Here is a 57,671-nt window from a genome sequence, read left to right on the forward strand (position 1 = left end):
AGCATTTTATCCTTCCCCTCTGCTAATTTCCTATTGTAATATAATCGTAATTCGCTATCATGCTGTATCGCTGAAACACTTGCCATACTTAGCAAACTCTTCATTTTCCGATCTCCTAAATAATGACATTGTTTTCTTTTGTAAATACTGGTTCCTGAGCGATGTTCAAATGGTGCGGTACCACAATAACTTGAAAAGGCTCGCCAACTATCAAAACGCGTAAAATTACCTGTGTGGTAGATAAGCTGACAGGCTACAACTAATCCAATGCCTTTTAGACTTGTTAGTAATTCATAATTCTTACTCATCAATGCATCTGTTGATATAATCTCTTTTATACGATCCTCTATGGACTTCACTTGCTTTTCTTGGTAATCAATACTGCGTTTTAAGGCAATACAACCTGTGTCTGTGGTTGGACTAGATAAAAGTACTTTCATCTCTTTTAGCGTACCTTTTAAACCTGCATTATTTCTAACCAGTAGATCACGTAAAGCTAGCAATCTACCTAATTCTAAATGAGACTTACTCTTAACTTGGCTTGGTTTTAATTCTTCCCGGTAAAGCCAAGCGTAACGCGCTATTAATGCCGCATCTAATTTATCTGTCTTTTCTTTAACGATACCTGAGCTGCGCTTAATCTTTAATGGACTTTCCTCTACATAAATAATCTTTTGACTATCTAGATACAGCGCTAATTTTAAAGAGTAATAGCCTGTATTCTCAAAACAGTAAAAAACATCTTCCGCTTTTGTTGTTTTTAAAACCCATTTTAATAAGCTTTTATACCCTACAATATCGTTAATAAACTCCCGGTGAACCTGAGATTGATAACAATAAGCATCTAGTGTGTTTTTTGAAACATCGATTCCAACGACTTCTTTGTAATTTTTCATATTTTTACAATTATAGTTTATAATTATGTTGCTTTAACTACTTCCTTTATCGGGAGTGAATTCTCCTGGTATTCCAAATGGTTCTTCGCAACTTTATAGAAAGAGAGGACTCGTACGTGTAAGAGATCACTAATCTAAAACACGTTATAGTTCTCCTCTTTTTCTATATAAAGATATTTATTACAAACTAAAGAAACACGTTGGCAAACATTTTGGAGAAACGACGAGAATAATGAAATTTAGAATAGACAACGATTACAAAGTAAATATTTTTGGAAAACAATTTAATAGCCTTCAACATATGGGTATTTTATTTGGATATGTGTTTTTCCTAATGATTCCTTGGCCATTAATTAGCAACTCATATTTATTTATTCCTTTAGCTATTGCCATACTACCTATTTTACTTCCAGAATTTATTTATTCTGAAATCTATAGTGGAATAAAAATGTATAGAATATTATTGTATGGAGGTTATGTTATTGCAACATTCATTTATACTCATTTTTTCCTAGATTCTTCTTTTTTTGTTAGCATTATACATTTCATTGTTTATGCCACTTTTGGATATATTTATAGTAAAAAAATAAGCAAATAAATGGAAACAATAGCAACAATATTTGGCATATTATCATTTTTATTCATTGCAATTCCTGTAGTTGGAATTGTATTATTATTAAGATATGTTATAAAAAAATCTCGTTCGGAACAACCAACTCATGTTCTTACTAAAGAAAAAAAAGAATTGATTTTAAAAGCTCGTTCTAAAAAAAAGAACTTGATTAAATGGCAATCTGATGATGTAGAAAAAATATCAAATAATTTAGATTTTAATTTTAGTAAAGGTTTTACAAGAAAATTTAATGGATACATTAAAACTTTAGACAATGAACGTATTATTTCATTTAGAAAAATAGATAGAGGTGCTTTTAATTTAACCTCAAGAATACTCGCTGTGACAAGTGACTACGAAATTTATTATGACCAATTAGATAATGAGATTTTAATCGAGTTTAATGGCTCTTATATTGGTAAAATTGTTAACAATACTAATTTGATAGATGACACAAACCAAAATATTGGTTCATTTAATCGAAATAATAGCACATCAGATTTTTATGTCGTGCAACTCAATAATGAAAAACTTGCATATGTAGTTAAAAACTCTGACAGAAGAACATTTGTTAGAAATCCATTTCACGACTTTCATCCCGAAAGCTCAATTCAAAAAGATACAGTTTGGGAAAGAGATGTAAAATATTCAAACTTAATGAAGTTATACAGAAAACCCAATGAAAAGGAATATAATTGGATACTTGCTATTGTAATTTATGAGGCTATCTATTATGGAATTGATTTTACTCAATAATTAAAAAAAAAAAAAAAAAACGATTTGCTAACAGTGAATAAAAACTAATGGCAAAAGAATTACAAAAATAGATATACAATATCCTAGAAGAGCTATCTAATGAAAAAAAGACAATCAGAAATAATAAAGGAAATAGCGCAAGAATTAGATTGCGGATTTGACTGTTATTACAATTCAAAAACTGACGAAATTGTTGCAATTCCTAATTTTTCACAATTTTTGGACGAGGATGAATTTAAAGAAGCTTTTAGTGACAGTATTGAAAAGGTGGAAAAACACACTACGGATTTTATAAAATTTGAAACATTAAATAGCTTTGAGTCGTTTAAAATCATGGAGCTTTTTGTTGAGCAGTTACCTGACCAAAATTTAAAGTCGGAATTAGAAACTATTTTAGCAAATAAAAAGCCATTTCAGAGTTTTAAGCATAAAATCGACCATTCTGAATTTAGACAAAGTTGGTTTGAATTTAAGAAAAGTGAATTGGAAAAAATAGTAGAAAATCAATTACATAGCGGAAAAGCCAGCGCACAACACCGTATATAATTTATTGCTGGCTTCTCGCCTACTTACGAAAGTCCTCACGGACTTTCTTGGTCGGTAATTATTTACTAAATTAATTGCTTAAACCACGCAACAAACCATATACAAACTCGTTCTAGGTAATGTAAAAAACAGAACGCAAATGAAAAATAATTTGATTTTACTCTTTTTAACTTTCACTATTGGATTGTCTTTTGGACAAACTAATAAAGTGACTGAAAAATCTTTTCCGACAAACTTTGACCAAACAAAATTTAATAAGATTAAAAAATTCACGAATAAAATGATTGCGTATGACTCGAATATTCTTGAAATAAAAAATAGCAGAAATAATACACCTTTCTACAAATTAGAGTTGGGAGATGGAAATTATTTATGGACTGTCTTAATGTTCAAAAATGAGGAAAATGTGATTGGAGACAAGATTAGAGTTGTTGGCTATTTAAATAAAATTGACTCAAAAAATACTGATGAGGAATACTTAGAAGGAGAAAAATATCTGGTTATAGCATTAGGTTTAGTTGATTTTGAAAAAGAGAATTTTCTTTTTGTCAGTTCTGGCTATAAACAGAAAGAACAATGGATTAAAGGCGAAATCCCTAGTCAATGAGAAACACTACCTACAACACCGTGTATAATTAATTGCTTTATTGAGCTTAGTTGCGAATATTCCTGCGGAATATTAACAGGTTCGTAAATGTTTGCTAACTTAGTCGCTTAACCACGCAACTAACCATACACAAACACGTAGGCAACAAGCTTGACCCGTCCTGAATAAAGGCTACATTTTAATTATCATATCATAATCACCCGCTGTTTTTATTACCTCTTGAATAATTTCGGGTGCTGCTGACTTTTCTTGAGCATTTGGGTCGTTAACAGAAACCCCTAATGTTTCAAAAAAATTGCGGAATCCTTTCGGACTATGAATGTTTATCCATTTACAAGGCTGATTGGACTTGTTACCGAATGTATGCAATGTTTCAGGTGGAATATCAATTGATTCCCCTGCTTTACAAACTTTTATTTCACCGTTAATTATAAACTCCATTTCGCCTTCTACCATCAAAAATACCTCTTTAAAAGAATGGTGTAAATGTGGTGGTGGACCTTGTACCGTTGCGGGTGTTTCACCCATCATTAAATCGTAATCCCCTGTCGTTTCATAAGGTGTTACCTGGTGTCCAAGCACCCATTTTGTTATATTGTTATTCATTTTGTAAGATTTTTGTCTCACAAACATAAAAAGTATTTTTGAATTTTACAAATTTTATAAGATATTTGTCTTATGAAAAATGAATATTTAAAAAAAGGAAGAGTAAAGCAAAAGCAAGAAACTCGGGAAAAAATACTATCCACCACCCAAGCGCTTATGAATTATGCCGAAAAATTCACACTTGAAGACGTGGCTGAAAAAGCAGGGGTTTCAAGGGCAACGATATATCGATATTACTCTAATATTGACATATTGTCTGCCGAAGCAGGTATAGACATCAACACAAAAAGCCCGAAAACCATATATGAAAATTTACAGGGTTTGGAAATAAAAGATAAAATCTTGGGCGTACAAGAATATTATAATAATCTTACCCTTGACAACGAAAATGCATTTAGGAATTACTTAAGTATTGTACTTACATCGGATTCTCAACATACTAAAAGAGGAGCTAGAAGGAGCAAAACGCTTAAAATGGTGTTGGATGAAACTAACTTAACAAAAACGGAAATCAAAAATCTTCAAAACTTATTTACTGTTCTAATGGGGGTTGAACCCCTTATTGTAACAAAAGATGTTTGCGGATTAAACAATGAGGAATCAAAAAAACTACTAAAATGGGGAATGGAACTTCTTCTAAAAGGAATTTCAATTGACCGAACTGAATAATGGCAGTTGCTAACACCGTATAAAAAAAATTGCTAGTTTAGGCCTGCATAAAGGTCGTTTCTCGTTTGTGTGCAAGGATTTTCCTTATACAAAACCGTTACCCAAAAGCTAAAGAAACATCTCACTAAATAGAAAATGTAATGTCTGAGATAAAAACATATAACTCTAAAACTTTCCGCAAAGAATACTTCAACGCTAGTCCTGAACTTAACAGGCTTTTTGAAAAGAATATTGAAGATTTCTTTTGTCTAAAAATTGAAGAATTAATTGAAAGAGTTTTTAAACCAATACCTCCTTCAAGGGAAGAAAGTCACACGCTTATTTTTGTTACAGAAGGCTCATATAAAACTAAAATTGGATTTAAAGAATACACAATTACACCTAACCATATTTTAGTAATACAAGCAGGTACAGTATTTTCAACAGAAGATATTTCTAAAAATGTCAAAGGATATACCTGTCATTTTCACCCTGAGATACTTGTTAGAGAATTTGGCAATCGTTCTTTGGTGTCAGATTTTCATTTTTTAAACACTGGTAATTACCCAATTATTCAAATTAATCTAGATTCGAAACATGCAATTCTTAATGTTTTTCAAAGGTTAGTTACTGAATTTAAAAGGGATGAAAAACCTAATCCTGATATTGTTCACGCTTACCTTTATACATTATTAACAGAATTAAAAATCTTGTATAGATTGAAAAATCTAAATAGACAGAATGCGTCTTATCACATTACTAAACAATTTAGAATATTAGCAAATAAGAAGGTAAAAGATAATCTAAAAGTAGCTGACTTTGCTAAGTTGATGAACATAAGTCCTAACCACTTAAATAAATCTGTAAGAAGGACCACTTCAAAATCTGCATCTGAAATTATTGATGAAATTAAACTCATTGAAATTAAATATCTTCTCTATCAGTCCAACTTATCAATTAGCGAAATATCCTATGAAATGGGGTATTTAGATGTATCATATTTTACAAGATTTTTTAAGAAACGTGAAGGAGTTTCACCCAAAGCATTTAGAATATTGATTGAAAAGTCCTAATAACGGAATAAATATTTACACTCAAAACTCGTAATACAACAGACCTTTGCATGGACAAAATAAAAGGTTATGTATTCTACTATTCTCATCATACATTCAATGCTTAGATGGCTTGTATTACTATCATTGTGTTATGCAATATTTAGAGCTTACAAAGGATTGAATACTCAATCGGTCTTCACAAGTCTTGATAATAAAGTACGTCATTGGACAGCTACAATAACGCATATTCAACTCACTATTGGTATGCTTGTATACATAAAAAGTCCTCTTACAAAATATTACTTTTCCAATTTTAAAAACCTAATCACGAATTGGAATTTAACATTTTTTGGTCTGTTTCATTCTATTCTGATGGTTACAGCACTGATTATAATTACCATAGGGTCAGCAAAAGCAAAACGAAAGAAAACAGATATAGAAAAATTTAGAACTATGTTGACTTATTTTTCAATGGGATTAATAATAATTTTTATAGCAATTCCCTGGCCGTTTTCGCCTTTGGCTAATAGACCACTTTTAAGACTATTTTAAATGAAACAATTTTTCAATTCCAGTTTAGTTAGATTACGTATGCTTGCATTTTTTAGAAGGATTTTCCTTGTTGATTCTAGTTGTTGTATCACTACCTCTCAAATACATTTACGGCGTTACTTCCATATCTTCAATATTAGGCCCAATTCACGGTATCTTATTCTTGTTATTCATATTTAACACCATAAGTGTAGGCACAGAATATAATTGGAAATTCAAAACCACAACTTGGAAAGTTTTAATAGCCTGCATTATACCATTTGGAACTTTTTATATTGACTATAAAATTTTAAGCAAATTATGAAAACAAGTTATATACTAATCAGCATTATTCTTACTGTCGTGATGCTATTCTTTGTGTTCAATAGAATTTATCGTTACAACACCATAGATCACGGTTTAAGAAAAAAAATTATAAAAGGCGCCATTATACTTGATGTAAGGACAGATAGCGAATATAATAAAGGTCATATTGAAGGTTCTATAAATATGTCTTTAGGAACAATTAGAGAACGATATATTGAATTAGATTCAACTAAAATCTATATTACATATTGCTCACACGGATTACGAAGTGTAAAAGTGAAAAATATTTTAAAAGATAAAGGCTTCAAAAAGGTTTTCAATGGTGGAGCTATGTCTGACTTACTGACTATAATTCAAAAAATTAGCTTAAAAGAATGATATCTGTATTTAAAACCTCTGTAACTACAGAAAGTGAAATTCAACAGCTAAAGATATATATCAATAAGCTTTTCCCCTATTCAAAATGGAATTTTGACCTTGAAGATTGTGACAATATTTTCAGAATTGATATTAAAGAAACTAAAACTGAATTAATTATCTTCTTATTCAGAATATTTGATTTTCATTGCGAGGAGTTAAAATAAAGCCCATAGGTAAAACCATATATAATTAATTTCTTGGCTCTTGCCTACTTACAAAAGTCTTCGCAGACTTTCCTAATCTGTAATTATTTGCTAAATTAAATCTTAAAAAACGAAGTAATCCTTACACAATCACATTGTGTCAAATTAAAAAATTCCCCCTTACATAAGATAATTTAGATTAATGATTATCTCTTTGATTGTATCAAATGATACTACCAAAGATGAAACCACCTTACTAAATAACCTCTACTATTTTAAAATTAATATCCTCTATTTCAGAAAAAATAGGAGAAGTAAATACTAATTTATTAAACAGACCTTCACCTAAACTGAGAAACCAGAATAGAATTAAAACTATTCATTCTTCGTTAAAAATAGAAGGTAACACACTTACTGAAGAACAAGTTACAGCGCTTTTAGAGAATAAAAGAGTTAGTGGTCCTAAAAAAGATGTTCTCGTAGTTTTAAATGCAATCAAAATCTATGAGAATTTAGAAGCATACATTTTTGGGGAAGCCTACAATCTCAATTTTGGTCATTCCTCAAATCAAAACAAAAAAAAGACCATCAATTAAGACAGTCTTTTTTTAAATATTATATCATGTTTTTATTAAAACATATCTCTTCCAGCAAAATGAAAAGCACTTTCAATAGCTGCATTTTCATCACTATCACTTCCGTGAACTGCATTTTCTCCAATAGAAGCTGCATATAATTTACGGATAGTTCCTTCCGCTGCATCAGCAGGATTAGTCGCACCAATTAAGGTTCTAAAATCTTCAACTGCATTTTCTTTTTCTAAAACAGCTGCCACGATTGGTCCACGAGTCATATATTCTACTAACTCTCCAAAAAATGGACGTTCATTGTGTATTGCGTAAAACTCCTTAGCGTCTGCTGAAGTCATTTGTGTTAATTTCATTGCTACGATTCTAAATCCTGAAGCTGAAATTTTTTCTAATATTGCGCCAATGTGTCCTTTTTCAACAGCATCAGGCTTTAACATTGTAAATGTTCTGTTAGTTGCCATGTATTTTTTTTAAATGAGGTGCAAAAGTAATATATTTCTTTAATTAATCAAGTGCCGTTTTTATTAAATATATGTTACCAAATAAGCGCACAAATAACTGATTCTAAATAAAAATATAAAGAGCTACCACAACATCATATTATTAATAAGATTGGAAAACCTTCAATTATTTAAATGAATTAACGCGACGCTTTTCTCGCTACAACCATATTATCTAAGGTTGTAGTCTCTAATGTCAACTCGAGTGGCATTGCATTTTCTGCAATGTTATAGCTAGAACCGGTAATTATCATAACAATAGAGTTCCACGTGAATCGCAGGGACAAGAATTATAATTTCATATTAAAAGCAGTCTACAAAATATCTAAAAAACGTATCTTCGCCATATATGATCAAAGCACAAATTCCGCAATTAAAAGCACTCTTAAGTTTACCTAAGAACATCGTTATTGTTCCACATAGAAATCCAGATGGCGATGCTATGGGGTCAACCTTAGCCTTGTATCACTATCTAAAACTTTATAATCATAATGCCGTGGTTATTGCACCTAATGATTATCCCGATTTTTTAAAGTGGTTACCCGGAGACGACACCGTTTTAAAATTTGAAACAGCACCAGACGAAAGTTCTACACTTATAAATAATGCTGATCTTATTTTTACGTTAGATTTTAATGCCTTTCATCGCGCAGGACATCAAATGGCTGAAGTTTTAGAACCTTCCAAAGCCATTAAAGTGATGATAGACCATCATCAGCAACCCGATGATTATGCCGAATACATGTATTCTGATGTTAGCATGTCCTCTACTTGTGAAATGGTTTATAATGTCATTGAAATGCTTGGCGATGATGATAAAATTAATGCGACCATAGCAACCTGTTTGTATGTTGGTATAATGACAGACACAGGCTCTTTCCGCTTTCCGGCCACCACGAGTAGAACACATCAGGTTATTGGAAATTTAATTGAAAAAGGAGCTGAAAATTCTCAAATTCATAATAATATATATGATACTAATAGCTATAGTCGCTTACAATTATTAGGAAGAGCCATGCAGAATTTAAAGGTTATTCCGGATTTAAGAACGGCTTATATTACACTATCTCAGGCTGAATTGGATGAATTCAATTTCAAAAAAGGAGATACAGAAGGCTTTGTTAATTATGCATTATCCTTAAAAGATATTATTTTTGCTGCTATTTTTATTGAGAGTCAGCAAGATCAAATTATAAAGATATCATTGCGTAGTAAAGGTGAGTTTTCGGTTAATGAATTTTCGAGAGCATATTTTAACGGAGGAGGTCATACCAATGCCGCTGGAGGACGAAGTGAAGATGATATGCAAACCACAATAAATAAATTTATTAGTATATTACCGCAATATAAAAACGATTTAACCCAATGAAACCCCTAAATTGGTATCGCATAACTATTATATTATGAAACGAGCACGTTCGTTATATAATCACTAAAAACGATGATTACTAATGAATAGCATGTGACTGTTAAAAAACAATAAACATATGAAAAACCTACTCATACTTACCTTTATATTACTACTGTGTTTCAGTTGTAAACCGCCAGAAGCACGCTTACCAGAATCGGTACAATCGGGTTCATTCTTAAAAGCTTCTGCAGAACGGAATAAAAAGTTAAATGAATTAGAGCACCAGCAAATTCAAGATATTATAGAGAGTAATCCTGATAAAGAGTATATCGCTTCAGAAAGTGGATTTTGGTATTATTACCAAACCAAAATTGAAAGCGACACCATACAACCACAATTTGGTGATGTGATACATTTTACGTTTGATGTTTCAAATATTGAAGGTGATGAAATTTATGCAGAAACAAATAAAACCTACATCATGGACAAAGAAGAATTGTTCACCGGTTTACGTGAAGGTTTAAAACTTTTAAAACCAACTGAAACAGCAACATTCATCTTTCCATCTCAAAAAGCCTATGGATATTATGGAGATGAAGGTAAAGTAGGAACTAATGTTCCGTTAATTTGTGAAGTAACTTTAAACACTATAACTAAGAAAAATGATTAAACAAGCACTTACAGCAGTCGTTGCGCTATTAGTATTAACAAATACGTCTTGCCAAGAAAATTATCCTGATTTAGAAGATGGTATTTATGCCGAATTTATAACCTCAAAAGATACGATGGTTGCTCAACTCTTTTTTGAGAAAGCACCAGTAACGGTAGCTAATTTTGTGGCTTTAGCCGAAGGAAACCATCCTTTAGTTAAAGAAGAGTATAAAGGAAAACGGTATTATGATGGTTTAACATTTCACCGTGTAATGAACAACTTTATGATTCAAGGAGGTGACCCAACAGCAACAGGAACGGGTGATCCTGGATATAAATTTGAAGATGAATTAGTTCCAGAATATAAACATGATAAGCCTGGTATGTTATCTATGGCTAATGGAGGAGTAAACTCTAATGGTAGTCAATTTTTTATAACAGAAAAAGTAACTCCATGGTTAGACGGTTATGATGAAAATGGTAATCTAAGAGATTGTTCTAACCCTAGAGTGGCCTGCCATGCTGTTTTTGGAGAATTGGTAAAAGGGTTTAATGTACTAGATACTATATCTAATGTAAAAGTAGCACCAGGATCTAACAAGCCTTTAGAAGATGTAGTCATTACCAAATTAAATATTATACGCAAAGGATCCGTAGCGAAGAAATTTGATGCTCCTAAAGTGTTTACAGAAGAACTTCCAAAAATTAAGGAAAGAGTTGCTGCTGCAAAACTTGAAGCTGCTGCAAAAGCAGAAGAAGCGAAAAAAGAAGCGAAAGCAAAAGCTGATGTTGCTAAAACTGAATTCTTAAAAAAGAACGAAGAATTAACAGGACGAAAAATTGAATCACCAACAGGTATGGCCATGATTTTTACACACGAAAGTAATGGTGAAAAGCCAAATGCTTCGCAACGTGTAAATATTGATTGTGCTGGATATTTAGAAAATGGTGATCTTTTTTGGACAACCTTAAAGGATGTTGCTGAGAAAAATGGTAAATATGACGAAAGACAAGATAAAGCTGGTCGTTATGCTCCTTTTGATATGCCATATAATGAAACCGCCACTTTAATTGCTGGTTTTAGAGAAGCCATGTTAAACATGAAAATTGGGGACAAAGCTAGAGTATTCATACCTTATTATTTAGGCTATGGAGAACGTGGAAACCCACCAGTAATTCCTGCAAATGCCAACCTTGTGTTTGATATTGAACTAGTAAGTATTAAGTAATACTATAATCACCATATACAGAAAAGCAGCTATTCAATAATATTATTGAATAGCTGCTTTTTTTTATAACAACTTAGACTTGTCAGGTTTTAATACTTAACAAGTCTTTTTTTTAAATTAAGCTTTTGGGATATTTTTTAATATCTCAAGAACAAATTCCCAATACTTCTGTGCAGAAGAAATCTGAGCACGTTCGTCAGGAGAGTGTGCGCCCTTAATATTAGGGCCAAAACTAATCATATCCATGTCTGGATAATTAGTACCTAGAATCCCACATTCTAAACCTGCATGGCAAGCGGCAACATGAGGTTTTTCACCATTATTTAAGCGTTCGTATATAGGCACCATAACTTTTAAAATGTCAGAATCCATATTTGGTGCCCATCCTGGATAATCACCAGAGAGTTCCACTTCACAACCTGTTAATTCAAAAGTAGCACGCAAGGTATTCGCTAAATCTAATTTAGTACTTTCTACAGAACTACGCGTTAGACAACCTATTTTTATGTGGCCATCTTTTACAATGACTCTAGCAATATTATTTGATGTTTCTACTAAACCTTCAATATCTGGACTCATTCTGTAAACACCATTGTGTGCCGCATACAAGGCTCTCGTTAAACCTTCTTGCACACCTAAGTCCATAATTTTCTCTGGGGTCTCTGTTTTAGAAACGACAATTTCTAAATCTGGTTCCATCGTTTTAAATTCAAACTTAAGCAGTTCTGCATTTTCCACCATTTCAGCTTCAAAAGCAGCTTCATGTACAGCATCAATAGCAACAATAGCATTACTTTCCCTAGGAATAGCATTTCTTAAACTTCCTCCATCAATTTCAGAAATACGAAGTCCAAAGTTCTCAAAACCATCAAATAATAAACGGTTCATTAACTTATTGGCATTTCCTAAACCTTCATGAATTTGCATGCCTGAGTGCCCTCCTTGTAAGCCTTTTACAGTAATGGTATAACCTATTTTAAATTCAGGAGTTTCTTCTTCTTTATAATCTCGTGTAGCCGTCACATCGACTCCACCTGCACAACCAACCCCAATTTCATCATCTTCTTCCGTGTCTAAATTCAAAAGAATCTCACCATGAAGCAAGCCTCCTTTTAAACCTTTAGCACCTGTCATGCCAGTTTCTTCATCAATTGTAAACAAAGCTTCTAACGTAGGATGCGCAATCGTATCACTCTCTAAAATAGCCATGATGGTAGCAACACCTAAACCATTATCAGCTCCAAGGGTGGTGCCTTTCGCTTTTACCCAATCTCCTTCAATATGCATGTCGATACCCTGTTCGTCAAAATTAAAAACGGTATCATTATTTTTTTGGTGCACCATGTCTAAATGCGATTGCATTACAATGGCCTTACGATCCTCCATCCCTTTAGATGCTGGCTTGCGAATAATAACATTACCAACCTCATCTTCTATCGTTTCTAAACCTAAATTATTACCGAAATCCTTCATAAATTGAATTACACGTTCTTCCTTTTTAGAAGGTCGTGGCACAGCATTTAAATCTGCAAATTTATTCCATAGTTGTTTTGGCTCTAAGGCTCTTATTTCTGAACTCATAAATCTTGTTTTTAGATGTGCAAAGGTACAAAATACGATAATCAATATGATGACATTATAAACTTGTTTCAGAATTGAAAACAGACCTATAAAGAATTTAATTTATTACAAATATGCGACTGATTTTCTGTCCTATTTTTCTCTTTTTATACAATAAATTCACAGATTCATTATGTATCTTTACAAGCCATAATTAGTAGCAAAAACACCAAACCAAATGGAAACATTAAACGCAAAAGAAAACCGAAAAAATTACCTTAAAACACTCACAGGGTTGCACGTCTTAGTTATCGCTCTTGTGTTCGTCAGTTGCACATCTAAATCCGAAAAAAGTGCTTACGATAGTTACGTTTCAGAGGTATATCAAACATCACAAGCTGGTGATAACCTTAAATTATTGTCTAATGACAACGTTACAACCACGTCTGCTGATATAAAGAAGGTCACCTTAGAATTATTTCCAGACGATGTATTTCAAAAGTACTATGGTTTTGGTGCTTCTTTTACTGAATCTTCAGCATGGAATTTAGCAACGATTCCTGTTGCAGCTAGAAAGGACGTTTTAACGAAACTTTTTAGTCCAACGGAAGGTGCTGGTTTCACACTTACAAGAACCCATATAAATAGTAGTGATTACTCAAATACACATTACACCTATATTGAAGAAGGAGACGAAGACCTTTCTACGTTCAGCATTCATGAAGATATGAAAGGATTTTCGGGAGACGAAAATGATCAGGTTCGTGATATTGAATTAGTCGAGCCTAGTTATGATCTTATTCCTATGATTTTAGAAGCATCTAGTATTCCTGGTGCTGACTTTAAAATTATCGCTTCACCTTGGAGTCCACCATCTTGGATGAAATCTGGAGAAACATCTACAATGACAAACGGTAGTTTACTTCCAGAATATTATGGCCTTTGGGCAGAATACATGTCCAAATATGTTACAGCATATAAAGAACAAGGTATTGAGCTTTGGGGAATGACACCTCAAAACGAACCCTTACACGCTCATGATGCACAATGGGACAGTAACGGCTTTACACCTGAACAAGGTCGCGATTTTTTAAGAGATCATTTAGGGCCACAACTTGTTAAAGATGGCCATCTTAATCTTGATGATTTAGAATCTGGTTTACGTATTCTAATTTATGACCACAATAAATCTACAATGAATGACTATGTATCCAAAACGTATGAAGACCCAGAAGCGTCTAAATATGCTTGGGGAACTGGTTTTCACTGGTACACAAATTCGGAGTTAAAAAAGAACAATTGGTATGCTAAAGAATTAGGGGAGTTACAAAAAAATTGGCCAAACAAAGCGATGATTCATACCGAGTCTAGTATCGATATTGATGCGAATGATCCTATTGGTCAGTATTGGAGAGCAAGTACCGATTACGCAGGTACGTTTGTTCCTTTTGAAACGTATGCTAACGATATCATTACCGATCTAAATCATGGAACACAAGGTTACGTTGAGTGGTGTAGTATTTTGAGTCATAAAGGGCAACCCAATCCTTACGATAATTTTAATAGTGCACCGGTACTTATCAATCCAATTACTGACGAAGTAATTTACACACCGCTTTATTATTTATTAAGCCATTTTAGCAAATTTATCCGTCCGGATGCCCACCGCATTGCATTAAAAGGAGATAACGTTGACGGCCTAATTTATACTGCTGCTAAAAACCCTGATGGCTCAATGGCAGTTGTGGTGTACAACAATAATGAAGAAGCACATGAAGTAACAATTAAATTAGACACTAAAACTTATACCGCTCAGATTGCCCCTAGAGCGATGCAAACCATTCATTTAAAAAGCAAGTAAGAACTAATTAGGTTCACTTACCTCATTAACGTTTCTCTAAAAATTTAATGTGTTCATTTTCGTTATCAACACGAAAATGAACATATTTTAAAAGCGCATCTGTCAATTTAACACTCGCAAACGACTTCTTTTCTGCAAGACAAAATTAAGAAGTCTTACCAAAACATTCAGACTCAAAAGCTCAGTAATAACTTCGCAGTATTTTTGATTGAAAAATAAAAAACGCAATCCAAACTTTTCCCTATTTTTGAGTCATGCGTAAAAACAAAAAATTAATTCTTGTTTTTTTCTTCGGAGTTCAATTGCTTTTATTATCACAATTAAAGCATTACCCTGAGTTTGTTGAACAATTTTACAGCAACGGACTTTACGTATTTATTTCAAAATTAATGCGCTATACATTTGGATGGTTACCATTTTCTGTTGGAGACCTCTTTTATACGTTAGCCGGAATCTACCTTATCAGATGGCTTATAGTCAATAGAAAACGTATTTTTAAAGACACCATAAACTGGTTATTAGATATTGGAGCCACATTATCTGTAGCCTATTTTGCTTTTCACATGCTTTGGGCTTTTAATTATTACAGACAACCACTTAATAAATCCTTACAACTTGAGGCGGATTATACTACAGAACAACTGGTGACATTTACAAAACGCTTAATTGATAAATCAAATAGTTTACAACTTCAATTGGCCAATAGTGACACCTTAAAAGTGCGATTGCCTTATACCAAATCTGAAATTTTTGATAAAGTAAAAGATGGCTACCAAATACTTTCTAAAGAATATCCACACCTTGAATACCATCCAAAAAGCATCAAAAAATCTATTTATAGTCTGCCATTGACCTATATGGGTTTTTCGGGTTACCTCAACCCATTCACTAATGAAGCACAGGTCAACGGATTAATTTCAACCTACAAATTTCCAACAACATCTTGTCATGAAGCCGCTCATCAATTGGGCTATGCTGCAGAAAATGAAGCTAATTTCATTGGGAGTTTAGCCGCCATTCATAATGAAGATGTTTACTTTAAATATTCGGGTTATACGTTTGCACTTCGCTATTGTTTAGCGGAACTATTTAAAAGAGATCCAGAGCTGTATGATCGTATGATTTTAACGGTAAACATAGGCATCATAAAAAACTACCAAGAGGTACGAGCATTTTGGGAAGCCTACGAAAACCCAATAGAACCTGTTTTTGAAAAGACTTTTGATAGTTTCCTAAAAGCGAATAACCAATCTGCTGGCATGAAAAGTTACAGTTATGTCGTTGCACTTTTAGTTAATTATTACGACAATCGCATCTTATAGCAACTGTAAACGTTAAAATCCTGAAATTAAATTTCACTTTAATGTGAAATTCCTATCTTTAGAATTCAACTAACCAACCATTATATATGATTAAAGTCCATCTACGGCTGCTCATTTTTATGTGCAGTTTTTCATTATTTGCACAAGACTACTTCCCTAGCAACTCGGGAGTTATTGCAAATAATTCTAATTACACGGCATTTACAAATGCTACAATCCATGTATCTCCAACTGAAACTATAGACAATGCAACGCTCCTAATTAAGGATGGCAAAGTTGTTAGCGTTGGAAAATCGGTAAACATTCCAAAGAACACTACAAAGATTAATTTAACCGGAAAAACCATTTATCCTTCATTTATAGACATGTATACCACATTTGGTGTAGAAGACCCAAAGCGAGGTGGCAATGGCCCGCAATATGGAGCAAGCCGAAGCGGGTATTACTGGAATGATCATGTGATGCCCGAACAAGACGTTATGACGAGTTTTAAATATGATGCCAAATCTGCTTCTGAACTCCACAAATTAGGCTTTGGAGTCGTAAACACACACATGCCAGATGGTGTTGTACGCGGCACAGGAGCGTTAATTGCACTGAATAATAATGCAGACAATGCCATGCGTATTGTTGATGGAAAAACATCGCAACACTTCTCATTTAGAAAAAGTGTGCGCTCACAACAACGCTATCCGTCTTCTATTATGGGAAGCATGGCTTTATTGCGTCAAATGTATGACGATGCTAAATGGTATGAAGCTGGCCATATTGCTACGAAAGATTTGTCACTAGAAGCCCTAAATAATCACAAGAACTTGCCTCAAATTTTTGAAGCCGGTAGTAGAGCGAATCTTATGAGAGCGGATAAAGTTGGTGATGCTTTCAACATTCAATATACCATAGTGGGAGGAGGTGATGAATATGAACGTATTGATGAAATAAAAGGAACTAACGCTACTATTATTTTACCAATAAATTTTCAATTGGCGTACAATGTTGATGATCCCTTCTTAACAAGCACATTGTCTTTAAGTGATATGCGCTCTTGGAATCAAGAACCACACAACCCAAGGCTATTAGCCGAAAACGGTATAAAATTCGCATTAACAACACATGGTTTAAAATCGAACAAAGCCTTTTCCTCAAATTTGATGAAAGCCATAGAGAACGGATTATCCAAACAAAAAGCATTAGAAGCCTTAACAACCATTCCCGCTTCTTTATTAGGGAAATCAGATGTTTTAGGCACGTTAAAAGTTGGAAGCTATGCCAATTTCTTAATAACAGATGGTGACATTTTTGAAAAGAAAACAAAGCTCTATGAAAATTGGGTACAAGGTTCAGCGCATATAATTGAAAACATAGACACTAAAGATATAGATGGTGACTACAATTTTAAATTGGCTGGCCAAGATTATAAACTGAGCATTTCAAAAAGCACTAGTCAACCAAAAGCTCAATTGGAAAGCAACGCCAAAACGTTAGGTACTAAAATTAATTATGCCGACGATTGGCTCAACCTCACTTTTAAAACAGCGGATAGTACTCAAACAGAATTCATAAGAATTGTAGCTAACTCCACAAAGGATCATACTTTAAACGGAAAAGCCATATTACCAAATGGAAACGAATTATCATTTAATGCCGTAAAAGTGAAAGAAAACACATCAGATAAAAAAGATGCTTCGGTCTCGATCAACGACCAAAATAAAAAGAAAGGTGGATACAAAACGGATGCCGATCCTTTTATGAGTCCTATCACCTACCCTAATTTGGCATACGGATTTACAGAACAACCAAAATCGGAAACCTTATTATTTAAAAACGCAACGGTTTGGACTAATGAAAGCGAAGGTATTTTAGAACATACAGACGTCTTAATTAAAGATGGTAAAATTTCAAAAATTGGTAAAGATCTTTCTAGTAAAAACGCGAAAGTTATTGATGCGACAGGAAAACACATCACTGCTGGTATTATCGATGAACATTCCCATCTCGCTGCAGCCTCTATAAATGAAGGAGGACAAAACTCTTCCGCAGAAGTTACCATTGAAGATGTTATTGACGATGAAGATATTGGAATTTATAGAAATTTAGCAGGTGGTGTAACATCAATTCAAATTTTACATGGCTCTGCCAACCCTATTGGTGGACGTTCTGCCATAATTAAACTAAAATGGGGAGCATCAGCTGAGGATTTAATCTATGAGGACTCTCCAAAATTCATCAAATTCGCTTTAGGTGAAAACGTAAAACAATCACGAAGCCGAACCAATTCGCGTTTCCCACAATCAAGAATGGGAGTGGAACAAGTGTTTGTAGATTATTTTACAAGAGCAAAAGCTTATGATGAAGCAAAGAAAAGCGGAAAACCGTATAGAAAAGATATGGAAATGGAAACACTTGCTGAAATCCTAAATGGAGAACGGTTTATTTCTTGTCATTCTTACGTACAAAGCGAAATTAATATGTTGATGAAAGTTGCTGATCAATTCGATTTTAAAATTAACACCTTCACGCATATCTTGGAAGGTTATAAAGTCGCTGATAAAATGAAAGCTCATGGAGCTGGAGGCTCTACCTTTAGTGATTGGTGGGCTTACAAATACGAAGTTAATGATGCAATTCCTTACAATGCAGCAATTATGCACAATGCAGGTATTACAGTCGCGATAAACAGTGATGACCCTGAAATGTCGCGTCGTTTAAACCAAGAAGCTGCAAAATCGGTGAAATACGGAGGGGTTAGCGAAGAAGAAGCTTGGAAATTTGTGACGTTAAATCCGGCTAAATTATTACATCTCGATGAGAGAGTTGGAAGTTTAAAAGTAGGTAAAGATGCCGATGTGGTATTATGGTCAGATCATCCCTTATCCATTTATGCCAAAGCCGAAAAAACAATCATTGAAGGGGTGACGTATTTCGATTTGGAACATGACAAAGAAATGCGTGACGCCATTAAAAAAGAAAAAAGTGAACTTATCAATTTAATGCTTCAAGATAAAAACAAAGGCCTAAAGACACAGCCTGTAAAAAAGAAAGAAGAAAAAATAATGCATTGTGACACCATGGATTCATATCAACACTAAAAACGATTTAAAATGAAAAACTTACATAAATTAAATAGGCTATTGTTTTTAGTGTGTATCTCAGTTGGATTTGCACAACAAACTCCAGCTCCAAAGCAAACTAAAGATTTTGCCATTGTGGGAGCCACAGCTCATATCGGAAATGGAACTGTTATTGAAAACAGTATTATTGTTGTTAGTAATGGAAAAATAATAACAATAGGACCAGAAGCTTCTACTCCACTAACAAGGCAAGCTATGGATATCATTGATGGTAAAGGCAAAGATGTTTACCCAGGATTCATTGTTGCCAATGGCACCTTAGGCTTAGTTGAAGTTGATGCGGTTAAAGCCTCTGATGACCTTGAAGAACTCGGAACTTTTAATCCGCATATCAGAAGTATAATTGCTTATAATACCGAATCTAAAGTCATAGAATCTATGCGACCAAACGGAGTATTGTTGGGACAGGTTGTACCACGAGGAGGTCGTATTTCGGGAACCTCATCGGTTGTACAATACGATGCCTGGAATTGGGAAGATGCAGCTATAAAAATGGATGATGGCATCCACATTAATTGGCCAAACACCTTTAGTCGTGGACGTTGGTGGATGGGTGAAGATGCTGGATTAAAGCCGAATGAAAATTACTCAAAACAAATAAAAGAACTGAATGATTTTTTTACAGAATCGAAGAGTTATAATAACGGAGATCACACCGAAAGACATTTACCATATGAAGCCATGAGTGGTATATTTGATGGTAGTAAACATTTGTATATTAATGCCGATGACGAAAAAGGAATAACTGATGCTGTTAACTTTGCAACATCCCAAGGCATTTCAAAAATTACCATTGTTGGAGGTTACCAAGCCTCGAATATTGCAAGCTTCTTAAAACAGAATAACGTATCTGTCTTTTTAACACGTGTTCATTCTAGACCAGAGTTAGAAGACGATGATTATGATTATGCCTATAAACAAGCCAAACTATTGGTAGATGCAGGTGTTTTAGTGGCATTAGAACCAAGCGGTCAAATGGAACGCATGAATTCTCGTAACCTTCCCTTTTATGCTGGCACAACCGTTGCACATGGCTTAACAAAAGCACAAGCCTTACAATTAATCACTCAGAATCCAGCGAAAATTATGGGCATTGATGCTATATACGGAACGCTTGAAGTTGGTAAAAGCGCGACACTATTTATTAGCGAAGGTGACGCTTTAGACATGCGCACAAATCAGTTAACACATGCCTTTATTGACGGAAGAAGTTTAAGTCTAGAAACCCACCAAACAAAACTTTGGAAACGGTTTTCTGACAAACCCAGTCAAATAGATTAACAAAAAAAAAAAAAGCGAACCTCACAGTTCGCTTTTTTACTTTTACAAAAGTATTAATCAATCACAGTTGCTCCTGCAGGCATTGAAAACATAGCTTTATCTAATACTTTCTCAGAAAGTACTACATCTGTAAACTCAACTGTATTTCGTTTTTCTGTAGGTACATTATTTTCATAATTATACCAATCAATACTTTTAGGTATTACCAAACCATTAACCGTTTGCCAATTATTATATCTTATAAAATGGAAATCTGGACTTCCTTCTGCTTTACCAAATGTTACTGTATACCCTAACCATTGCATATGCCCTGTTTCAGCGTCATAAAAAATCTTATACTGATCATTAGAAGACTCTCCAACACCCGCTTCGTAAGAAATTAAGATTCCTGGATATGTTTTTCCTTCAAAAATTAAAGGCTCTGTCTCTGTATAGGAAATACCATCATCTCCAAAAACAAAAGGCATTGCATAAAAGTAAAACATTAAACCTTTATAAAACTTAGGTTTTCCGTTATAGGCTTTACCATCTTTTTCATTAATCCAAAGCGTTTCACCATCAAAACCTTGCGTATATGTTGGTGTATCAATTAATTCTGCTCTGGTTTTTAAATCTTTTGTAGTCTTCTCTACTCCTGAAGGTTTTGTTATAGTAAAAGATAGCGTTTGCATTTTATTCCATTGCTCAATGTTTCCGTGTGCATTGAAAACTTTAGTAATAGATTCAGGATATATACTAGTTGTAACATCTTCTGTTGTTACTGCTTCAACTTCTAAAACTTCAGTCGCATCTTGTTTTGTTTCATTTTTACACGCCAGTGCAATAACGGCTAAAAGGCTTACATAAATTATTTTTTTCATAATAGGGTTTTGATTTAGCGTCTTGGACGAAATTAAATATAAAGCATTACAAAAAAAAGCTTCAGATATATTCTGAAGCTTTAGTTATAAAATTTGTTTTCAACTTAATTCACAATTAACTTCTGAACGGTTGATGTGTTTCCTATAGTTAACTCTACAAAATACAAACCGCTTTCTAAACTAGAAATATCTAAAATCGAAGAATTCCCTTCAAAATTAACAGGTTTCAAAATTGCTTTTCCTTGAATGTTGAGGATATTGACGTTTCCAGTTCCAAAATTAGATGAGGCTAATTGAATGGTTACGTTTTCTTTTGCAGGATTAGGAAAGAGAGTAAAACTAGTACTATCAAAACCATTTACAGATAAGGTTTCTACAAATTCAGTTTGAAACGTATTGGTGATAATAGGTGCATTAAAATCGAAATAAATAGCAGCTGAATTCTCAATGATATCACCAATAGTATAACCTGCATTTGGTTTTATTTTAAAATACACATAACCATTACTGCCTTCCTCATCATCTTGTTCGGCTGGTAAGTTGATGTTGTCAAAATACCATTCTAAACTATTCCCTGTTCTGGTAACAATATAATCATGACTAGAACGTAACATTTGGAAGGTGCTTTCATCTAACTGTTCGTCTAAAACATCTTCTATTCTTATAAAAATTGCTTCAGCTGTTCCTACATTTTGAAAACGAATAGTGTAATATAAATATTCATCTGAAGTTACAAAATCCTCAAATAAAACAGCTTTCCCATGAGATTCCATTTTATCGTTAGGGTCATAAGAACCAATGACTTCTGCAGTTGTAGAAGATTCATTATTCTCTGAAACGATATCATTTAAAGACGTTGTATAAGTTACCGTGTCGGTGACTAAATCACCAAGAGTAGTAGATGTTGCTGTTAACAATTCTATAGAAACAGCTATGGTTTCTAGAGGTAATAAATTAACAAAATCTAGACTAAAACCTTCGGGATTTAAAGTTGTCGAATAATTACTATTCGCACTTATACTACTAATGCTAAGATTTGAATCTAAGCTATAATTTATAGTTCCTGAAGTTGGTGTTAAACCTAAATTTTGAATTATTAAATAGTTAGTATGTGTAAAACCTGGTCTTGGAGATTGTTCGTTTATAAGATACACAGCAATATCTTCACAGCTCAGCTGATCTACAATTGGAAATTCTACAGCTATAGTTTCACCATTTAAAACAGTCACATCTTGAAATGATGCTATAGAAACATCATAACAATCACTATATTCATCATAGAAATAATAATTGATATCAAACGTATCGGTGTCTTCATAACTTGCAATACTGAAACTTCCTGTAGAAGAGGCAACGGTATTAATAACACCGTCATTGTTGGCCTCATAGGTAAAATAACCATTTGCATAATACGTTTCATTTGAATCTAAAACGGTATTATCGTTATCGTCGTAAAAAGCAGATACATTGATTAAGCCCACATCCTCACAATTATTAAATGTTATGATGATGTCATCGGTAGAACTTGAGGAACATAATTCATTATTTACAAAAACACTATATGTGCCACTTTCAGTAACCGTCAGTGTAGCATTAGTTTCTCCCGTAATGACAATACCTTCATAATACCATTGATAACTGACACCTAATGCTGTCGTTGCATCTAATTGATAAGCGTTTACATCGCATAAATTTTGATCAGGCCCTAAATCGATTTCAAAATCTGCCTTTAAAGATCCAGAATCGGCTTGACCAAAATTAGTTTGACTAATATATGTAGTCCCTTCTTGGTCGGAATAATTAGTGGTTAGAAGAATATAAATTTCATCTGATAATGCATTAGTAATCGTAAAGTTTTCTACCGAAGATGCAGAATAACTACAATCAACAATATCTTGACATGTGGTGCAACCTTCAACTATTTCGTCGCATGCGTATTCAACCGAGTCAAATGGGCCGAACAATGCAAAATCAACATCTAAATTAGTGCCTTCAGGACTTAGCTGACTAATTTCAATATCTATAGCTCCGTCATCATCAATTTGAAGAATATTCCAAGATGGGTTTGGTGCTGAAGCTAAACAAGACATACTATAAGAACTCGGTACTCCTGTAACATTAGGTGTTGTAATTTCGTTTCCATTAGAGCAAAATGCTACTGCACTTTCACATACAGTATTTGCAACGGCGTCTTTTATACATAATTCAAAAGTAGAGGTTTCGGACACCATATCTGCCGAAAAAACTCTTACATAATATGTGTTTCCAATAATTAAATTTTGAGCAACAATAGATGTGTTTTCTGAACAACTTAATTCTGTCAATGCTCCACAAGTCCCTTCGAATAGTGTTAGGTTTAAATTATAGGTTCCTCCTGCTATATTTTGGATTAAAATATTTTGTATTTCAGATAAAGCTGTAAAAGAAAACCATACATCGTCGTTTGGCACTCCAGAGCAATTGTCATTTGAAACACCAGAATCCGTAGCTAAATTTATAGTACCAGAAGTTAAAACATCACAAGATATTCCACTATTAACAGGTACAACAATCGCCGCATCACATTCGTCATTAGTAGGAGGGCAACCTAAAACTTGAATGGTTGAGCTATTGATACCACAATTAACACCTTGATCATTGTCCACGGTAACAATTACATCAACTAAAAAAGGAAAAGGACCTATTTGATACACTCCTGTTGCTGTTACAGACGTTGTTTCATCATTATTATTATTTGAAATTGTTAGTGAAGTGGCATCACCCAAACTCGTCACATCTACATCGATTAAAAATTGATCCCCATTCTCACAATCATTAACCACTTCAAATGTCACTGCTGGATTAATACATGTAGCACAAGAAACCGTATAATTAATACCTTGTGACACACTAGAATTACTACTTTGGCAACTCCAAGAAGCATCCGAATTAATATAAAATGAAATGGAATCTCCTGTAGATTGAAAGGTAAGTCCGCCGATATCACCTCCGTTTCCGTAATTTTCATCTTCTGCGGCATAACCTGGAAATGGTACACCATTAGAATCTAATATCACTAACTCATCCCATGCAGTTTCTACACTACCAGAATTAAAGGTTAAATTAAGTGGCGTACCATCTGCACTTGTGTAAGTAAGTATGATTGGATCTGTTGCCCCACCATCACCGTAACAGTAGTCTTGAGTAAGTGAACCATCCCCAACACAATCAATATCAAAATTAGTTTGAAGTGCTGTTGCAAATGTAAACGGTCCTGCAAAGTTTGAATTTTCTTCGCCACATACCGATTGTACATAATAATCGTATTCAGTATTATTAGTTAAGTCTGTTACACTATAAAATGTTTCAGTAAGCCCATTAATCATGGTTCCTGTTCCTAGTGTAAAACCTGCAACACCATATTCTATATTCCAAGAAGTTGCTGTTCCTTGTTCTTCCCAGCTTATATCTGCCGAAGTAAAGTTTAAATTATTAGCATTAAGCGCTATGGGCTCAAAACAAGTAATCAAATTCCTCACTCTAAAATTATCGACAAATACTTCTACATCTTCAATATCATCGACTTCGCCTTCTGAAGCTAATATTCCAAATTGAACAGTGTCGCCACTATAGGCCGTTAAATCAATAATAGGATGTTCACCTTCAACAGATACCTCCGAGTTTTCATCATAAGTTAATAGCGGTATCCAAGTTACACCACCATCATTGGTTAATAACAATTGAACCGTATCATCAGATCCCAACGTACCTGCATTGGTACTACTATCCCATGCCATGATGCCAAAATCAAAATCCACTTGAAAAGGACCACCTGACAAATCAAACTCTGGCGACAAAAGCCAATCACTTTTATTAGCTAAATATAGGTTTATGCGATATGCACCACTTAATCCATTATTTAAAAATCCTTCTGCCAACCAAGATCCCGATCCTATATCCATAGGTCCAGATTCAGCATCTCCACTATCTGCTTCTTCCCAACATTCATTAGGTATTACAGAAAAGTCTTCATAATAATTTGGGGTAACGATATCACATTGCGCTGAAGCAATCATCGTAAGAAATAGTGTAATAAAAAATAAAAGTAGTTTTTGTCTCATGTTTAGTTATTTGGGTTGCCTAAAGATATAAGAAAATATCAATTTCTATTGCTAATACAAAAAAGCTTCAGAATATACCTGAAGCTTTAGTTATAAAACTTGTTTTCAACTTAATTCACAATTAACTTCTGAACGGTTGATGTGTTTCCTATAGTTAACTCTACAAAATACAAGCCGCTTTCTAAACTTGAAATATCTAAAATCGAAGAATTCTCTTCAAACTTAATGTATTTCAGAATTGCTTTTCCTTGAATGTTGTAAATATTTACGCTTCCAGTTTCAAAATAAGACGATGCCAATTGAATGGTGACGTTTTCTTTTGCTGGATTTGGGAACATGTTAAAGCGAGTGACATTAAATTCATTTAAACTTAAAGCTACTGAACTTTCAAGATAATCTGGAATCGTGTTGCTATTTGTATCATCGTCCGTTGGATCTCCGTTATTATTATAATCTTCGTCTATCGTTAGAATGCCATCACCATCATCGTCGTCATCTAAATAATTTTCTATCTCATCGTCATCTGTATCAACAAACTGGTGTATTGTGTTATTAGATCGTCCTAAAACAATATTAATTTCATCTATAGTTGCAACGTTATCGCCGTCATCATCACTGTCTAAATAATTCGGAATCCCATCATCATCAGTATCATCATCTTCTAAATCACCGTTATCATTCAAATCTTCATCGCTATCAATTACTCCATCTTCATCGGTATCTGCACAAATAACCTCCTCCACGTTAATCATTGTAGTAACTGATCCACACCCAGACAAAGCAATAACTGTAACGTTATAAAAACCAGGTTGTGTTACCGTAATAGACGCTTGTGTTTCACCTAGTATAGGACCACTATCAGTTGCCCATTGAAAACTATAATTTGAAGAATTTAAACCCGTATCTATAGTTACAGACTCGCCAGTACAAAAACCATAACTATCATCTATATTTAAAAATGGTAAAGGGTTAACATGTAAAGTAACATCTGTTGTCGCATAGCATGTGAAAGCGTCATTTCCACTTCCGTTTTCAGTAGTATTATCTACTCTTGCATAAATTATCTGTGGGTTAATAACGTTTTGATATAAGGTTGGTAACGGATTTATACCAAATTCTGCATCAGCTTGAGTTGCATAATAAGTTACGCTGTAATCGTCAGAATCTTGTCCGTCTAATACTTCAAATTCTAGTGTTACTAAATCAAACTGTACACTATCGTTTGTTGGATCACCATCAGTTTCCATATTATCATCACAGACTTCATATAAAATAGGCACATTATCCGCATTTGCTTGGGCTGCTTCTTGGACCTCTAAGTTGAAACTTTGAGTACTAATGGAACAATCCGTGAGAATATTAGTGATGGTTACAAAAATTTGTTGTGGATTAGTGACATTTGTATATGGACTCGCTAAAGCATTCGCACCTGAATATGCATCTTCTAAAGTTTCATGGTAGGTTACTTCTAATAGTGAAGGGTCTTGACCATTTAATACTTCGGCATCTTTTGATATTAAATCAAATTCCGCGAAACCATCAGTATTTAATTCACATTGAATAAAGTCTGTTACAGCAACCGTTTCTGGTAGCGCATTAACCATTATATTGAAATTGACAACCGCAAAACAGCCCGTGAAATTGCTTTGTGTTCTTGCAAAGATAGTTTGAGGAGAAACTGTATTGATAAATTGCGTTGGATCCGAAATACTATTTGAGCCAGACATAGCATCGTTCTCACTTATATAATAGGTCACAGTCTGCCCTGCTTCACCATTAATGATTATTACTTCATTTTCTGTGAGATCAAAGGCCTCTACTTCATCTCCAGGATTGGTTTCGTCGCACAGCACTAAATCTGACAATAACTCACTTGGAGTTGGTGTTGGATTTGGCAAAACCCGTATGGTCAATGTAGTAAAACTCATGCAACCTGTATTAATATCAGTAACTACTACATATAATGTTTGTGGATTAGCTATATTTCCATTAACAGAACTATTTGTATATGCTGTTGGGTTTGCAATAACGTTGGTCTGTGCTTGTGCATCTGCATTGGTTTCATAATAAGATACGGACCAATCTGCATTACCATTTGTAATCTCAGCATCTTTTACAGTTAAATCGAATACAGCAATTTCATCACTCGTAGAATCATCACATAATGAAAGTGCAGTTGGAAATACAGCTACAGGTATAGAATTAACTACAAGATCTACTGTAGATAAATATCTACAACCTAAAAAACTATCAGCCGCTGCATCAATATCTTCTACTCTCACAATTAAAGTTTCACCTGCAGAGATATAAGGACTCACTATTGAGTTAATCGCTTGGTTGGCGTCTGCAGTACTCGTGTAATAACTTATTACGAACTCGTCTCCTAGACCAAGTGAAGCTGATAAGTCATCTAAATTAAAATCTGCCGTACCATCTGCAGATGAATTATCACAAGCCATAATAGTTTGTGGGTCTATTACAGTTGCTTCCTCATACAAATTTAGAACTACAAGTTGAGAAAACACTGAAGATCCACATTGATTATAAAATGCTGCAACTTGATAAACATCAGATTGTGTAACTACAAGTGAAGAAGACGTTTCTCCAAACATTTCAAAACCATTCCTATACCAAATAAACCCATCTGCTAATGGTGAGTTGGTTTCTATTGTGACGGAACCAAATCCACACAAGTTTGCTTCTACTGGTGTTTCAGAATCAGAATCTGTATCGCTAAAAAAAACGTCGTTACTTATTATCTCCGCTGTAAATTCTGACGTATTAATCACTACTAAGGTGAGTTCAGTAGTAGCAAAATTTCCCGTAGCATTAGCTTCTAATCGTACATATAGCGTCTGAAACCAACTAATTATATTTATGTACGAACCATTTATCGCATTAGTGCCGTTGGAAGCATTATTCTGCGTTTCATGATATGTTATTGTAAAATCTATTGCACTTTGGGCTCCCAAAACTTGGGCATCTGCATAAGTTAAATCGAATAAAGCAAAACCATCATTATCTTCATCACAAACTTCTAAATCGTTTGGCTGATTCGCCACCTGAGCAAATGAAATTGTGTTGATTGTTAAGAATAGAAATAGGTAAAGTAGTTTTTGTTTCATAATAAGTTAAATTTGTATCTCTCAAATATAGATTAAATAATATAGTAATGAGTAAATCCATCTCTAGCGTTCAAAATCCATTCATAAAACAACTTGCTCTGCTCAAAGATAAATCGAGACAACGTAAAAAATCTGGACAATTTTTAATAGAAGGAAAACGTGAATTATCGCTAGCTATTAAAGGCGGCTATGCGATTGAAACCCTTTTGTTTTTTCCGGATTTATTTTCTGAAAGCGAGGCCAAAGCGATGAGTTCTTATGGTATTGAAATTATTGAGATTTCTAAAGAGGTCTTTAAAAAATTAGCACATCGCGATACCACTGAAGGTGTCATTGCTGTTGTAAACACTAAAAAGCATACGCTTGAAGATTTAAAACTCACCTCTAAAAACCCACTAATTTTAGTGGCTGAAGCCCCTGAGAAACCTGGAAATATTGGAGCTCTTTTACGTACGGCTGATGCTGCTAATGTAGACGCTGTGATTATTGCGAATCCAAAATCTGATTTATACAATCCTAATATTATTCGTTCTAGTGTTGGCTGTGTCTTTACTACCGAAATCGCTATGGCTAACAGCGAAGACGCTATTGCTTTTCTGAAGAAATACAATTTCAATATTTTCTCTGCTATTTTACAAAAATCAGAACCTTACCATTCCCAAAATTACACATTACCAACCGCCATTGTTGTCGGTACCGAAGCCACAGGTTTAACGGAAGAATGGCGACAAGCTGCTACTAAAAATATCAGCATTCCTATGCAAGGAGTTATTGACTCCATGAATGTGTCTGTTGCGGCAGGAATCCTAATTTTTGAAGCAAAACGTCAACGTGATTTTAAATAAATAAAAAACGTCAGTTCGAGTGATTTTTGAAGTATAAGAAAATTGTATCGAGAACTATTGTTACTACGAAGCTTCTCGATACAAAATATCAAAAAGGAAATTTCACTCGCAGTGACGAAAACACACATAAACTATTAAAATGACAGCACAAACCCTATTCTATATTATCCTAGCCATCATTATCATCAACTTTATAGTTGATAAAGTACTCGATGCTATAAATGTCAAACATTATAATGACCCAATTCCTGAAGAATTAAACGATGTGTATGATGCTCAGGAATACAAAAAATCACAAGCCTATAAAGCTGTTAATTATAAATTCGGACTAAAAACATCCGTATTTTCTTTTGCGCTAACGTTAGGTTTTTTGCTTTTGGATGGTTTTGAATATGTTGATAATATTGCTAGAAGTTATTCTGAAAACCCAATCATCATAGCATTAATTTTCTTTGGAATTATTATGATTTCGAGCGACATTATCACAACACCATTTGGTTATTATAAAACCTTTGTCATTGAAGAAAAATTCGGTTTTAATAAAACCACCAGAAAGACATTCATACTAGACAAATTGAAAGGCTTACTGATGACGGTTCTTCTTGGAGGTGGCATTATTGCACTTATCGTTTGGTTTTATCAAGTTACCGGAAATCAATTTTGGTTATATGCTTGGGGAATTGTTACCATCTTCACAGTGTTTATGAATATGTTTTATTCTAAACTTATTGTGCCACTATTCAATAAACAAACACCTTTAGAAGATGGCGACTTACGAAACAAAATTTCAGCTTATGCCGAATCGGTTGGTTTTAATCTCGACAAAATATTTATCATCGATGGTTCAAAACGAAGCACTAAAGCCAATGCTTATTTCTCAGGTTTTGGAAGTGAAAAACGCGTCACACTTTACGACACCTTGGTCAACGATTTAAATGATGACGAAATTGTAGCCGTATTAGCGCACGAAGTGGGTCATTATAAAAAAAAGCACATCATTTTTAATTTAGTAACCTCTATCCTACTCACTGGATTAACACTTTTTATTTTATCCATTTTTATTTCGAATCCGCTTTTATCACAAGCCATTGGAGTTGAAAAACCTAGTTTCCACGTTGGACTCATTGCGTTTGGTCTGCTCTACTCGCCTATTTCAGAACTCACAGGTTTAATCATGAATTACGTCTCACGTGTTTTTGAATATCAAGCTGATGATTATGCAAAAAACACCTATAAAGCAGAACCTCTAGTTACATCATTAAAGAAATTATCTAAAAATAGCTTAAGTAATTTAACACCACATAAGGCCTATGTTTTCATGCACTACTCACATCCTACGCTTTTAGAACGTGTTAGAAATTTAAAATCTTAAATTCACAAAACAATAACACAATACCCTTTCATTTTTTATAACTTTGGGTAACCAAAAATAAAAATCATGACAGAGTTAAAAAATAGAAAAGCAATAATAACCGGAGGCAGTCGAGGCCTTGGAAAGGCAACCGCAATCGCATTTGCTAAAGAAGGCATTGATGTTGCTATCACAGGAAGAAATGAAGAGGCTTTAAAAGCAACTGTTGCCGAATTACGGGAATTTGGCGTCAATGCAATTTATGCTTCATTTGATGTGAGCAATTATGAAGAAGTTCAGAAGAATATTACAACTTTAATTGATAGTTTAGGCGCTATAGACATTTTAGTAAATAATGCTGGTATTGCAGCTTTCGGAACTTTAAATGATATGGAAGTCAGCCAATGGAGCCAGATTATACAGACCAATGTTATGGGTATGTATTATGTAACAAAGGAGGTCTTACCACATTTAATTGCCAAAAATGAAGGTGATATTATTAATGTATCTTCAACGGCTGGTTTAAACGGAAATGCATCTACTTCTGCCTATTCTGCTTCGAAATTTGCGGTTATCGGAATGTCGCAATCCTTAATGAAAGAAGTCCGTAAAAACAATATTAGAGTGTGTACGTTAACACCAAGTACCATTGCATCAGACATGTCTATAGAATTAGGAATTGCAAATAAAGACTCTGAAGATAGTGTTTTACAACCTGAAGATTTTGCTGAATTAATCGTTTCTGGTTTAAAATTACCACGTAGAGCTATGATGGCAAATGCCTCTTTATGGTCTACTAATCCGTAAGGATTTTTTTATACAACAACGTAACAAAACCTGCATGTATTGCGGGTGTTGTTGTTTTTACCACATGAGTTAGTTTAGTTATCAACTCAAAAAAGCCGATTAACACATCAATTGAAAATCCTTCTTTATTAATTCCATTATCATCCAGATATAGATTTATCCCAATCCCTATTCAACATAAAGATTGGCTTTCTTCACCAAAGTCTACAGAATACAAAACGCTACACATGCTATAGTTAGGGATCAGATTCCATGAGGACCAGTTCGCAATAAAGCCCTCTTGTAGCCAAACCAGTGACATGCACAATTCCGATATGAATCTTATAGTTTAAGTTTATGTTAAATAAATATTTTTTGATTCACATTTAGACATTTTTTGTAATTTTGTCGAAAATCAAACAAAACAGCAACAAATGTCGAATTCCAGTAAAGACGAGTTTGTAAAAACACAGATTATTGAGGCTGCTAAAACGGTATTCGAGACATACGGTTTTAGAAAAGCTAGTATGGGACTCATAGCAGAAGCTAGCAAAAAAGGTAGAAGCACGCTTTATTATTATTACAAAAATAAAGAAGATGTTTTTAAAGCTTGTATGTTCGACTTACACAAACCTCTGATAAAGAGCTGTAAATTAAAACTTTCAAATAAAAACACATTAGATAAAAATCTATCTATTTACGTCAATGAGCATATCATTTATATAGAAAATGCCTTAGAAACTTATAAAATCATATTAAATGATTTAAGACAAGGGGAAGATTTTATTTCCTCTGTTGCAGTTAAAATTCATCAGCAAGACATAGAAGTAATAAAAGATTGTTTAACATGGGCTATTCAAAACAAAGAAATAGAAACTTTAGATAGTGAACATATCAATTTCTTAGCCACCAGTATCGTAAATACTATCGATAATACTAAGAAAGAATTTTTCATCTATGAAACCTTGAAAGGCGACATACAAACAAAAATAAACTGGATTAATAATCTACTTATACACTCATTAAAAATTAAATAACCCAAAATAATGACTAAACATTTTTTATATGCTATGCTCTTAGGGCTAACTATAATTTCTTGTGCAGAAGAGAAAACTAGCAAATCCATTACTCCTATTGCCGTTAATGTTTTAAATATCACCCCAAATAATGGTGTTGACGGTAGTTCTGAAAAATTCCCAGGCATTATTAAACCTGTAAAAACTGCAACTATGAGTTTTCAAGTCGCAGGAGATATTACAAATTTACCGGTTAATATGGGTGATTATGTAAAAAAAGGACAGCTTATCGCCGCTATAGATCCTTCTTTATATAAAGCACAGTATGAAGCCAATAAAGCACAAGCTAATCTTGCTAAAGAAAACTTTACAAGAATAAATAATGTATTTCAAAAAGGTAGCATTGCAGAAATACGAATGCTAGAAGCAAAATCTAACTACGAACAAGCGCAATCTGCTTTAAATGCAGCCAGCAAAAATTTAAACCACACCAAATTAACGGCACCTTTTAGTGGCTATATCAGTAATAAATTAATGGAATCTGGCGATGTTGCTTCGCCTGGAATGCCTGTTGTCGAATTGGTAGATTTAAGCAAAGTACAGGCCATCATTTCGTTATCAGACAAAGAAGTAAACCACTACAAAACTGGAACAAAAGCTACTATTTACGTTCCAACTTTAGATAAAACATTTTCTGGAACCTTAACAGAAATAGCTATACAATCTGAAAGTCGAACTCCTGTTTATACCGCTAAAATAACTGTAGATAATCCTGATTTCCTTTTAAAACCAGGCATGACCTGTACTAATGTCGTTGAAAACACAGACAATAAAGCTACCATTCAAAATTTTAAACTTCCTGTAGATGTTGTATCTATAACCAACGAAGGTCAAAACTTTGTATATGTTGTCAATGCCGAAAACAATACCGCACAACGCAAAATCGTAGAAATTGGTAAACTCTATAACGATGGTATCGAAATTAAAAACGGCCTTGCTATTGGAGACAAAGTCATTACGTCTGGTTACCACAAATTAACAAACAATACACCCATTAAAATTTTAACAAAATAGAAGATGAAACAAAAAGGTTCACTTATTGAATGGGGAATGAAAAACACCGCTTTCCCTGTCGCGCTAGCTGTGGTGTTTTTTTGTATTGGTATTTTGGGCTTGGTTAATATGTCTAGGAACGAGTTTCCAGATTTTACCATACGCACCGGTCTTGTGGTTGGTGTATATCCTGGAGCAAGTACTGAAGAAGTTGAAGCACAACTTACTACCAAATTAGAAGAATATTTATTTAGTTTTAATGAAATAGACAAAGCAAAAACCTACTCGTATTCGCAAGAAGGTATGAGCTATGTGTATGTTGAAATTGCTAATACCGTTGATAAATATGAAACACAACAATTCTGGAATAGACTAAAAAATGATTTATTTGTTTTTCAACAAACCTCTTTACCACCAGAAGTTAGAGGCGTTATAGTCAATAGCGATTTTGGTAACACTGCCGCCATGATTTTAACGGTAGAATCTAAAGACAGACCGTATAAAGATTTACAACTGCATGCTGAAGAAATAATAGACGATTTACGTGGTATTGAAGAAATGGCTAAAATCAGCTATTCTGGTAGTATAAATGAACAAATCGCGGTTTATGTAGACCAAAACAAACTCGCCGAATATGCCATAAGTCCAGGTATGTTAATGCAAAGTTTAAATGCGCAAGGTGCTATTAATGTTGCTGGAGACTTAGAATCGGAAACCATAGATTACCCTATTCATATTAATCCATCATTTAATGATATCGCAGATATTTCGCAACACATCATTACTTCAGATGCTAACGGAAATGTAATTCGCGTAGGCGATATTGCAGAAGTAAAACGCGAGTATAACGATCCAGATTCTTACATTAAAAGTAATGGCACACGAAGCATCATCATTACTTTAGAAATGGCTAAAGGCAACAATATTGTTCAATTTGGTGATGAAATTGAAGAACACATAGCCCAACTAAAGGAAGATTTACCGCAAGACATCAGTATAAATGTTATTGCTGACCAACCAGAAGCTGTCAACCATTCTATAGCGCATTTTATGAAAGAGTTTGGCTACGCACTTATGGGTGTTATCTTGGTTTGTATGTTGCTACTACCATTTCGTGTAGCGTCACTAGCTGCAGCAACCATACCTATTACCATTGCTTCTACATTGGCGGTTATGTATTTATTAAACATGGAGCTAAACACCGTTACACTGGCGGCTTTAATTGTTGTATTAGGTATTGTGGTGGACGACCCTATTGTGGTTATTGATAATTACGTTGAAAAACTAGACGAAGGTAAATCACGCTGGGAAGCCGCTTTAGAAAGTGCCACCGAATTATTTCCGTCTGTATTTACCGCAACTTTAGCAATTTCGGCAACCTTTTTCCCGCTTATGTTTTTTATGAGCGGAACAGCAAAAGACTTTTTAAGTACGTTTCCTTGGACCATATCTATAGCCTTATTCCTATCGCTAACCATTTCTGTATTATTGGTACCGCATTTAAATACCGTTTTTATAAAAAAAGGACTGCATTCACATAAAAAAGAAGGTGAAGAACACAAAAAATCGATGCTAGATCGTATTCAGAACTTCTTTAATAGTAGCGTAAACAGCGCTATGAAGCATTACCGAATCACAGTTATAGCTGGTACACTCTCAATACTTTTAGGGTTGTTTTTGTTTTCAAATGTAAGTCAGGAATTATTTCCAATCGTTGAAAGAAATCAATTTGCCGTAGAAGTTAACTTAAACAAATCTAGTAATTTAGAAGAAACAGCCAAGGTTGTAAATGAATTTGAGAAAGTATTAGCAAATGATGAACGCGTGGTCAACTACACCAGTTTTATCGGCGAAAGTTCACCAAGATTCCATATGGTGTATGCCCCTAATTTACCAGCAAAAAACTACGCGCAAATACTGGTGACAACAACTTCTGATGATGCTACTGAAGAGGTATTAAGAGAATACGACAAAAAATATGCAGACATGTTTCCTAATGCTTATTTACGAATGAAGCAATTAAACATGGTCAATAAATCTGCACCTATTGAAATTAAATTATATGGAGATGATATTGCTGAAATAAAACAGTATGGTGATTCTATCATTAACCTAGCCAGACAAACACCACAAGCCATTTGGTCTAGAACTGATTTTGGTGAGGTTTATAACAAAGTTGGTATTCAACTCAAAGAACAGCAACTTGCACAAGCTGGCTTAACAAAACAAGATGTTGCCAACACTATTGCAATGAACACGGAAGGTTTACACGCCACACAAATTTATGATGATAATTACGCCATAAACGTAAAGGTAAAGTCTAAAACGGATAAGGCACAAACCCTATCAGACCTTAACCAACTTTCAATTATTGTGCCTTCAACAGGTAAAAATATTCCATTAAACCAAGTTGCAGACATAAAAGCAAATTGGGGACAAGAGCGCATTGTCCGGCAAAATGGTATGCGATGTTTAACCGTAAGAGTAGATATTGAAAAAGGCGCTGTAGCTAATGTGGTTTTAGAAAAAATTAAACCAAAACTAGAAGCACTTCATATTCCAGAGCACATAAGAGTAGATTATGGTGGTGAGTTTGAAATGGCTCAAGAAAACCTGTTACCAATGGGAGTTTCTCTTTTAGTCAGTGTGGTTTTAATTATATTGATTCTTATATGGCATTTTAAATCATTTAAGCATGCGATTTTAAGTTTTATAACCATGCCGTTAAGTATTTTAGGAGCTGCGCTTGGGCTACTTTTAATGCAATATCCATTTGGTTTCACCTCTTTCTTAGGTATTTTGGCCTTATGTGGTATTGTGGTAAGAAACGGTATCATTTTAATTGACTACGCCGATGAGCTTCATCGCCACCATGGCAAAACCTATAGAGAAGCAGCCATTTTATCTGCGGAACGTAGAATGCGTCCCATATTTTTAACGTCAGCAGCAGCTGCTGTAGGTGTAACACCTATGATTATAAGCCGCTCTAGCCTCTGGGGACCTCTTGGTACTGTAATCGCGTTTGGTTTACTAATCTCAATGGTGCTCACCCTTTATGTTTTACCAATTTTGTATTGGTTATTTTTTAGAGCAGATGAAGACAAAATAGAACAAGAACAAAACATTTAGAATCATGATGAAGACCTATAAATCAGCATATTTTACAGCTAGTTTGTTTATTGTTTTCCTGTTAAGCATCACTAATATAAATGCGCAAGAAAACCAATTAAAACTAGATGATTTAAAAAAGAAAGCGCTTCAATATAGCAGAAGTATAAAAAACGATTCGCTATTAATAAAAAGAGCGAAATTTGTAAAACAAGAAGCATTTCATAATTATTTCCCTGAAGTATCAGCAAGCGCATTTGCAGTTCAAGCATTTGATTATTTGGTTCCTGAAATACCAAACTATTTACCAAATGGTATAGAGAATTTGTATTCGGTAAGTGCTGCTGCAACTCAAGCTGTTTATGCTGGTGGAAAAGTAAGAATTGGTAATGACCTTGCTGAATTACAACTAGAAGCTAGGAAAATTGGGCATGAAACTGCAGTGGATTCAGTTATGCTAAATACGGAATTAAAATTTTGGCAATTAATACAAATACAAGAACAACAAAAAGTACTCACTGCCGGAAAAAACTATGTAAACGAACTTTTAAAACAGCAACAAGACTTATTAGATGCAGGCCTCATTTCTAAAAGCCAAATGTTACAAGTAAAAGTTGAAAAAAGCAATATTCTAGCTAACGAATTAGAGCTTTCTAACTTACGAAAAATCGCCCTTTTAGATTTAGCACTTTATGTTGGTATACCTTTCGATACCGCAATGGTGGCTACAAGTAATGTAACTAAAGACAATTTTTCAACTTCAATCTTAAATGATAATTTAAGTATAGATTTGCCCAATAACAATCTTTATCAGTTATCAAAAAAGCAAGTTGATGCGGCTCAATTGCAAGTTAAAAACGAAAAATCTAATTTATTGCCGCAAGTAGCAATTGGTATTAATGCTGCAAAAGTGGGATCGTTTAACGATGCTTTTAATATGAATATTCAGCCCATTGCTTTTGGTTCTGTAACCATACCTATTTCGGCGTTTTGGGGCAAAGAAAAAAAGCGAATTCACCAAAAAGAGGTGGACTTAAAAATTGCTGAAAATAATTTATTGGATGTTGAAGACCAATTAACAAAATACATTACCAAAAATTGGTACGATTTACAAACAGCCAACAAACGCATACAGTTTGCTTTGGACAAACTTGATTTTGCTACCGAAAATTTAGAAGCGCAACGTGACAATTACAATAATGGGTTAAATAATTTATCGGATTTATTAGACGCTAGACAAACTAAAGAAGAAGCCGAAGCCGATGTAGTGAATGCCATTGCCAATTTTAAACAAAAAGAAGCAACATACCTATACAGCATAAATCAAATAGAAATTCCGGATTTAGATTAATAGCAAAACTAAAACCAACAAAAAGGCTATTAAGCAGTGTTACTTTCATTGTTTTTAGCCTTTTTTATTTTCAACATTCTACCAAGAATTACTTCAATTTATAAAAGGTTATTTATTTAAAACTTCATAAAAAAAACTGATAGACTTATAATTAATCGCTAACGCTAGTCTTTATGGTTTTAAAAACTAATAAACAATAGATTAATTAAGATTTTAAGCGTCAAGTAAGCGGTGCGATTATAACATGAATTTATAAAACATTAATACATTAAAAATTTCATCTTTTAAGTAACTTCAAAAATTCTCTAAAAAAACCCGTTGTTTATATCATAGACTTTGTTTACTTTAGTTCTTATGACAGAGGAAGCTATAGAAAAAGAAAATAAAGCCATTGCCAAAGCCTACAAAGAATTACTTAAGGTCAGTTATCAAACTTTAACTGATGATGATAAGAAATTAATTCGACACGCCTTTGAAGTCGCCGTTGACGCTCATAAAGATCAGCGACGAAAATCTGGGGAAGCTTATATATTTCACCCTATTGCTGTAGCAAAAATTGTGGCACAAGAAATCGGAATGGATGCTACATCTATTGCGGCAGCTTTACTCCATGATGTCGTTGAAGACAATCCGGATTACACGATTGACGACATGGAGCAATTGTTTGGAGAAACCGTAGCCCGAATTGTAGATGGGCTCACCAAAATTTCTTCATTAAAGAAAGACATGGATGTGTCTTTGCAAGCGGAGAATTTCAGAAAAATGCTACTTACTCTAAATGATGACGTTAGAGTAATTATTATAAAGATAGCAGACCGTTTGCACAATATGCAAACCATGGATTCTATGCGATCGGACAAGCAAGTTAAAATCGCTTCAGAAACCCTGTATATTTATGCTCCTTTAGCACATAGAATTGGGCTTTATAATATAAAAACCGAGTTAGAAGACTTAGGTTTAAAATATACCGAACCTGAAGTTTACAATGACATTTTAGGTAAGATCCAAGACAGTAAAGAAGATCAAGACGCGTATATTAAAGCGTTTTCAAAAGTCATTGAAGATTCTTTAAATACTGAAGGCTTAAACTACGAAATTAAAGGACGACCTAAGTCAATCTTCAGTATTCGCAGGAAGATGGTAAAACAAGGGGTTTCTTTCGACGAGGTTTATGATAAATTTGCTGTTAGAATTATATACAAATCAGATTTAGCCAACGAAAAGTTTCTAGCCTGGAAAATTTACTCCATTGTAACCGATCATTTTACTCCCAATCCTATTCGACTTCGAGATTGGATTTCCTCTCCGAAATCTACAGGTTATGAAGCCCTTCATATTACCGTTGTTGGTCCAAAAAGCCGTTGGGTGGAAGTTCAGATTCGAAGTCAACGAATGAATGAAATTGCAGAAAAAGGTTATGCGGCGCATTACAAGTACAAAAACGCAGATGCTAAAGAAGATAATTTAGATTTATGGATTAATCGTTTACAAGAGGCGTTAGAAAATAACGAAGCCGATGCTGTTGATTTTGTAGAACAATTTAAACTCAATTTATATTCAAAAGAGATTTTTGTCTTCTCGCCAAAAGGAGATTTAAAATCTTTACCTAAAGGCGCTACTCCGCTCGACTTCGCATTTAGCATTCACACTGAAGTGGGTTTAAAAACGCGTGGAGCTAAAGTAAATGGCAAATTAATGCCGTTGAGTCACGAGCTACAGAGTGGTGACCGTGTAGAAATATTAACGTCAGACAGTGCTAAACCCAACTCTAACTGGCTAGATTATGCGACAACAGCAAGAGCACGCAGCAAAATTAAATCGGCTTTAAACGAGGGTACAAAAGAAATTGCTGAAGAAGGAAAGGAGATTTTAAGAAGAAAATTAAAACAACTTAAAATTACACTCAATGAAAATTCCGTAAATGAACTGGTCAGCTACTTTAAGCTGAACACTTCCTTAGATTTATTTTATCGTGTTGGTATTGGAACAATAGACAATACAAAACTAAAAGCCTTTGCCTCTTCTCGAAGCAATGCCTTTGTAAGTTATTTTAAAAACAAAATTTACAAACCGCCTGTTTCTAAAGATATCCATAAAGAAGAGCTCACGTCTAAATTTGACATGCTTGTTTTTGGTAAAGAAGAAGAAAAACTCAACTATACTTTAGCTAATTGTTGTAATCCAATTCCTGGAGATAAAGTATTTGGTTTCTTAACCATTAACGATGGCTTAAAAGTTCATAAAACCAATTGCCCAAATGCTGTGAGCTTACAATCTAACTATGCGTATAGAATTATGCAAGCCAAATGGATTGATTCATCGCAACAGGTCTATACCTCGCAGATTCTGTTATCTGGTATAGACAATTTAGGACTTGTAAACGATATCACTAGACTTATCTCAGGCAATATGCACGTTAATATGAAGAGTATTAGCTTTTCTAGTGATGATGGCATCTTTACAGGAAAAATAACAGTTCAGGTTAAAAATCAGGCCATGCTAAAAAAGCTCATTGATAAGCTTAAAAAAATTAATGGAATTGACAAAGTAACTCGAGTATAAAGGTTATTAACTATTATTCTAAACTTGTTCATTTCTTTCGGTTATAATCACGAATTTTATAATTCATATCCTATAAAATTTGTGTAAATTTGCCCTTTAATTATGAATGCAACCACACAAGAAAGTAATCAGGAAATCGTAAAACGTGTTTTTACACAATTCCTTGAAGACAAAGGTCATAGAAAAACACCTGAGCGCTACGCTATACTTCAAGAAATTTACGATAACAAAGACCATTTTGATATTGAATCTCTATATATCAAAATGAAAAACAAAAACTATCGCGTCAGTAGAGCGACGCTTTACAACACTATTGAATTACTATTAGAATGTGCCTTAGTCCGCAAACATCAGTTTGGTAAAAGTCAGGCACATTACGAAAAATCGTATTTTGATAAAAACCACGATCATGTCATTCTCACAGATACCGGAGAAGTCATCGAATTTTGTGACCCACGCATTCAATCTATCAAAAAAACCATAGAAGAGGTTTTTGATATTCAGATAACTAATCATTCATTATATTTTTACGGTAATCGTAAAAAAGACGACTAACTCAATTTTAAAATGGCAGTAGATTTACTACTTGGATTACAATGGGGAGATGAAGGCAAAGGAAAAATTGTCGATGTATTTACCTCTAATTACGATATTATTGCACGTTTTCAAGGTGGCCCAAATGCAGGTCACACTTTAGTGTTTAACGGTAAAAAACATGTTTTACACACGATCCCTTCAGGTATTTTTCACGAAAACAAAGTGAATCTTGTTGGTAATGGTGTTGTTATTGACCCTGTTATTTTCAAAAAAGAGCTCGATAAGTTAGAAGAGCAAAATGTAGATTATAAAAAATCTCTTTGTATTTCGCGTAAAGCTCATATCATCTTACCAACACACCGTTTATTGGATGCTGCGAGTGAAGCTTCTAAAGGAAAAGCAAAAATTGGATCTACTTTAAAAGGTATTGGTCCAACATACATGGACAAAACCGGCAGAAACGGAATAAGAGTTGGCGATATTGAATTAGCCGATTGGAAAGATAAATACAGAGCTTTAGCAGACAAGCACGAAGCGATGATTGAATTTTACAATGTTGATATTCAATACGATTTAAAAGAATTAGAAGCCGATTTCTTCGAAGCTATTGAAACTTTAAAAAGTTTAGCTTTTATTGATTCTGAAGAATACATCCATCAAGCACAACAGTCAGGTAAATCTATATTAGCAGAAGGAGCTCAAGGGTCTTTATTAGATATTGACTTCGGAACATACCCTTTTGTAACGTCTTCAAATACAACAGCAGCAGGTGCCTGTACAGGTTTAGGTGTTGCACCTAACCAAATTGGTGAAGTCTTCGGTATTTTTAAAGCTTATACAACTCGTGTTGGTTCAGGTCCATTTCCTACAGAATTATTTGACGAAGATGGTGAAACAATGGCTAAAGTTGGAAACGAATTCGGAGCTACAACTGGTCGCCCAAGACGTTGCGGTTGGTTAGACTTAGTAGCGTTACGTTATGCATGTCAAGTTAATGGAGTGACACAACTCATTATGATGAAAGGAGATGTGCTTTCTGGATTTGAAACCCTTAAAGTATGTACTGCTTACAACTATAAAGGTGAAACGATTACACATTTACCTTACAATATTGAAGAAGAAAACATCACACCTATCTATACAGAAGTAAAAGGTTGGGCTGCTGATTTAACAGGAATGACCGAAGCTTCGCAACTTCCAGAAAATCTTAACGGTTATGTTGAGTTCTTAGAAAAAGAATTAAACATTCCTATTACAATTGTATCTGTAGGTCCTGATCGTAAACAAACCATTATTCGCAAGACGGTTTAAGTATATGGTTCAAAAGGTTGCTTTTTTTATCTTAGGTCTTGTTTCAATTGTAGGGTATTCCCAAAATTCAAACGGACAGATAGAATTAAGTTATCCTATAACGCTCGATGATAATTTTGTAGGTCAAAACTATAAAGGCATCATTGACTTGGGGCTTCAATATCGTTTTGCTAACTTAAAGATCTTCCATATTGGGGGTTCGCTTAACGCAGGTTATTTAAAAAAATCCGTACAAGAACCCACACAACCAGCTGATGTTAAACTGTTTACTATTCAACCTAGAGTTTTTGCAAAATTATATTTACCTAACCTTACAAAGTTTCATCCTTCTGTAGGGTTAGGATATAGTATTTTTATGTTTAAACCAGTCAATGAAGCCACGTTACTTAACAACACTCAGTATGATAGTGAAAACAGTTCGGGCTTTAATTTTAATGTCGCATTAGCTTACGACCTTACTTCTAAAGTCTTACTTCTACTTCAATACGATTTTGTAAAACTTGCTACAGACCACGATATCCCAGATATTACTTACAATACAAATATTAATATTTTAAAGATTGGATTGGGTTACAAATTCTAATACGACCATAATTATCTGTTAAAAAAAACGTTAACGCACACTAAAGCCATTCTAATAAGTGTTATTTTGTAAAAAATATATGTCTTTTGAAACCATTTAAATATTTTCTTTTTACTATTTGCTTCACGGCGGTCTTCTTTAGCTTTGCACAAGAACGACAGAAAATAACCGTAAAATATTCTGGTAGTACTTCAACATCTCCAGATATTAAAGAAGGAGCTTTGGTTTTCCTTCGAGACAAGTCAAAACAAGTCCACTTTATACATAAAGGGGCTGATCTGTTTTGCGATAAGGCCATTTATTATGAAGACCAAGACTTTATAGAAGCCTTTAGCAACGTTGTAATGAAACAAGGAGACTCCATTAACATGGTTGCTAAATATTTAGAATATAGTGGAAAATCTCAATTGGCCATTGCCAGAGGTGACGTCGTTTTAACAGAACCGCAATCCGTTCTTAAAACCGACACCCTTTATTTTGATCGCCTAAAGCAGCAAGCTTATTATAATACTCGAGGAACAGTCGTAAGAGATACTTCGGGAACTATTACCAGCCAAATTGGAAGGTATTACATGAATTCTAGCAAATACCAATTTGTACAAGATGTGGTACTTGTTAATCCAAAATATACACTTAACACAGAACGTCTCGATTTCTTTACAGAAAATGGATTCGCTTATCTTTTTGGTCCTTCGACAATCGTTGGAGAAGCGAGTAAAATTTATTCTGAACGTGGATTTTATGACACCAATAACAATATAGGACATTTTCAACGTAACGCTAAAATCGACTACGACAATCGCACTATAGAAGGAGATAGCTTATATTTTGATCGCGATAAAAGTTTCGCTTCAGCCACAAATAACATTACCGTCACCGATACACTTAATAAAAGTATTGTAAAAGGTCATTATGCCGAAGTTTGGCGCGCAAAAGACTCCATGTACATTACTAAACGTGCTTTAGCGATTACCGTTCAAGATAACGATTCAATTTATATCCATGCAGATACACTCATGGTTACTGGCCAACCCGAAAATCGTATCACTCGCGCATATTATAACGCAAGATTGTACAAAAGCAATATGGCCGGTAAAGCTGATTCTATTCATGTCAACCACAAAGAAGGCTTAACCCAATTAATTAACCTTAATAGATTTAGTTCTGCAGATGTTTTTGCTACGAAACGAAAACCTATCCTATGGAATATCGGTAACCAAATGTCTGGAGATACAATTCATTTAATTTCTAACCCAAAAACCGAACAATTAGACTCATTAAAAGTATTTGACAATTCATTTTTAATAAATAAAGATACCATTGGAGAGAATAATTACAACCAAATAAAAGGGTTATACCTAATTGGGTTATTCAAGGACAATGAACTCTACAATGTTGATATTATTAAAAATGCAGAAACCATTCGGTATTTGCGAAATGACGACGGAGAATTAATAGGTATTCAAAAATCGAAATCAGGTAGTATTAATGTTAAAATTATTGACCAAACTATAGATGAAGTCCGTTTTATCAATCAAATTGATGGTAATATTTTCCCAGAATCCGACTTCCCTAAAAGTGGTAAGCGACTAAGAGACTTCGATTGGCGTGGCGATGAACAACCACTGTCTGTTGAAGATTTATTTAGTGATGATCCACCTTTAGACTTACCTATAATTAAAGGATTACGCGATTACATTCCACCAGAAGAATTTATTGATGATAGTGTTACGGAACGTATTGAAGAAGCTGGAAAAGCAACTCCAGAAAAAGAGAATAAAGCGGCTCGAAACCTTCCTAAAAAGACCGAAGTAAAACCATTAGAATCTGCAACCAAAAAGACAGACTCTACAACGACGACACCACTGAAATCCGTAATCAAAAAAGAAGGTCTATAATTGAAAGATGCATTTCTAAAATACCAAGCACAGACGACTCCACATCCATTGGCCATGGAAATAAGTCGTGCTAAAGGATCTTATATTTATGATTCCAAAGGCAAAGCCTATCTCGATTTTGTAGCTGGAGTTTCCGCATGTAGTTTAGGACATTCGCATCCAAAAGTTGTTTCGGCAATAAAGGACCAATTGGATAAATACCTTCATGTCATGGTGTATGGAGAATACATTCAAAAACCAGCCTTAGAATTAACAAAGTTATTAGCCCAACATTTACCACAGCCTTTAGAATCTACATATCTTGTAAATTCTGGAACTGAAGCAATTGAAGGCAGTCTAAAGTTAGCCAGACGTTTCACTGGTCGATCCGAAATTATTGCAGCTAAAAATGCCTATCATGGCAATACTATGGGATCTCTAAGTCTTATGGACTATGAAGAACGTAAACAACCGTTTCTACCATTAATTCCAGATATAAAGCATATAGAATTTAATTCTGAACAAGACTTAGAAAACATCACAGAAGAGACTGCAGCCGTTATTCTTGAAACTATCCAAGGAGGAGCCGGTTTTATTGAACCTACTTATAACTATCTATCCAAAGTACAGCAACGTTGTAATGCTGTTGGTGCCGTTTTTATTCTTGATGAAATTCAACCAGGAATCGGAAGAACTGGAAAATTATTCGGATTCCAAAACTACAACTGCCAACCAGATATTGTAGTTACAGGCAAAGGTTTAGGTGGTGGTTTACCAATTGGTGCTTTTACCGCATCAAAAGAAATGATGGATTCGTTGAGCGATAATCCAAAACTTGGACATATAACAACGTTCGGCGGCAATCCCGTAATTGCAGCCGCAGCTTTAGCGACTTTAAAAGAAATCACCCAAACAAATCTCATGTCAGAAGCTTTAAAAAAAGAGCAATTGGTTAGGGAACATCTTCAACATAAACATATCACAGAGATTAGAGGTCGTGGTTTAATGTTAGCCGCTTTTACAGATACCGCAGACATTACAAATGAAGTGATTTTGAAAGCCCAAGACCAAGGCTTAATCTTATTTTGGCTACTTTTTGAACCGAAAGCTATTCGAATTACACCTCCGTTAACCATTTCTAATGATGAAATAATAGAAGGATGTCGTATTATAACTTCAATTTTGAATCAAATTTAACCAAATCAAAAAGCATTCAATTCACTCATTTTCAAACCATTAAGCCCTTTGACATAAATGATAATTTGAATGTTAATTAATTTGTTAAGAACATTAGTTCAAAAACGGATGTTGAGTAAAGGATAACTGTAATTTTATTTCAGCGAACCATTGAACTATTTATGCAGCAAAGTCAAGACGACGAAAACTTCCCTCTTACTCGATTTGAATCGATGTTAAAGACCAATAATATATTGTTCTTTGATTCTAACGAGTTCGAAAATATTATACACCACTATTTAGAGAATGGCAAAATTGCACTATCTAAGCGCGCCATTAAATTAGGTTTAGAACAGCATCCTTCGTCCATTAACTTAAGACTATTTCAAGTTGAAATTTTAGTTATTGAAAACAAGTTTAAAGAAGCAAATGATCTCTTAGATAGGCTTCATAATATTGAACCTAATAACGAAGAGATTTTTATTCAAAAAGCTAATGTATTATCTAAACAAGATAAACATCAGCAAGCTATAGATACGTTACTGATTGCAATAGACTTATCAAATACACCAGAAGATGATGCTGACTTATATGCTTTAGTGGGTATGGAGTATTTATTTTTAGACCAATTTGAAAATGCCATTATTTATTTTCAAAAATGCTTAGAAAGCGATACTTCAGATTATTCTGCGCTTCATAATATTGTGTATTGTTACGATTTTCTTAATAAGAATACGGAAGCTATAGACTATCTAAATACGTTTTTAAACACAAATCCGTATTGTGAAGTTGCTTGGCATCAATTAGGTAGACAGTATTACACCATAAAGGATTACGCCAAAGCGAATACGGCATTTGATTTTGCAATTATCTCAGATGACACGTTTGTTGGTGCTTATATCGAAAAAGGTAAAGTCTTAGAAAAATTAAAACAGTATGAAGAGGCTATTGACAACTACAAAATTACCTTAGCATTAGAAGATCCAACGTCTTTTGCACTGTTGCGTATTGGGCAATGCTACGCCAAACTCGGACAAGAAGATTTAGCCATTCAGTTTTTCAAAAAAACAATAGATGAAGACCCATTACTTGATAAGGGTTGGGTGGCGATAACCAAGTTTTACACAAAGCGTTTAAACTATCAAAAAGCATTGTACTACATCAATAAAGCCGTTATTATAGATGGTGAGAATGTTCTTTATTGGAAATTATATGCCACAGTAAACAAACGCTTAAATTTTCTTGAAGAAGCAGAGCGTGGTTACAAACGCGCTTTAGATTTAGGTAATTACGAATTAGATACCTGGTTAAATAGGTCGGATGTTTTAACTACGTTAGGAGAATATGAAGCGGCTATATATAATTTACTTCAAGCTTCTGAGTTTTATCCAGAAAATGCCGAAATAGAGTACCGTATAGCTGGTCTGTATTTTACCGTTCATCAAATTGAAGAAGGTCGTTTTCATCTCAAAAATGCCACCCGACTAAATATTGATTATAACTTTATTATTTCAGAATTATTTCCACAACTGATAGATAAGCCAATGATTAAAGCCATAATTACAGAAGGTAAAAAGGCATCAAACTAAAAAAAATCATACCTTAGCATTTCATATTTTTTTAAATAAAATGCAAAGACGATTCATAGATTATTTAGTTATTACTTTTAAAGGTATTGCAATGGGCGCAGCAGATGTTGTTCCAGGTGTTTCTGGCGGAACCATTGCTTTTATATCTGGTATTTACGAAGAACTTATTGAAAGTATTGATAAGGTTAATCTTAGTATTTTCAAAGTTTGGAAACAAGACGGATTTAAAGCCGCTTGGAATTCCTTCAATGGGAATTTTTTAATTGCACTTTTTTCTGGGATAGCCATCAGCATATTATCATTAGCTAAAATCATAAAATGGTTATTACACAACGAACCTATTTTACTTTGGTCCTTCTTCTTTGGACTTGTTTTGGCGAGTATTTTATACATCGCTAAGCAAATTAAAGGTTGGTCCTTAAAATTAGTAATTGCTATTATCATAACATCCATACTTTCATTCTATATAACATTAGCGGAACCTTTTGCTTCACCAGACAGTCCATACTATTTATTATTCTGTGGGTTTATTGCCATTATTGCTATGATTTTACCAGGTGTTTCTGGTGCCTTCATTTTGCTTATTCTTGGAGCGTACCAAACGGCAATTGATACCATTAATAATCTAAGAGATGGGTTATTAAATGGAAATATGGAGCTTTTTAAAGATGCCTTGTTGAAATTTATTTTGCTTGGTATTGGGGCTGTTATTGGACTTAAAGTATTTTCTAAAGCTTTAAATTGGATGTTTAAGCATCATAAAAACCTGACGTTAGCGATTCTAACCGGATTTATGATTGGGTCTCTAAATAAAATTTGGCCTTGGAAAGAAGTCTTAAAAACACGTATTAATTCGGAAGGCGAAATTGTAACCTTACTCGACAAAAGTATTTTACCAACATCATATACAGGTGACAATGAAATTGTAATGGCCATCATTTTTATAGTGGTCGGTTTTGCAACGATTCTTATTCTAGAAAGTTTAGGGAAACAAAAAAACAAGGTGTAATGCAAAGCACAAGATCCTTTAAAGATCGTGTATTTTTAGTCATTAAAGGCTTGGCTATGGGAGCTGCCAACAAAGTTCCAGGCGTCTCTGGAGGCGTTGTTGCTTTTGTAGCTGGTTTCTATGAAGAGTTCATATATTCTTTACAACGGGTTAATAAAACGGCGTTTAAACTCTTATTTAACGGCAGGTTCAGTAGCTTCTATCGCTATATCAATGGGAAGTTCTTAGGCTTACTCTTTTTAGGAATGATAGTGAGTTATTTTAGTGTTTCTAAACTATTAGATTACCTCATTGTACACTACGAGCTCTATGTTTGGAGTACCTTTTTCGGAATGATCTTAGGTTCTATCTATTATATCTCTAAGGATTTTAAAGAATGGAATAGAACCACATTAGTAGCATTAATTCTTGGAGCCATCGCGGGTATTAGTGTTAGTTTTCTAGATCCTGCAACGGAAAACGACAACCTATTTTTTGTCTTCTTTTGTGGTATTATTAGTGTGTCTGGCATGACGTTACCTGGATTTTCTGGATCTTTTATTCTTATCTTATTAGGAAATTATGTATTGCTTTTAGTGGATTCGGTAAATGCACTTTACGATACGATGTTCGATATATTTAGCGGTAATTTTGAATTTATTCATAACACCTATCGCATTCGAATGTTACAAGTTTTAGCAGTATTTACACTAGGGTCAGTGGCAGGATTGGTGACTTTTTCGCATATATTAAGTTATATTCTGAAGCATTACAAATTCATCACACTCGCTACGATAATGGGTTTTATCATCGGTTCGTTAGGAGTTGTTTGGCCATGGAAAAAAACGATTTATAAAATAGATTCTGAAGGTGTTACTATTTTGGATTCCACTGGTAAACAAATCATTGCTAATTACCAGCGTTATTTACCAGAATTGAACACCGAAACTTACATAGCAATTGTTTATATTGCCCTAGGAATCCTCATAGTTTTAGGATTAGAATGGTATGGAGAACGCACAAGACAAATTAAAATTTAAATTCGGACTGGTAGGAAAAGACATCTCCTACTCTTTTTCGCGAGGTTATTTTAAAGAAAAATTCGAATCTGAAAATTCACCACATTCGTATGTGAATTTCGATTTACAATCTATTGATGAGCTTAAAGCCATCATAGATAACACATCTAATTTAAAAGGACTTAACGTTACAATTCCTTATAAGGAACAGGTGATTCCTCTACTTGATAAACTCAATAAACAAGCCGATAAAATTGGAGCAGTAAACACCATTCGGTTTACAAAAAAGAATAAAATCATAGGTTACAATACCGATTTTTACGGTTTTAAGAACTCCCTAAAACCCCATTTAAAATCGCATCATAAAAAAGCATTAATTCTCGGTACGGGTGGTGCCTCTAAAGCAATTGCTTACGCGCTTAAGAAATTGAAAATTAAATATGATTTTGTCTCTCGATCGCAAAAAGAAAACGTGACTTATCTTTACACCGATTTAACAAGTGATATTATTTCACAGTATACCATTATTATCAATTGTACACCAATAGGCACTTTCCCAAATGTTAATCAGTGTCCGGATATTCCGTATGATGCCATTACAAGTAAGCATATTTTATATGATCTTATTTACAACCCAGAGCAAACCAAATTTTTACTATGTGGAGAACTTAAAGGTGCCACAACTATAAATGGACTTGAAATGTTAAGGCTTCAAGCTGAAAAATCATGGGAAATATGGAATAAGTCTTAATAGCTAAGGTCTACAAGCATTTCCTTTGTAGTTAAACCGCTAGTTAGTATCTTTAACAATTATAAAAACTATTTGACACATGTCTGAGAATGATAACCTGCAAAATGCAGATGGAAACAAAGCAGTAGAATCAACTGAAACTACTCCCACACCACAAGCTGAAGTTAAAACGGAAGACGGTATTAAAGATGCTGAAACGTCTGAAGTTGAAACTACAGCAGACACGACAACCTCTGCGGAAGCAGCTAAAGACGATCATGTTGATGAAATCGAAGCTTCTAATGCTGAGGATGCTGAAGATGAATCCAATGCCGAACGTCATGATGTAGAAGAAAAGGATTATCACGCCATGTCTATGGATGAGTTAACTGCTGAATTCGGTAGACTCTTAAAAGACCATAAAGTACAGACCATATCAAAACATGTTAATGAAATAAAAAGTGAGTTTAATGCTAAATTCAGTGAGCTTCTCGATGAAAAAAAGGAAGAATTTATTGAAGATGGTGGTAGCGAAATAGACTTCTATTATACCAACGATACCAAAAAGCAATTCAATTCGCATTATAAAGACTACAAGCAAACTATTAATGCGTATTACAAAGAGCGCGAGCAAAACCTTAAGCAGAACCTTGAAGACAGACTTCAAATTATTGAGGATATAAAAGGACTGCTTAGTGTTGAAGAAAATATGGGTACCACCTATAAAACCTTCAAAGAACTTCAGGAAAAATGGCGTAACGCAGGACCAATTCCAAGGGATAAATACAATAATGCTTGGAATACATACCATCATCATGTAGAACGTTTTTATGACTTTTTACACCTCAATAATGATTTGAGAGATATGGATTTTAAGCATAATTATGATCAGAAACTAAAAATCATAGAACGTGCTGAAGAGTTAGCAGAAGATGAAAATACCAACCGTTCTTTCAGAGAATTGCAAGTATTACATAAACTATGGAAAGAAGAATTAGGTCCAGTAGGCAAAGAACATAGAGAAGTCATTTGGGAACGCTTTAGTAATGCTACAAAATTGATTCATGATAAGCGTCAAGCTTATTTTGCAGATATGGATAAAGCTCATGAAAAAAATCTTGAGCGCAAAGAAGAAATTATAGCTAAAATTGAAGCTATTGCTGAGGATACTGGAAATTCTCACAGTGCTTGGCAGAAAAAAATTAAAGATGTTGAAGCCTTAAGAGATTCATTCTTTAAAGCCGGAAAAGTTCCAATAAAGGTAAATGAAAGTACTTGGGCAAAATTTAAAACAGCGGTTAGAACTTTTAATCGCGGCAAAAACAGCTTTTATAAAAATTTAAAGAAAGATCAATACGACAATCTTAAGAAGAAAAAAGATTTAATTCAAATCGCTGAAGACAATAAAGATAGTGATGACTTTGCGACCATAACCCCATTGATGAAGAAAATTCAGAATGAATGGAAAAAGATTGGTCATGTGCCGAGACGCGATAGCGATAAAATTTGGAAACAATTCAAAGCCGCTTGTAATCATTATTTTGATAGAATGCATGCTGAGCGTAAAGCTCAAGACCAACATTTATATGATGCGTTTGACAAAAAAGTGAAACTTCTAGACGATTTAAAAACTTTAGAATTTACTGAAGATCCAAAAGCAGATATAAAAACATTACAAGATAAAATTGCTGAGTGGAAAGCAGTAGGATACGTACCACAAAACAAGCGTTATATTGATGGAAAATTCTACAAAGCCATTGATGATGCTTTTGACAAGCTTAAAATGGATAAGTCTAAATTAGAAATGATTAAGTTTGAAAGTAAGCTTGAGAATTTAGCAAATCCTGATGATACCAGATTACTTGATAATGAGTATAACTTTATCAAAAAGCGTATTGACGAGATAAAATCTGAGATTAATCAATTAGAAAATAATTTACAATTTTTCTCTAATGTAAAATCAGATAATCCATTAGTTAAAGATGTCCATAAGAATATTGCCAACCACAAAAAAGAATTAGACACCTGGAAAGCCAAATTATCCAAGGTTCGTGGCATGTATAACTAAAATCCTATAGAATTTAGATGTAACTCATTTGCTTATAACACACAACCCGTTTGTTATAAGCAAATACTTTCTGTAATAAGCCAAATATTAAAGAAGTTTAGTCTCAGCATCACAAATACATTATGTCCTATTTCTAAATACAAATCAATTCAATCAAACAATTTAAACACCCAAATATTATGAAAAAAACACTACGTTTATTACTATTATGCCTACCAACTATTGCATTATCACAAGTTGAATTAGATCAGGTTGATGATTTTGAAGATTATACGATGGGCAACTGGACCAAAAACAATTCTATTGCTAACGAAAATATTTATGACGGAGGTCCTTCTGGTGACGGGGATAATTTTTTACGAGTAACCTCAAGCGGTTCAGGTTCTGATCTTGAATTAATGACTAAAAATAATGCGCAATGGCAAGGTAACTACTATCAAGGTAATCTGTCGAGTCGTGTTAAATACATATCAATGGATGTTAGAAATTCAGGTGATAATGTTATATTTTTAAGGTTATCTTTTCAAACCGATTATGGTCTTATTTATCGTTGCAGTACAACTAATGCCATAGCTGTTTTACCAAACGAAGGATGGAAACGAATTTCTTTTTCTATTCTTGAAGAAAACATAACAGCACTCTCAGACACTTTCAATTATGCGGTTACCTTCGGAAGTGGAAGTCAAGGCGTAGAAGAAATGAGAATATTACACAATGATGTACCTGCTTGGGAATCTGATCCCATCGAAGCGGTTTTAGATATTGACAACATCATGGCTGAAAGCCAAACTTTGAGTACAGAAGAAATCGCTGTAAAATCAGAATTAAAATTATTTCCAAATCCAACTAGCAATGCTATTACTGTAACTAGCAACGAAAACGTTACTGAAGATATTAGCTATGGTATTATTGATTTATTAGGAAGAACGGTAAAAGAAGGCTATTCTAAATTAAATCAGGAAATAAATATTCAAGATTTGAATAGTGGTAATTATATTGTTGAGATAAAAAATGCCGATGGAGACATCTATAGAGAAAAATTAATAAAAAATTAGACGGCATTCTCAATGTCTATATTTTAATATTGAATTCAATTGAGATCTAATAAACCAATATAGGCTAAAGCCTAAAATATCAAAACCCACTTGTGCTTTACAAGTGGGTTTTGCCCTAACTAAACTAAATTAACCTTAATTACAACCGCTTAAAATAATAATTAAGATTTCCTACTAAGATTATAAAAACGCTTTTGTTTTTATATACAGTATTTACGCACAAAGTTTAGTTTTGGATGTTTAGGTTTTGATTTTTAGAAAACTTTAACAAATTGCACCTTACCATTACCATTTCAAGATGTAAGTTGAAACTTTAGTACAGGCTTTCAAATTAAAAAATAAGACGACTGTAAAGGATTTAATTACAATTCAGAAAGGCTATTATGATATCTAGATGTCTATTTTCAATAAGTTTACTATAAACTTAAAAACCATAATTTAAGGGAGATTCCTGCCGTTGCAGGAATGACAAAGCTCGTTACAACAATTTTGCCTCTTCCCAAAAGACATCCATTTCAGAAAGTGTCATATCTTTTAGTGATTTATCTAGCTCCTTTGCTTTAGATTCTAAATACTGAAAACGTTTTATGAATTTCTTATTGGTCCGTTCTAAGGCATTCTCAGGATTGACTTTAAGAAAGCGTGCATAATTTATCATGGAGAACATCACATCACCAAACTCACTTTCAATTGCATCTTGATCTCCTTTTGCAATTTCAACTTTTAATTCGGCAATCTCCTCTTCTACTTTTTCAAAAACCTGTTCTGGTGCTTCCCAATCGAAGCCTACTCCGGCTACTTTTTCTTGTATGCGACTCGCTTTTACAACAGCAGGCAAACTTTTGGGTACACCTTCGAGTACACTACTTTTACCTTCTTTAAGTTTCAGTTGTTCCCAATTTCGTTTTACTTCAGCCTCGTCTTTAACGACTACATCACCATAAATATGCGGATGACGATCTATTAGTTTATCGCAGATACTGTTACAGACATCTGCAATATCGAAGTCATTAGTTTCACTTCCTATTTTAGAATAGAACACAATATGAAGCAACACATCACCCAATTCCTTTTTAACCTCTTCTAAATCATTATCTAGAATAGCATCACCAAGTTCATAAACCTCTTCAATAGTGAGGTGACGCAAGGATTCCATGGTTTGTTTTTTATCCCAAGGACATTGCTCTCGCAACTCGTCCATGATAATCAACAAACGCTCAAAGGCTTTTAATTGGGCTGCTTTATCAGACATTATTTTTGGTATAATATGTTCTCGATATAATTTCGAACTGAAAGCTTTCAGCTCCTAACCACTCGAACTGACGTCTTATTTATTCTTCTTCTTCAGAAGTCTCTTTCGCTTCTTTTGATTCTTCAAGTGAATCTAAAAGATTATTTTTTTGAAGTAAATTGTACCATTGTACGACTTTCTTAATATCTGAAGGATACACACGATCTTCATCATAATCTGGTAACACCTCAAAGAAAAACTCTTCTAAAACGTCTTTTCCATCTTTATGACTGATAGATGTTGGTTGTCCACCTTCCTTCTCTTTAACCTTTTTTAGTACGTCTCTTAACGGTACTTCTTCGGCTAATGTATAAATAGCAATTTCGCTAAGAATACTAATATTACTATGCGCACCAACGGTGATGCGTTTTTTATCAATTAATGATTCTACAACAGCACCTGTTCTAGTTTGCGTTACGATTTGGTATAAACCTGGTTTTCCAGAAATGGATAAAATTTTATCTAAGCTCATATATATTTTATTAACGTTTCTTGCTCATTGCAGGAAATCGCATTCTGTAATCAATTTTAATCTTACCTTTTGAAATATTGGTAAGTCGTCCTTTTATTAAACGCTTTTTAAATGATGATAGTTTATCTGTAAATAAAATACCTTCAATATGGTCGTATTCATGTTGAATAACACGTGCTATTAAACCATCATATTCTTCAACATGGGTCTCAAAATTCTCATCTTGATATTGAATTTTAATGTTTGGTCGTCTAAACACATCTTCTCTTACATCAGGTATACTTAAACACCCTTCATTAAAGGCCCATTCGTCTCCTTCTTCCTCTAAAATCTGAGCATTAATGAATGTCTTCTTAAAGTTTTTCATTTGCGCTCTCTCACTTTCTGTAAGCTCTTCGTCATCCGCAAAAGGACTAGTATCCACAAGAAACAACCGAATTGCTAAACCTATTTGAGGAGCAGCCAATCCAACACCATACGCACCATACATGGTTTCATACATGTTGTCAATAAGCTCATTTAACTTCGGATAATCTTTGTCAATTTCCTTGGCCTCTCTCTTCAGAACAGCATCGCCATAGGCTACGATAGGTAAAATCATAATTTATTTATTTTCGGGTGCAAAAGTACCAAATTCTAACATAATATTTCAAATTGTAAAAACTAAATTCTAATAATATGTTCTCACAAGACTGCTAAGTTTTCATACGTTCTAGCATATACTTTGTTACGCTATGCTTAAAACTGACGACTCGAAAGATAACTCTGAAGAATTAAAGTTGCACTAATTTCATCAACCAATGCTTTATTCTTCCGTTGTTTTTTCTTCAATCCACTATCTATCATGGTTTGAAAAGCCATCTTAGACGTAAAGCGTTCATCTACCCGTTCCACTGGAATTTGTGGAATCGCTTTAGATAATTGCAATAAAAACTTCTGAATATAGACTTCGCTTTCTGAAGCCGTATTATCCATTTGCTTTGGCAAACCAACGACAATCTTCTCCACTTTTTCAGTAGATATATATTTTTTAATAAATGGAAGCAGTTCTTTAGTCTCTACAGTGGTGAGACCAGATGCTATAATCTGCATTTCATCAGTAACTGCTAATCCTGTTCGTTTTGTGCCATAATCAATGGCTAAAATTCGTCCCATAAATGCAAAGATAACGCAATAAAAAACGCTTCTTAAAAAAAAGAAGCGTTTTATAAAATAATCAATCAAACCAATTAATCATATGATATATCCCCTCTAAAAATAAATCACTGTGTTAATTACAATTAAGACACAACATTTTTTCATTGGTCACATGTTTTCTCAATAAAAAAAGAAAACTCCTCAATCAATGGGGGAAGAGGAGTTTTCAAAATTAGCTATTAGTTAAAGTCTTAGATACCTATGAGAAATATCAAAGCATTTAATTAGTATTAAGACACCACATTTATTTAAGCGTCACATTTTTTTCATAAAGTATTTTAGCGTCAATCATTATAAAAGTATCTTTGAACTCTTAATACAATTCAAAATATGAAACAATTACAATCTGTTATAGAAAATGCGTGGGACGATCGTTCACTTTTAACTAACCAAGTCACTATTGATGCTATTAGAAGTGTCGTTGATCTTGTTGATGCTGGCAAATTGCGAGTTGCAGAACCTACGGACAATGGATGGCAAGTAAATGAATGGGTAAAAAAAGCGGTTGTTTTATATTTCCCGATTCAGAAAATGGAAACTTTTGAAGTTGGTATTTTTGAATATCACGATAAAATCCCACTAAAACGTGGTTATGCTGAAAAAGGAATTAGAGTAGTTCCTCATGCAGTAGCAAGACATGGAGCCTATATTTCTGCTGGTACTATCTTAATGCCTAGCTACGTAAACATAGGAGCTTATGTAGATGAAGGGACTATGGTAGATACTTGGGCCACAGTTGGTAGTTGTGCACAAATTGGTAAAAATGTTCACCTCTCTGGTGGTGTTGGAATTGGTGGAGTTTTAGAACCATTACAAGCTGCTCCAGTCATTATAGAAGATGGTGCTTTTATTGGAAGTCGTTGTATTGTGGTTGAAGGTGTCCGAGTAGAAAAAGAAGCTGTTTTAGGTGCCAATGTGGTTTTAACCATGAGTACAAAAATTATTGATGTTACTGGTGATGAGCCTGTAGAAACCAAAGGTGTTGTACCAGCTCGTT

46 protein-coding genes and 1 pseudogene (1 of these 47 running past the window's edge) are annotated in these 57,671 nt (G+C 34.0%); 36 read left to right on the forward strand and 11 right to left on the reverse strand.

The genetic code is table 11. The features are described 5' to 3' along the window. Positions 1-896 (reverse strand): IS110 family transposase (locus KO515_RS11870; RefSeq protein WP_215936566.1); only part of this gene is annotated, 896 nt, incomplete at its 3' end. A 232-nt stretch (positions 897-1,128) separates the two neighbouring features. On the opposite strand from KO515_RS11870, the gene KO515_RS11875 reads away from it, so the two are divergent. The 4 genes from KO515_RS11875 to KO515_RS11890 all read left to right on the forward strand — a co-directional run bounded on the left by KO515_RS11875 (position 1,129) and on the right by KO515_RS11890 (position 3,418). Then, the gene (locus tag KO515_RS11875) at positions 1,129-1,494 is read left to right on the forward strand and encodes a hypothetical protein (protein ID WP_215936567.1); all 366 of its coding nucleotides are present in this window, start codon (positions 1,129-1,131) and stop codon (positions 1,492-1,494) included. Next, positions 1,495-2,265, forward strand: coding sequence for a hypothetical protein (locus KO515_RS11880; RefSeq protein WP_179314795.1), 771 nt, complete (start codon positions 1,495-1,497; stop codon positions 2,263-2,265). It abuts the gene before it with no gap. Between the two features lie 99 nt (positions 2,266-2,364). Then, positions 2,365-2,811, forward strand: a complete 447-nt coding sequence (locus KO515_RS11885; RefSeq protein WP_215936568.1) for a UPF0158 family protein — start codon at positions 2,365-2,367, stop codon at positions 2,809-2,811. A gap of 139 nt (positions 2,812-2,950) precedes the next feature. Next, positions 2,951-3,418, forward strand: coding sequence for a hypothetical protein (locus KO515_RS11890; protein ID WP_215936569.1), 468 nt, complete (start codon positions 2,951-2,953; stop codon positions 3,416-3,418). 171 nt (positions 3,419-3,589) lie between these two features. Here the strand turns inward: KO515_RS11890 and KO515_RS11895 are convergent, their stop codons facing one another. Further along, positions 3,590-4,024 (reverse strand): cupin domain-containing protein, encoded by a 435-nt coding sequence (locus KO515_RS11895; RefSeq protein ID WP_215936570.1) that lies wholly within the window; start codon positions 4,022-4,024, stop codon positions 3,590-3,592. 72 nt (positions 4,025-4,096) lie between these two features. On the opposite strand from KO515_RS11895, the gene KO515_RS11900 reads away from it, so the two are divergent. The 5 genes and pseudogenes from KO515_RS11900 to KO515_RS18820 all read left to right on the forward strand — a co-directional run. Next, the gene (locus KO515_RS11900) at positions 4,097-4,693 is read left to right on the forward strand and encodes a TetR/AcrR family transcriptional regulator (protein ID WP_215936571.1); all 597 of its coding nucleotides are present in this window, start codon (positions 4,097-4,099) and stop codon (positions 4,691-4,693) included. A 140-nt stretch (positions 4,694-4,833) separates the two neighbouring features. After that, positions 4,834-5,745 carry a helix-turn-helix domain-containing protein gene (locus KO515_RS11905; protein ID WP_215936572.1) on the forward strand — a complete coding sequence of 304 codons (912 nt, stop codon included), beginning with the start codon at positions 4,834-4,836 and terminating at the stop codon, positions 5,743-5,745. Between the two features lie 604 nt (positions 5,746-6,349). Continuing rightward, positions 6,350-6,583 carry a DUF3817 domain-containing protein gene (locus tag KO515_RS11910; RefSeq protein WP_252723861.1) on the forward strand — a complete coding sequence of 78 codons (234 nt, stop codon included), beginning with the start codon at positions 6,350-6,352 and terminating at the stop codon, positions 6,581-6,583. Continuing rightward, positions 6,580-6,963, forward strand: a complete 384-nt coding sequence (locus KO515_RS11915; RefSeq protein WP_215936573.1) for a rhodanese-like domain-containing protein — start codon at positions 6,580-6,582, stop codon at positions 6,961-6,963. Before KO515_RS11910 ends, KO515_RS11915 begins: the two co-directional genes overlap by 4 nt. Before the next feature lie 445 nt (positions 6,964-7,408). Then, positions 7,409-7,672, forward strand: a pseudogene (locus tag KO515_RS18820) (Fic family protein); the annotation flags it as partial. Positions 7,673-7,779: 107 nt separating this feature from the next. Here KO515_RS18820 and KO515_RS11920 read toward each other — a convergent pair. Next, entirely contained in the window at positions 7,780-8,199 is a 420-nt protein-coding gene (locus tag KO515_RS11920) for a nucleoside-diphosphate kinase (protein WP_215936574.1), read from the reverse strand. Positions 8,200-8,587: 388 nt separating this feature from the next. Here KO515_RS11920 and KO515_RS11925 point away from each other — a divergent pair, with 388 nt between their 5' ends. The 3 genes from KO515_RS11925 to KO515_RS11935 all read left to right on the forward strand — a co-directional run bounded on the left by KO515_RS11925 (position 8,588) and on the right by KO515_RS11935 (position 11,469). After that, positions 8,588-9,607, forward strand: coding sequence for a DHH family phosphoesterase (locus tag KO515_RS11925; RefSeq protein ID WP_215936575.1), 1,020 nt, complete (start codon positions 8,588-8,590; stop codon positions 9,605-9,607). A 118-nt stretch (positions 9,608-9,725) separates the two neighbouring features. Beyond that, positions 9,726-10,259 carry a gliding motility-associated peptidyl-prolyl isomerase GldI gene (gldI, locus tag KO515_RS11930; RefSeq protein ID WP_215936576.1) on the forward strand — a complete coding sequence of 178 codons (534 nt, stop codon included), beginning with the start codon at positions 9,726-9,728 and terminating at the stop codon, positions 10,257-10,259. Then, entirely contained in the window at positions 10,252-11,469 is a 1,218-nt protein-coding gene (locus tag KO515_RS11935; protein ID WP_215936577.1) for a peptidylprolyl isomerase, read from the forward strand. The genes gldI and KO515_RS11935 overlap by 8 nt, the downstream gene beginning before the upstream one ends. Before the next feature lie 117 nt (positions 11,470-11,586). On the opposite strand, the gene KO515_RS11940 is transcribed toward KO515_RS11935, so the two are convergent. After that, positions 11,587-13,050 carry an aminoacyl-histidine dipeptidase gene (locus tag KO515_RS11940; RefSeq protein WP_215936578.1) on the reverse strand — a complete coding sequence of 488 codons (1,464 nt, stop codon included), beginning with the start codon at positions 13,048-13,050 and terminating at the stop codon, positions 11,587-11,589. Between the two features lie 217 nt (positions 13,051-13,267). Here KO515_RS11940 and KO515_RS11945 point away from each other — a divergent pair, with 217 nt between their 5' ends. The 4 genes from KO515_RS11945 to KO515_RS11960 all read left to right on the forward strand — a co-directional run bounded on the left by KO515_RS11945 (position 13,268) and on the right by KO515_RS11960 (position 20,624). After that, the gene (locus tag KO515_RS11945; protein ID WP_215936579.1) at positions 13,268-14,890 is read left to right on the forward strand and encodes a glycoside hydrolase family 30 protein; all 1,623 of its coding nucleotides are present in this window, start codon (positions 13,268-13,270) and stop codon (positions 14,888-14,890) included. Positions 14,891-15,144: 254 nt separating this feature from the next. Continuing rightward, complete coding sequence (locus KO515_RS11950; RefSeq protein ID WP_215936580.1) at positions 15,145-16,212, forward strand: DUF3810 domain-containing protein; 1,068 nt, start codon at positions 15,145-15,147, stop codon at positions 16,210-16,212. Between the two features lie 86 nt (positions 16,213-16,298). Continuing rightward, a complete protein-coding gene (locus KO515_RS11955) occupies positions 16,299-19,301 on the forward strand; it encodes an amidohydrolase family protein (protein WP_252723856.1) in 3,003 nt (1,000 codons plus the stop codon). A gap of 12 nt (positions 19,302-19,313) precedes the next feature. After that, a complete protein-coding gene (locus KO515_RS11960; RefSeq protein ID WP_215936581.1) occupies positions 19,314-20,624 on the forward strand; it encodes an amidohydrolase family protein in 1,311 nt (436 codons plus the stop codon). 53 nt (positions 20,625-20,677) lie between these two features. Here the strand turns inward: KO515_RS11960 and KO515_RS11965 are convergent, their stop codons facing one another. The 3 genes from KO515_RS11965 to KO515_RS11975 form a co-directional block, all read right to left on the reverse strand. Then, positions 20,678-21,484 (reverse strand): DUF6503 family protein, encoded by an 807-nt coding sequence (locus KO515_RS11965; protein ID WP_215936582.1) that lies wholly within the window; start codon positions 21,482-21,484, stop codon positions 20,678-20,680. 104 nt (positions 21,485-21,588) lie between these two features. Further along, positions 21,589-25,584, reverse strand: coding sequence for a DUF7619 domain-containing protein (locus KO515_RS11970; RefSeq protein WP_215936583.1), 3,996 nt, complete (start codon positions 25,582-25,584; stop codon positions 21,589-21,591). Between the two features lie 110 nt (positions 25,585-25,694). Then, the gene (locus KO515_RS11975) at positions 25,695-28,709 is read right to left on the reverse strand and encodes a T9SS type A sorting domain-containing protein (protein ID WP_215936584.1); all 3,015 of its coding nucleotides are present in this window, start codon (positions 28,707-28,709) and stop codon (positions 25,695-25,697) included. Positions 28,710-28,756: 47 nt separating this feature from the next. Between KO515_RS11975 and KO515_RS11980 the strand changes: the two genes are divergently transcribed. The 19 genes from KO515_RS11980 to KO515_RS12070 all read left to right on the forward strand — a co-directional run bounded on the left by KO515_RS11980 (position 28,757) and on the right by KO515_RS12070 (position 53,714). Further along, positions 28,757-29,554: a TrmH family RNA methyltransferase gene (locus KO515_RS11980; RefSeq protein WP_215936585.1), complete on the forward strand. Its 798-nt coding sequence runs from the start codon at positions 28,757-28,759 to the stop codon at positions 29,552-29,554. Positions 29,555-29,693: 139 nt separating this feature from the next. Further along, positions 29,694-30,926 carry a M48 family metallopeptidase gene (locus KO515_RS11985; RefSeq protein ID WP_215936586.1) on the forward strand — a complete coding sequence of 411 codons (1,233 nt, stop codon included), beginning with the start codon at positions 29,694-29,696 and terminating at the stop codon, positions 30,924-30,926. A gap of 66 nt (positions 30,927-30,992) precedes the next feature. Further along, positions 30,993-31,712: a 3-ketoacyl-ACP reductase gene (locus tag KO515_RS11990; RefSeq protein WP_215936587.1), complete on the forward strand. Its 720-nt coding sequence runs from the start codon at positions 30,993-30,995 to the stop codon at positions 31,710-31,712. 413 nt (positions 31,713-32,125) lie between these two features. Then, positions 32,126-32,728, forward strand: coding sequence for a TetR/AcrR family transcriptional regulator (locus KO515_RS11995; RefSeq protein WP_215936588.1), 603 nt, complete (start codon positions 32,126-32,128; stop codon positions 32,726-32,728). Positions 32,729-32,737: 9 nt separating this feature from the next. Then, positions 32,738-33,781 carry an efflux RND transporter periplasmic adaptor subunit gene (locus tag KO515_RS12000; protein ID WP_215936589.1) on the forward strand — a complete coding sequence of 348 codons (1,044 nt, stop codon included), beginning with the start codon at positions 32,738-32,740 and terminating at the stop codon, positions 33,779-33,781. Between the two features lie 3 nt (positions 33,782-33,784). Continuing rightward, positions 33,785-36,889, forward strand: coding sequence for an efflux RND transporter permease subunit (locus tag KO515_RS12005; RefSeq protein ID WP_215936590.1), 3,105 nt, complete (start codon positions 33,785-33,787; stop codon positions 36,887-36,889). Positions 36,890-36,893: 4 nt separating this feature from the next. Further along, positions 36,894-38,219, forward strand: a complete 1,326-nt coding sequence (locus KO515_RS12010; RefSeq protein WP_252723857.1) for a TolC family protein — start codon at positions 36,894-36,896, stop codon at positions 38,217-38,219. A gap of 354 nt (positions 38,220-38,573) precedes the next feature. After that, positions 38,574-40,781 carry a RelA/SpoT family protein gene (locus KO515_RS12015; RefSeq protein ID WP_215936591.1) on the forward strand — a complete coding sequence of 736 codons (2,208 nt, stop codon included), beginning with the start codon at positions 38,574-38,576 and terminating at the stop codon, positions 40,779-40,781. Positions 40,782-40,883: 102 nt separating this feature from the next. Continuing rightward, positions 40,884-41,336, forward strand: coding sequence for a Fur family transcriptional regulator (locus tag KO515_RS12020; RefSeq protein WP_215936592.1), 453 nt, complete (start codon positions 40,884-40,886; stop codon positions 41,334-41,336). 12 nt (positions 41,337-41,348) lie between these two features. After that, positions 41,349-42,629 (forward strand): adenylosuccinate synthase, encoded by a 1,281-nt coding sequence (locus tag KO515_RS12025; protein ID WP_215936593.1) that lies wholly within the window; start codon positions 41,349-41,351, stop codon positions 42,627-42,629. A gap of 4 nt (positions 42,630-42,633) precedes the next feature. Then, on the forward strand, positions 42,634-43,212 hold the full coding sequence (locus KO515_RS12030) for an outer membrane protein (RefSeq protein WP_215936594.1): 579 nt from the start codon (positions 42,634-42,636) through the stop codon (positions 43,210-43,212). A gap of 86 nt (positions 43,213-43,298) precedes the next feature. Next, positions 43,299-45,110 (forward strand): OstA-like protein, encoded by a 1,812-nt coding sequence (locus tag KO515_RS12035; protein WP_252723858.1) that lies wholly within the window; start codon positions 43,299-43,301, stop codon positions 45,108-45,110. Continuing rightward, positions 45,111-46,286: an aspartate aminotransferase family protein gene (locus KO515_RS12040; RefSeq protein ID WP_215936595.1), complete on the forward strand. Its 1,176-nt coding sequence runs from the start codon at positions 45,111-45,113 to the stop codon at positions 46,284-46,286. A 161-nt stretch (positions 46,287-46,447) separates the two neighbouring features. After that, on the forward strand, positions 46,448-47,854 hold the full coding sequence (locus KO515_RS12045; protein WP_215936596.1) for a tetratricopeptide repeat protein: 1,407 nt from the start codon (positions 46,448-46,450) through the stop codon (positions 47,852-47,854). Between the two features lie 40 nt (positions 47,855-47,894). After that, positions 47,895-48,863, forward strand: a complete 969-nt coding sequence (locus KO515_RS12050) for a DUF368 domain-containing protein (protein WP_215936597.1) — start codon at positions 47,895-47,897, stop codon at positions 48,861-48,863. Beyond that, a complete protein-coding gene (locus tag KO515_RS12055) occupies positions 48,863-49,882 on the forward strand; it encodes a DUF368 domain-containing protein (RefSeq protein WP_215936598.1) in 1,020 nt (339 codons plus the stop codon). The genes KO515_RS12050 and KO515_RS12055 overlap by 1 nt, the downstream gene beginning before the upstream one ends. Next, positions 49,851-50,612, forward strand: a complete 762-nt coding sequence (locus KO515_RS12060) for a shikimate dehydrogenase family protein (RefSeq protein ID WP_215936599.1) — start codon at positions 49,851-49,853, stop codon at positions 50,610-50,612. The genes KO515_RS12055 and KO515_RS12060 overlap by 32 nt, the downstream gene beginning before the upstream one ends. Before the next feature lie 79 nt (positions 50,613-50,691). After that, on the forward strand, positions 50,692-52,659 hold the full coding sequence (locus KO515_RS12065; protein ID WP_215936600.1) for a DUF349 domain-containing protein: 1,968 nt from the start codon (positions 50,692-50,694) through the stop codon (positions 52,657-52,659). Positions 52,660-52,838: 179 nt separating this feature from the next. Beyond that, a complete protein-coding gene (locus KO515_RS12070) occupies positions 52,839-53,714 on the forward strand; it encodes a T9SS type A sorting domain-containing protein (protein WP_215936601.1) in 876 nt (291 codons plus the stop codon). Positions 53,715-54,192: 478 nt separating this feature from the next. On the opposite strand, the gene mazG is transcribed toward KO515_RS12070, so the two are convergent. The 4 genes from mazG to ruvX form a co-directional block, all read right to left on the reverse strand. Continuing rightward, positions 54,193-54,966 (reverse strand): nucleoside triphosphate pyrophosphohydrolase, encoded by a 774-nt coding sequence (mazG, locus tag KO515_RS12075; RefSeq protein ID WP_215936602.1) that lies wholly within the window; start codon positions 54,964-54,966, stop codon positions 54,193-54,195. Positions 54,967-55,045: 79 nt separating this feature from the next. Then, positions 55,046-55,477 (reverse strand): DUF5606 family protein, encoded by a 432-nt coding sequence (locus tag KO515_RS12080; RefSeq protein WP_215936603.1) that lies wholly within the window; start codon positions 55,475-55,477, stop codon positions 55,046-55,048. A gap of 10 nt (positions 55,478-55,487) precedes the next feature. After that, a complete protein-coding gene (gene def / locus KO515_RS12085; RefSeq protein WP_215936604.1) occupies positions 55,488-56,078 on the reverse strand; it encodes a peptide deformylase in 591 nt (196 codons plus the stop codon). 137 nt (positions 56,079-56,215) lie between these two features. Next, complete coding sequence (gene ruvX / locus KO515_RS12090; protein ID WP_215936605.1) at positions 56,216-56,632, reverse strand: Holliday junction resolvase RuvX; 417 nt, start codon at positions 56,630-56,632, stop codon at positions 56,216-56,218. A gap of 372 nt (positions 56,633-57,004) precedes the next feature. Here ruvX and KO515_RS12095 point away from each other — a divergent pair, with 372 nt between their 5' ends. Continuing rightward, positions 57,005-57,671, forward strand: partial view of a 2,3,4,5-tetrahydropyridine-2,6-dicarboxylate N-succinyltransferase gene (locus KO515_RS12095; protein WP_215936606.1) — the 5' portion only. The gene runs 149 nt beyond the window's last position; only the first 667 of its 816 coding nucleotides appear in the window; its start codon is at positions 57,005-57,007; the stop codon falls past the right edge of the window.

Source organism: Winogradskyella psychrotolerans (assembly GCF_018860545.1).
Lineage (GTDB): Bacteria > Bacteroidota > Bacteroidia > Flavobacteriales > Flavobacteriaceae > Winogradskyella > Winogradskyella psychrotolerans_A.

What these genes read in the sequence shown, in the direction of transcription:
- KO515_RS12005 (WP_215936590.1), top strand. Translation starts at nt 33,785, where the DNA reads ATGAAACAAAAAGGTTCACTTATTGAATGGGGAATGAAAAACACCGCT.
- KO515_RS11980 (WP_215936585.1), top strand. Translation starts at nt 28,757, where the DNA reads ATGAGTAAATCCATCTCTAGCGTTCAAAATCCATTCATAAAACAACTT.
- gldI (WP_215936576.1), top strand. Translation starts at nt 9,726, where the DNA reads ATGAAAAACCTACTCATACTTACCTTTATATTACTACTGTGTTTCAGT.
- KO515_RS12050 (WP_215936597.1), top strand. Translation starts at nt 47,895, where the DNA reads ATGCAAAGACGATTCATAGATTATTTAGTTATTACTTTTAAAGGTATT.
- KO515_RS11900 (WP_215936571.1), top strand. Translation starts at nt 4,097, where the DNA reads ATGAAAAATGAATATTTAAAAAAAGGAAGAGTAAAGCAAAAGCAAGAA.
- KO515_RS12000 (WP_215936589.1), top strand. Translation starts at nt 32,738, where the DNA reads ATGACTAAACATTTTTTATATGCTATGCTCTTAGGGCTAACTATAATT.
- KO515_RS11875 (WP_215936567.1), top strand. Translation starts at nt 1,129, where the DNA reads ATGAAATTTAGAATAGACAACGATTACAAAGTAAATATTTTTGGAAAA.
- KO515_RS11880 (WP_179314795.1), top strand. Translation starts at nt 1,495, where the DNA reads ATGGAAACAATAGCAACAATATTTGGCATATTATCATTTTTATTCATT.
- mazG (WP_215936602.1), bottom strand. Translation starts at nt 54,966, where the DNA reads ATGTCTGATAAAGCAGCCCAATTAAAAGCCTTTGAGCGTTTGTTGATT.
- KO515_RS11885 (WP_215936568.1), top strand. Translation starts at nt 2,365, where the DNA reads ATGAAAAAAAGACAATCAGAAATAATAAAGGAAATAGCGCAAGAATTA.
- KO515_RS12020 (WP_215936592.1), top strand. Translation starts at nt 40,884, where the DNA reads ATGAATGCAACCACACAAGAAAGTAATCAGGAAATCGTAAAACGTGTT.
- KO515_RS11960 (WP_215936581.1), top strand. Translation starts at nt 19,314, where the DNA reads ATGAAAAACTTACATAAATTAAATAGGCTATTGTTTTTAGTGTGTATC.
- KO515_RS12030 (WP_215936594.1), top strand. Translation starts at nt 42,634, where the DNA reads ATGGTTCAAAAGGTTGCTTTTTTTATCTTAGGTCTTGTTTCAATTGTA.
- KO515_RS11905 (WP_215936572.1), top strand. Translation starts at nt 4,834, where the DNA reads ATGTCTGAGATAAAAACATATAACTCTAAAACTTTCCGCAAAGAATAC.
- KO515_RS12010 (WP_252723857.1), top strand. Translation starts at nt 36,894, where the DNA reads ATGATGAAGACCTATAAATCAGCATATTTTACAGCTAGTTTGTTTATT.
- KO515_RS11895 (WP_215936570.1), bottom strand. Translation starts at nt 4,024, where the DNA reads ATGAATAACAATATAACAAAATGGGTGCTTGGACACCAGGTAACACCT.
- KO515_RS12025 (WP_215936593.1), top strand. Translation starts at nt 41,349, where the DNA reads ATGGCAGTAGATTTACTACTTGGATTACAATGGGGAGATGAAGGCAAA.
- KO515_RS12015 (WP_215936591.1), top strand. Translation starts at nt 38,574, where the DNA reads ATGACAGAGGAAGCTATAGAAAAAGAAAATAAAGCCATTGCCAAAGCC.
- KO515_RS12080 (WP_215936603.1), bottom strand. Translation starts at nt 55,477, where the DNA reads ATGAGCTTAGATAAAATTTTATCCATTTCTGGAAAACCAGGTTTATAC.
- KO515_RS12055 (WP_215936598.1), top strand. Translation starts at nt 48,863, where the DNA reads ATGCAAAGCACAAGATCCTTTAAAGATCGTGTATTTTTAGTCATTAAA.
- KO515_RS12060 (WP_215936599.1), top strand. Translation starts at nt 49,851, where the DNA reads ATGGAGAACGCACAAGACAAATTAAAATTTAAATTCGGACTGGTAGGA.
- KO515_RS11975 (WP_215936584.1), bottom strand. Translation starts at nt 28,709, where the DNA reads ATGAAACAAAAACTACTTTACCTATTTCTATTCTTAACAATCAACACA.
- KO515_RS11920 (WP_215936574.1), bottom strand. Translation starts at nt 8,199, where the DNA reads ATGGCAACTAACAGAACATTTACAATGTTAAAGCCTGATGCTGTTGAA.
- KO515_RS12065 (WP_215936600.1), top strand. Translation starts at nt 50,692, where the DNA reads ATGTCTGAGAATGATAACCTGCAAAATGCAGATGGAAACAAAGCAGTA.
- KO515_RS12045 (WP_215936596.1), top strand. Translation starts at nt 46,448, where the DNA reads ATGCAGCAAAGTCAAGACGACGAAAACTTCCCTCTTACTCGATTTGAA.
- ruvX (WP_215936605.1), bottom strand. Translation starts at nt 56,632, where the DNA reads ATGGGACGAATTTTAGCCATTGATTATGGCACAAAACGAACAGGATTA.
- KO515_RS11935 (WP_215936577.1), top strand. Translation starts at nt 10,252, where the DNA reads ATGATTAAACAAGCACTTACAGCAGTCGTTGCGCTATTAGTATTAACA.
- def (WP_215936604.1), bottom strand. Translation starts at nt 56,078, where the DNA reads ATGATTTTACCTATCGTAGCCTATGGCGATGCTGTTCTGAAGAGAGAG.
- KO515_RS12070 (WP_215936601.1), top strand. Translation starts at nt 52,839, where the DNA reads ATGAAAAAAACACTACGTTTATTACTATTATGCCTACCAACTATTGCA.
- KO515_RS11890 (WP_215936569.1), top strand. Translation starts at nt 2,951, where the DNA reads ATGAAAAATAATTTGATTTTACTCTTTTTAACTTTCACTATTGGATTG.
- KO515_RS11940 (WP_215936578.1), bottom strand. Translation starts at nt 13,050, where the DNA reads ATGAGTTCAGAAATAAGAGCCTTAGAGCCAAAACAACTATGGAATAAA.
- KO515_RS11995 (WP_215936588.1), top strand. Translation starts at nt 32,126, where the DNA reads ATGTCGAATTCCAGTAAAGACGAGTTTGTAAAAACACAGATTATTGAG.
- KO515_RS11990 (WP_215936587.1), top strand. Translation starts at nt 30,993, where the DNA reads ATGACAGAGTTAAAAAATAGAAAAGCAATAATAACCGGAGGCAGTCGA.
- KO515_RS11915 (WP_215936573.1), top strand. Translation starts at nt 6,580, where the DNA reads ATGAAAACAAGTTATATACTAATCAGCATTATTCTTACTGTCGTGATG.
- KO515_RS11985 (WP_215936586.1), top strand. Translation starts at nt 29,694, where the DNA reads ATGACAGCACAAACCCTATTCTATATTATCCTAGCCATCATTATCATC.
- KO515_RS11965 (WP_215936582.1), bottom strand. Translation starts at nt 21,484, where the DNA reads ATGAAAAAAATAATTTATGTAAGCCTTTTAGCCGTTATTGCACTGGCG.
- KO515_RS11950 (WP_215936580.1), top strand. Translation starts at nt 15,145, where the DNA reads ATGCGTAAAAACAAAAAATTAATTCTTGTTTTTTTCTTCGGAGTTCAA.
- KO515_RS11955 (WP_252723856.1), top strand. Translation starts at nt 16,299, where the DNA reads ATGATTAAAGTCCATCTACGGCTGCTCATTTTTATGTGCAGTTTTTCA.
- KO515_RS11970 (WP_215936583.1), bottom strand. Translation starts at nt 25,584, where the DNA reads ATGAGACAAAAACTACTTTTATTTTTTATTACACTATTTCTTACGATG.
- KO515_RS11925 (WP_215936575.1), top strand. Translation starts at nt 8,588, where the DNA reads ATGATCAAAGCACAAATTCCGCAATTAAAAGCACTCTTAAGTTTACCT.
- KO515_RS11945 (WP_215936579.1), top strand. Translation starts at nt 13,268, where the DNA reads ATGGAAACATTAAACGCAAAAGAAAACCGAAAAAATTACCTTAAAACA.